The 44,907-nt window shown below is 59.9% G+C and carries 40 protein-coding genes; 16 read left to right on the forward strand and 24 right to left on the reverse strand.

Going from position 1 to position 44,907, the window contains the following annotated elements:
• Window positions 1-370: 370 nt before the first annotated feature.
• Both AQ996_RS02815 and AQ996_RS02820 read right to left on the reverse strand, forming a co-directional pair.
• Window positions 371-1,807, reverse strand: a complete 1,437-nt coding sequence (locus AQ996_RS02815) for a M20 family metallopeptidase (RefSeq protein WP_055250866.1) — start codon at window positions 1,805-1,807, stop codon at window positions 371-373.
• Window positions 1,808-1,861: 54 nt separating this feature from the next.
• Window positions 1,862-2,524, reverse strand: a complete 663-nt coding sequence (locus tag AQ996_RS02820; RefSeq protein WP_233506199.1) for an HAD hydrolase-like protein — start codon at window positions 2,522-2,524, stop codon at window positions 1,862-1,864.
• 156 nt (window positions 2,525-2,680) lie between these two features.
• Here AQ996_RS02820 and AQ996_RS02825 point away from each other — a divergent pair, with 156 nt between their 5' ends.
• The gene (locus AQ996_RS02825; protein ID WP_055250869.1) at window positions 2,681-3,541 is read left to right on the forward strand and encodes a DegV family protein; all 861 of its coding nucleotides are present in this window, start codon (window positions 2,681-2,683) and stop codon (window positions 3,539-3,541) included.
• Between the two features lie 93 nt (window positions 3,542-3,634).
• Here AQ996_RS02825 and AQ996_RS02830 read toward each other — a convergent pair whose 3' ends face one another.
• The 5 genes from AQ996_RS02830 to AQ996_RS02850 form a co-directional block, all read right to left on the reverse strand.
• Window positions 3,635-3,943, reverse strand: coding sequence for a type II toxin-antitoxin system RelE/ParE family toxin (locus AQ996_RS02830; protein WP_055250871.1), 309 nt, complete (start codon window positions 3,941-3,943; stop codon window positions 3,635-3,637).
• Window positions 3,944-3,945: 2 nt separating this feature from the next.
• Window positions 3,946-4,245 (reverse strand): type II toxin-antitoxin system RelB/DinJ family antitoxin, encoded by a 300-nt coding sequence (locus AQ996_RS02835; RefSeq protein ID WP_055250873.1) that lies wholly within the window; start codon window positions 4,243-4,245, stop codon window positions 3,946-3,948.
• Window positions 4,246-4,358: 113 nt separating this feature from the next.
• Window positions 4,359-5,117 carry an LOG family protein gene (locus AQ996_RS02840; protein ID WP_055250875.1) on the reverse strand — a complete coding sequence of 253 codons (759 nt, stop codon included), beginning with the start codon at window positions 5,115-5,117 and terminating at the stop codon, window positions 4,359-4,361.
• Between the two features lie 213 nt (window positions 5,118-5,330).
• Window positions 5,331-6,470 (reverse strand): tRNA guanosine(34) transglycosylase Tgt, encoded by a 1,140-nt coding sequence (gene tgt, locus AQ996_RS02845; protein WP_055250876.1) that lies wholly within the window; start codon window positions 6,468-6,470, stop codon window positions 5,331-5,333.
• 436 nt (window positions 6,471-6,906) lie between these two features.
• Window positions 6,907-7,707 carry an SDR family NAD(P)-dependent oxidoreductase gene (locus tag AQ996_RS02850; protein WP_006235414.1) on the reverse strand — a complete coding sequence of 267 codons (801 nt, stop codon included), beginning with the start codon at window positions 7,705-7,707 and terminating at the stop codon, window positions 6,907-6,909.
• A 294-nt stretch (window positions 7,708-8,001) separates the two neighbouring features.
• On the opposite strand from AQ996_RS02850, the gene AQ996_RS02855 reads away from it, so the two are divergent.
• Window positions 8,002-9,765 carry a coiled-coil domain-containing protein gene (locus tag AQ996_RS02855; protein WP_055250877.1) on the forward strand — a complete coding sequence of 588 codons (1,764 nt, stop codon included), beginning with the start codon at window positions 8,002-8,004 and terminating at the stop codon, window positions 9,763-9,765.
• Window positions 9,766-10,106: 341 nt separating this feature from the next.
• Here AQ996_RS02855 and queA read toward each other — a convergent pair whose 3' ends face one another.
• From queA to AQ996_RS02870, 3 genes are all read right to left on the reverse strand, one after another.
• Window positions 10,107-11,318 carry a tRNA preQ1(34) S-adenosylmethionine ribosyltransferase-isomerase QueA gene (queA, locus tag AQ996_RS02860; RefSeq protein ID WP_055250879.1) on the reverse strand — a complete coding sequence of 404 codons (1,212 nt, stop codon included), beginning with the start codon at window positions 11,316-11,318 and terminating at the stop codon, window positions 10,107-10,109.
• Between the two features lie 70 nt (window positions 11,319-11,388).
• Window positions 11,389-11,964 (reverse strand): epoxyqueuosine reductase QueH, encoded by a 576-nt coding sequence (locus tag AQ996_RS02865; protein ID WP_055250881.1) that lies wholly within the window; start codon window positions 11,962-11,964, stop codon window positions 11,389-11,391.
• Window positions 11,965-11,974: 10 nt separating this feature from the next.
• A complete protein-coding gene (locus AQ996_RS02870) occupies window positions 11,975-12,541 on the reverse strand; it encodes a DUF3267 domain-containing protein (protein WP_055250883.1) in 567 nt (188 codons plus the stop codon).
• Between the two features lie 133 nt (window positions 12,542-12,674).
• On the opposite strand from AQ996_RS02870, the gene AQ996_RS02875 reads away from it, so the two are divergent.
• Window positions 12,675-14,825: a methionine--tRNA ligase gene (locus AQ996_RS02875; RefSeq protein WP_055250885.1), complete on the forward strand. Its 2,151-nt coding sequence runs from the start codon at window positions 12,675-12,677 to the stop codon at window positions 14,823-14,825.
• Between the two features lie 36 nt (window positions 14,826-14,861).
• On the forward strand, window positions 14,862-15,965 hold the full coding sequence (locus AQ996_RS02880; protein ID WP_082435495.1) for an RsmB/NOP family class I SAM-dependent RNA methyltransferase: 1,104 nt from the start codon (window positions 14,862-14,864) through the stop codon (window positions 15,963-15,965).
• A 24-nt stretch (window positions 15,966-15,989) separates the two neighbouring features.
• Here the strand turns inward: AQ996_RS02880 and AQ996_RS09750 are convergent, their stop codons facing one another.
• On the reverse strand, window positions 15,990-16,160 hold the full coding sequence (locus AQ996_RS09750) for a hypothetical protein (RefSeq protein WP_156333777.1): 171 nt from the start codon (window positions 16,158-16,160) through the stop codon (window positions 15,990-15,992).
• A gap of 190 nt (window positions 16,161-16,350) precedes the next feature.
• Between AQ996_RS09750 and AQ996_RS02885 the strand changes: the two genes are divergently transcribed.
• Window positions 16,351-17,442, forward strand: a complete 1,092-nt coding sequence (locus AQ996_RS02885; protein WP_055250887.1) for a beta/alpha barrel domain-containing protein — start codon at window positions 16,351-16,353, stop codon at window positions 17,440-17,442.
• An 80-nt stretch (window positions 17,443-17,522) separates the two neighbouring features.
• Here the strand turns inward: AQ996_RS02885 and AQ996_RS02890 are convergent, their stop codons facing one another.
• A complete protein-coding gene (locus AQ996_RS02890; RefSeq protein ID WP_055250888.1) occupies window positions 17,523-18,413 on the reverse strand; it encodes a DegV family protein in 891 nt (296 codons plus the stop codon).
• A gap of 320 nt (window positions 18,414-18,733) precedes the next feature.
• Here AQ996_RS02890 and AQ996_RS02895 point away from each other — a divergent pair, with 320 nt between their 5' ends.
• The 3 genes from AQ996_RS02895 to AQ996_RS02905 all read left to right on the forward strand — a co-directional run bounded on the left by AQ996_RS02895 (window position 18,734) and on the right by AQ996_RS02905 (window position 21,750).
• Window positions 18,734-20,650: a fructose-bisphosphatase class III gene (locus AQ996_RS02895; protein WP_055250890.1), complete on the forward strand. Its 1,917-nt coding sequence runs from the start codon at window positions 18,734-18,736 to the stop codon at window positions 20,648-20,650.
• Between the two features lie 78 nt (window positions 20,651-20,728).
• Window positions 20,729-21,124: a GtrA family protein gene (locus AQ996_RS02900; RefSeq protein ID WP_055250892.1), complete on the forward strand. Its 396-nt coding sequence runs from the start codon at window positions 20,729-20,731 to the stop codon at window positions 21,122-21,124.
• A gap of 218 nt (window positions 21,125-21,342) precedes the next feature.
• Window positions 21,343-21,750, forward strand: a complete 408-nt coding sequence (locus AQ996_RS02905; RefSeq protein WP_055250894.1) for a GtrA family protein — start codon at window positions 21,343-21,345, stop codon at window positions 21,748-21,750.
• Window positions 21,751-21,909: 159 nt separating this feature from the next.
• Here the strand turns inward: AQ996_RS02905 and AQ996_RS02910 are convergent, their stop codons facing one another.
• The 7 genes from AQ996_RS02910 to AQ996_RS02945 form a co-directional block, all read right to left on the reverse strand.
• Window positions 21,910-22,818 carry a DUF4430 domain-containing protein gene (locus AQ996_RS02910; RefSeq protein ID WP_055250896.1) on the reverse strand — a complete coding sequence of 303 codons (909 nt, stop codon included), beginning with the start codon at window positions 22,816-22,818 and terminating at the stop codon, window positions 21,910-21,912.
• Window positions 22,808-26,620 (reverse strand): DUF4430 domain-containing protein, encoded by a 3,813-nt coding sequence (locus AQ996_RS02915; RefSeq protein WP_055250898.1) that lies wholly within the window; start codon window positions 26,618-26,620, stop codon window positions 22,808-22,810. The genes AQ996_RS02910 and AQ996_RS02915 overlap by 11 nt, the downstream gene beginning before the upstream one ends.
• A gap of 431 nt (window positions 26,621-27,051) precedes the next feature.
• The gene (locus tag AQ996_RS02925) at window positions 27,052-28,815 is read right to left on the reverse strand and encodes an ABC1 kinase family protein (RefSeq protein WP_148315818.1); all 1,764 of its coding nucleotides are present in this window, start codon (window positions 28,813-28,815) and stop codon (window positions 27,052-27,054) included.
• Window positions 28,816-28,823: 8 nt separating this feature from the next.
• Window positions 28,824-29,240 carry a hypothetical protein gene (locus tag AQ996_RS02930; RefSeq protein WP_055250902.1) on the reverse strand — a complete coding sequence of 139 codons (417 nt, stop codon included), beginning with the start codon at window positions 29,238-29,240 and terminating at the stop codon, window positions 28,824-28,826.
• 99 nt (window positions 29,241-29,339) lie between these two features.
• The gene (locus AQ996_RS02935) at window positions 29,340-30,863 is read right to left on the reverse strand and encodes a C69 family dipeptidase (protein ID WP_055250904.1); all 1,524 of its coding nucleotides are present in this window, start codon (window positions 30,861-30,863) and stop codon (window positions 29,340-29,342) included.
• A gap of 354 nt (window positions 30,864-31,217) precedes the next feature.
• Window positions 31,218-32,072 (reverse strand): bifunctional 5,10-methylenetetrahydrofolate dehydrogenase/5,10-methenyltetrahydrofolate cyclohydrolase, encoded by an 855-nt coding sequence (locus AQ996_RS02940; protein ID WP_055250906.1) that lies wholly within the window; start codon window positions 32,070-32,072, stop codon window positions 31,218-31,220.
• A gap of 2 nt (window positions 32,073-32,074) precedes the next feature.
• Window positions 32,075-32,707 (reverse strand): cyclodeaminase/cyclohydrolase family protein, encoded by a 633-nt coding sequence (locus AQ996_RS02945; protein ID WP_055250908.1) that lies wholly within the window; start codon window positions 32,705-32,707, stop codon window positions 32,075-32,077.
• A 377-nt stretch (window positions 32,708-33,084) separates the two neighbouring features.
• Here AQ996_RS02945 and AQ996_RS02950 point away from each other — a divergent pair, with 377 nt between their 5' ends.
• From AQ996_RS02950 to AQ996_RS02965, 4 genes are all read left to right on the forward strand, one after another.
• A complete protein-coding gene (locus tag AQ996_RS02950; RefSeq protein ID WP_147343536.1) occupies window positions 33,085-33,687 on the forward strand; it encodes a hypothetical protein in 603 nt (200 codons plus the stop codon).
• A gap of 243 nt (window positions 33,688-33,930) precedes the next feature.
• Window positions 33,931-34,524, forward strand: coding sequence for a hypothetical protein (locus AQ996_RS02955; RefSeq protein ID WP_055250912.1), 594 nt, complete (start codon window positions 33,931-33,933; stop codon window positions 34,522-34,524).
• A 304-nt stretch (window positions 34,525-34,828) separates the two neighbouring features.
• Window positions 34,829-35,371 carry a hypothetical protein gene (locus AQ996_RS09910; RefSeq protein ID WP_172674595.1) on the forward strand — a complete coding sequence of 181 codons (543 nt, stop codon included), beginning with the start codon at window positions 34,829-34,831 and terminating at the stop codon, window positions 35,369-35,371.
• Window positions 35,372-35,471: 100 nt separating this feature from the next.
• On the forward strand, window positions 35,472-37,304 hold the full coding sequence (locus tag AQ996_RS02965; protein ID WP_055250916.1) for a phosphatidylinositol-specific phospholipase C: 1,833 nt from the start codon (window positions 35,472-35,474) through the stop codon (window positions 37,302-37,304).
• Window positions 37,305-37,396: 92 nt separating this feature from the next.
• Here the strand turns inward: AQ996_RS02965 and AQ996_RS02970 are convergent, their stop codons facing one another.
• A complete protein-coding gene (locus tag AQ996_RS02970; RefSeq protein WP_055250918.1) occupies window positions 37,397-37,666 on the reverse strand; it encodes a hypothetical protein in 270 nt (89 codons plus the stop codon).
• 167 nt (window positions 37,667-37,833) lie between these two features.
• On the opposite strand from AQ996_RS02970, the gene AQ996_RS02975 reads away from it, so the two are divergent.
• From AQ996_RS02975 to AQ996_RS02985, 3 genes are all read left to right on the forward strand, one after another.
• Window positions 37,834-38,883, forward strand: a complete 1,050-nt coding sequence (locus AQ996_RS02975; protein WP_216594988.1) for a PDDEXK nuclease domain-containing protein — start codon at window positions 37,834-37,836, stop codon at window positions 38,881-38,883.
• Between the two features lie 63 nt (window positions 38,884-38,946).
• A complete protein-coding gene (locus AQ996_RS02980; protein ID WP_055250922.1) occupies window positions 38,947-39,735 on the forward strand; it encodes an ADP-ribosylglycohydrolase family protein in 789 nt (262 codons plus the stop codon).
• Window positions 39,736-39,767: 32 nt separating this feature from the next.
• Window positions 39,768-39,989 (forward strand): hypothetical protein, encoded by a 222-nt coding sequence (locus AQ996_RS02985; RefSeq protein WP_055250924.1) that lies wholly within the window; start codon window positions 39,768-39,770, stop codon window positions 39,987-39,989.
• Between the two features lie 513 nt (window positions 39,990-40,502).
• Here the strand turns inward: AQ996_RS02985 and AQ996_RS10210 are convergent.
• From AQ996_RS10210 to AQ996_RS02995, 3 genes are all read right to left on the reverse strand, one after another.
• Complete coding sequence (locus tag AQ996_RS10210) at window positions 40,503-40,673, reverse strand: SHOCT domain-containing protein (protein WP_082435498.1); 171 nt, start codon at window positions 40,671-40,673, stop codon at window positions 40,503-40,505.
• Window positions 40,600-40,971 (reverse strand): DUF1499 domain-containing protein, encoded by a 372-nt coding sequence (locus AQ996_RS09755; protein ID WP_055250926.1) that lies wholly within the window; start codon window positions 40,969-40,971, stop codon window positions 40,600-40,602. Before AQ996_RS09755 ends, AQ996_RS10210 begins: the two co-directional genes overlap by 74 nt.
• Window positions 40,972-41,087: 116 nt before the next feature.
• Complete coding sequence (locus AQ996_RS02995) at window positions 41,088-42,425, reverse strand: TFIIB-type zinc ribbon-containing protein (protein WP_055250928.1); 1,338 nt, start codon at window positions 42,423-42,425, stop codon at window positions 41,088-41,090.
• A 217-nt stretch (window positions 42,426-42,642) separates the two neighbouring features.
• Between AQ996_RS02995 and AQ996_RS03000 the strand changes: the two genes are divergently transcribed.
• The gene (locus tag AQ996_RS03000; protein ID WP_055250930.1) at window positions 42,643-43,824 is read left to right on the forward strand and encodes a cation diffusion facilitator family transporter; all 1,182 of its coding nucleotides are present in this window, start codon (window positions 42,643-42,645) and stop codon (window positions 43,822-43,824) included.
• A 12-nt stretch (window positions 43,825-43,836) separates the two neighbouring features.
• Here AQ996_RS03000 and AQ996_RS03005 read toward each other — a convergent pair whose 3' ends face one another.
• Entirely contained in the window at window positions 43,837-44,826 is a 990-nt protein-coding gene (locus AQ996_RS03005; RefSeq protein WP_055250931.1) for a hypothetical protein, read from the reverse strand.
• Window positions 44,827-44,907 lie beyond the last annotated feature (81 nt).

Consider the following 44,907-nt stretch of genomic DNA (forward strand, 5'->3'; position numbering starts at 1 on the left):
CGGCGGCCCGTTCTGGGCGCGCCTCAATCGTAGCCCGAGACGGTCCCGGGCTGACAATTTCGACTGTAATGGACGTTCTTGTTTGACTAGTCGTTTAAGAACGTCCCCAACGACTACCCCAGCAACGCCGATGTTTTGGCAAAGTCAATCTGCCGGCTTTTGGGGACGCTCCTTATCTGCCGGCACAAAAGGAGCGTCCCCAAGTGACGCAAAAAGCCCGGGCAAAAGCACCGGGCTCGTAATGCAAGTTTGTATCCAAGCAGGATATAGGGGTTTCCCAGGTGCCCGAGATTGCCCCGAAAGAGGAGCGCCGCGTACTTTGGTACGCAAGCGACGGTTTGAGGGGCAAGGTCGGGTGCCTGGGGAAGCCCTACAGCTCGAGTTCGTTGAGGCGCAGGATTGCCACGATGTAGATCTTGAGCGCTTGCTTGAGCTGTTCCTCGTTGGCACACTCGTTGGGACCGTGCATCTGGCCGCCCCACGCGGGCAGCTCCAGACCGGTCTCCTCGGGGCCAAACGATACGGCGCGGGCAAAGTTGCGCGCGTACGTGCCGCCGCCCATGGCAAAGGGCTCGGCATGCTTGCCCGTAAACTCGTTATAGGTATCAATAAGCGCCTTCACGGCCGGATCGTCGGCAGATACCGAGAACGGCACCTTCGCGCGACCCAGCTGGCACGTCACGCCAAAACGGCCCACGAGCGGCTCGAGCTGCTCGCGGATGGTATCGGCACTCGTGCTGTCGGGGAAGCGCACGTCGATGACCTGCTCGATATGGCCATCCGCCACGCGGATGACGCCAGCGTTGCAGGTAAGCGGGCCAAACGCCGGACTCGTCGCATCGATACCCAGGCCGCGGCCATAGGCATCCGCATGCACAAAGGCCAGGAACTTGACGAATTCGTGCTCGGCAGGCGTCAGCAGGCGCTCATCGCGTGCACCAAACGCGTCTTCGGCCTCGCGCAGATACGCCACGATGAGGCCGACGGCGTTGATGGTGCCCTCAGGCATCGAAGCGTGGCCGCCAATACCGTGGGCGAAAATCTGCGCATGCCCGTTATCAAGCGCCGTGATCTCCAGGCGGTCGGCGTTCTCAACGGGCGCCGGCAGCTCATCGGCGGCAATCGCGAGCTCGCAGATGGACTGCGACGGAATAGCGTTGCTCGCCTCGGCACCGCTCCAGGACACAATGCGCCCGCCGTCGATCTTGGAGCTCACAAACGTCGCCCCAAACTGGCCCTTCTCGGCATTGCAGACCGGGAACTCGGCATCGGGCGTAAACAAAAAGTCGGGGTCTGCGTGGTTCTCCAGATAATGGTGAACGTCGGACATGCCCACTTCCTCATCGCAGCCCAGCAGCGCGCGGAAAGTGTAGCGCGGGGTAATGCCGTGCTTGAGCAGATAGGCGCCGGCGTAGAGCGACAGCACGGCAGGACCCTTGTCGTCGATAACGCCGCGGCCGAGCAGCCAGCCCTCGCGACGCTCCATCGCAAACGGGTCGGTGTTCCAGCCGGGGCCGGCGGGCACCACGTCCACATGGCAAATGGTCGCGAGTTGCTTGTCGCCGCAGCCCGGGATATCGGCAATGCCCACATAGCCCTCGTCGTCGCTCGTCTGGTAGCCGAGCTTTTGCGCAATGCCGAGCGCGCAATCGAGCGCATCACGGACCGGGCGGCCAAACGGCGCGCCGGGCTCCGCATCGGCAGAAACTGCCACGGACGGATAACTCACCAGCTGCTCGATATCGGCGACGACATCCTCCCAGACCTCGTCGACATACTCGGCGACGCTCTGCTCCACCTGATTCATGGACGACCTCCTTACCAATGAGCGGCAAGCGTACCCGCCCCTCACATTTAGTTCCTAGATAGAGAAAAGTTTAGCAAGCTCAGCCACCGAGTGCACCACCGCATCGGCACCCGTCGCTTCATGCTCACCCGGCGCCGCCGCGCCCGAATAGATGCCGATGCACGGCACGCCCATCGCGTGCGCGCCCTCGACGTCGTTAAAGCGATCGCCGATCATCACGGCCTCGTCCGCGGCCGCACCCAAGGCCGTCAACGCGTCGCGAACCGAATCGGCCTTGGTCTCGCGCCCCTGCGGAGGATTCATGCCAACCACGGCTTCGAACTGAGAAAGACCCAGCTCATGCACCATGTCAATGCACTTTGCCTCCATACGCGATGTCGCGACGGCCATGCGATGACCCTGCGCCGCCAAGCCATCGAGCAGCTCGGGGATTCCGTCGAACACGGGATACTCCTCCGGACCCAGCTCGTCAAAATAGGCACGGTACTCGTCGGCCACCACGAGCGACTCCTCGCGCGTAAAGTCGTAAAAGTCGTGGAAGCTCTTCCACAGGGGCGGCCCGATCATGCGGCGCAGGTCACCCATCTGCGCCTCCGAAAACCCGCGCGCGGCCAACGTTTTGCGTGTCGAGGTCATCACCGCCCGGCCCGTATCTGCCACCGTGCCGTCAAAATCGAACAGCACGACCGGCCGCCTGCATATCTCCAACGCCTCCATCGGCATTCCTCTTCCCCAGTTGACGATTTCCACACCGACACTTCAAACTGTTGACTATTCAACAATTGAACCTAGCAATGTAGAGCAACTCCACTATACTTGTCGCACTTTGCTCTCAATCGGCGGCGCCGTGGCGCCCCATCGAAAGGTGCAATTATGTCTTTTGCCATCATAACCGACTCCACGTCGGACATCTCCCCCGCCCGCGCCCAAGAGCTCGGTATTTACGTGATTCCGCTGCATGTGATTATCGAGGGCGAGGACCTGCTCGACCAGGTGCAGATTACTGCCGAGGAATACGTCGCGCGCATGGCCAGCTCTGAGCAGCTGCCGCACACCTCGCAGCCGAGCGCCGGCGAGTTCAAGGCGCTGTTTGACCGCGTGCGCGCCGATGGCCACGACAGCGCGATCTTTATCTCGCTGTGCAGCGAGTGGTCCGCCTGCTATTCCAACGCATGCCTGGTCGCCGAGACCCACGAGCTCGACGTGCGCTGCATCGATTCGCGCACCGGCTCGGGCGCCGAGGGCTTGCTGGTGGAGTACGCGCTGGCCATGCGCGAGGACGGCCGCAGCTTGGACGAGACCGAGGCGCAGATCCGCGCGACGCTGCCCGACGCCCACCTGCTGCTGATTCCCCGCACGCTCGAGAACCTAGTCAAAAACGGCCGCGCCCCCAAGCTCGCCGGCCAGCTGACGCAGATGCTCAACATTCGCCTGGCCGTTTCGCCGGAGTGGCAGTCGGGCGAGATCAAGGCCATCAAAAAGGGCCGCGGCGCCAAGCGCATCGTTGCCAACACCATGGCAGACTGCCTCACGTTTTTGGACGAGCACCCGGGCTCCAGCGTGCGCGTACTCACGACCGGCGCCGCTGAGGAGCAAAAGCTCGTCAGCCAAGCGCTCGCAGGCCGGGACTACGTGGACGCCGGCACCGGCCCCATCGGCTGCACCATCGCCACCCATGTAGGCGTCGACGCCATCGCCATCAGCTACTGCCCTCGTTACCAGCCCATCCACTAGGGGCACCTTTACCACTTGCGGTGGAATAGGAACTGTTTTTGGCTTATCAGCCGCAAATCAATCCCTATTCCACCGCAACTTAGAAATCGGCGATCAGCCCAGCGGACCCTGAAACAGTTCCTGATGAGTGCCCATTCTCACCAGCCTAATCACTGGGTTAGTCTTATGGGGAAGATAAAGAACGACCACATCGACCAAGCCATCGGATAGGTGGAAATCGATGTGGCCGTTGTAGTTTCCGCCCGGGTTTGAGAGCTCGTGGGCGCCATACTCCGCCGGAAGTGACCCATGAGCCACAAGCTCTGCAACCGCCGCTTTAAACTCACTTTTTAGCTGCGGATGCATGCGCATCGTTCGTTTGTAGTCCACCTTAAATTGAGCCTCGACTTTAATCTCGAACATCGCTATTCCTCATCGAGGAATGACATAAGCTCATCAGCGTTATTGAATGACAGGCTATCGTCCGGCAAAATCCCCAGCTCATGAGCCTCGGCGATCACCATGGCGCGCCTCGTCACCTCGTTGGGCACCTCCGCCCTTCCTACAATCTCAAAAGGAATCTTTCGCTGATTTACCAGCTGCCGAACAGCAAGATTGAGATAGGAATTGAGGCTGAGGCCGACCGAATCCAAGAACTCAGTCGCCTGCTCCTTGAGCCCCTCTTCGATTCGAACCGTCGTAGGCTTAACTGTTGCTGTAGACATTTGCGACCTCCTCGCCCTCGTCTTTTACACCAGTATACCCAATACGCATGGCAATCTGATGTTAGATAACATCAGATTGCCATGCGTATTCATGTCGCGTGGGCACGATTGATCTACATCAGCCCGCTGAGCGCAATGTCAACGGCCTCGTTGAGGTCGTCGGTAATGTGTACCAGATCCGGATCGAGCGGGCTAATCATACCGGTGCTCATCACCGGGCCGTTGAGCCAGTCGAATAGGCCCTGCCAGTACTCGGTGCCCACCAGCACGAGCGGCATGCGCTTGACCTTGTGCGTCTGCACCAGCGTGAGAACCTCGAACATCTCGTCGAGCGTGCCAAAGCCGCCGGGAAATACGATGGCGCCCGAGCTGTACTTAACGAACATGGTTTTGCGCACAAAGAAGTAGCGGAAGTCCATGCCGAGGTTCACGTATTTATTGAGCCCCTGCTCGTGCGGCAATTCAATGCCTAGGCCAACTGACTTGCCGTTGACACTCGCCGCTCCCCTGTTGGCCGCTTCCATGATGCCGGGGCCGCCACCGGTGATGACCGCCACGCCACGTTGCGCGATCTTGCGCCCGACGGTACGCGCCGCCTTGTAGAGCGGATCGGTCTTGGGCGTGCGGGCGCTACCGAAGATGGTCACCGCAGGTCCAAGCTCGGCAAGCGCGCCAAAACCATCGACAAACTCTGCCTGAATGCGCAGCACGCGCCACGGGTCGGCATGCAGCCAGTCGGTCGAGTCCTCGGGCGCCAGCAGGTTGGCGTAGGTGTTGTCCTTAGGAATCATGGGGCCGCGCATGACCACGGGGCCGCGGCGGTACGTCTCGTCGTAGGCAGGCTCGCCCTCGACGTTCTCATTCTTAATCATGGGTACTCCTATCGAGAAAAAGAAAAACGGGCGGGGTCGACGCTGTGCGCCAAACACCCGCCCGAACATCAACTATTCGGTATGGTACCCACGATGCATCAAGTGCTTGCAAGCTATCGGTCATCGGTCGCGCAAGCGGTGTTAGCAAACGTGATGACCGGCCGGCGCTCGCCCCTTGCCGTTGCCCGCGCTCTGCAAGCGCCCGTGCTGCTCTTAGTAATCCACCGCCGCAGGGCTGTTCATCCAGTCGCTCACGAACGCGCCGTAGCGGCCCTCGATAATGGCCTGGCGGGCCCGCTGCATAAGGTTGAGCAGGTAGTAGATGTTGTGCATCGAAAGCAGAATGCCGCCGAGCATCTCCTTCTGCGTGACCATGTGACGGATGAGCGCACGGCTGTAACCGCCCGTGCACACCGGGCAGGTGCAGGTGGGATCGATGGGACCGTCGTCGTGCGCAAAGCGAGCGTTGCGGAAGTTGAGGCGACCCTCGCTGGAGAATGCCGTGCCCATACGGCCGGTGCGCGTCGGCAGCACGCAGTCAAACATGTCGATGCCCACGCCAACGCCGCGCACGAGCGTGGTCGGGTTGCCGACACCCATCAGGTAGCGCGGCTTATGCTTGGGCATGTACTCGCTCACGAGCGGCGCCAGGGTCTCGAACATGGTCTCGTGATCCTCGCCCACCGAATAGCCACCGATACCATAGCCCGGGAAGTCGCCGCACTCCTCCAGATGGCGCAGCGAGCGCAGGCGCAGATCCAGGTGCATGCCGCCCTGAACGATGCCAAAGAGCGCCTGGTCATCGCGGGTATGCGCCTTATAGCAGCGCTCGGCCCACATGCTCGACAGCTCAACGGCGCGCTCAACGTAGGCGCGCGTGGCGGGATAGCCCGGGCACTGGTCGAGCTGCATGCAGATATCGGAGCCGAGCTTCATGGCGATTTCCATGTTGTCCTCGGGCGTCCAAAACACGTGGCGGCCGTCGTAATCGTTGACGATAAAGCGCACGCCCTCATCGGTGAGCTTGACGGCATCGTTGTGGCTGAAGACCTGGAAACCGCCCGAGTCGGTGAGGATGGGGCCGTGCCAGTTCATGAACTTGTGCAGGCCGCCCAGCTCGGCGATGGTATCCTCGCCGGGACGCATGGACAGATGATAGGTATTGGCGAGCACGATCTGGGCGCCGAGCTTCTTGACAGTCTCGGTAGGAATGCCCTTGACGTTTGCCTTGGTGCCCACGGGCATAAAAATCGGCGTCTCGATGTCGCCGTGCGGGGTGTGCAGTACGCCGGCACGCGCGTGCGTCGTCGGATCCTCGGCAATCAGGTCGAATTTAAAAAGGTTCTGGTCCATAAACTGGAACTCCTTGGTTGCGGTTCATACGCAAACCATTATACGGGCAACCCGCAAGAAGCACCGACTCGACAGAAACTGGCGCGAGGAGGATACGGCAGGGACACGGCAAATGAGCGTGGATTTTTGGACGCTTACCGGATGAGCGTGGATAATCTCCCACTTTTGCCCAAAGCACAGCCCAAAAACGGGAGATTATCCACTTTCATTCTGCGGGCACTCATTTAAGTACGTCCCCGATGAGTGGAGCTATTTACCAGCCACGGCAACGCCGATATTTTGGCAACGTCAGCGAGCGGGTCGCATTTGAGACAAGGTGCCGTGAAATGAAAGGGCGCTGACCTTCTGGTCGCGCCCTTGAAATTGAACGGCAGATTGTCCAAATGCGGCCCGCGCAGCGTCGGCCGGTCCGCCGTTCGGTAGAACGGCGGAACCCCTAAGGACGCTGGCCCATGCCACCCTCGAGGGTGACGGTCTCGCCGTTCATATACTTAAAGTCGGGACCGCAGAGCTGAACGACAACGCGGCCGATTTCCTTCTCGACGTCGCCGTAGTGGCCAGCCGGCGGCATGTGGACGTTGGCCTTGAACGCCTCGGGATAGGCATCCTGGAAGTTCTCGAGCGCAGCGGTCCAAGCAAGCGGGCAAACGATATTGACGTTGATGCCGTCCTTGCCCCACTCGTTGGCAGCGACGCGGGTCAGACCGCGGATGCCCTCCTTGGCAGCGGCGTAGCTGCACTGGCCATAGTTGCCAAACAGGCCGGCGCCCGAAGCAAAGTTGACCACGGAGCCCTTGGTCTCCTTCAGGTGCGGGTAGGCCTTCTGCATGTACAGGTAGGTGGCATACAGGCCAGAGTAAATGGCCAGGTTAAACTGATCCATGGTGTGATCGGCAATGGTCACGCCCGAGGCGCTGGCCTGAGCATTGTTGACGACGGCGTCGATGCGGCCGAACTCCTCAATAGCCTTGTCGATGACGTTCTGGACGACGGCCTCGTTGTCCTGACCAGCCGAGACATCGGCCTGAACAGGCAGAACCTTGACGCCGTACTCGGCCTCGAGGGATTCCTTGGCAGCCTCGAGCTTGGCAACGTTGCGGCCGGTAATGACGAGGTTTGCGCCCTCCTTGGCAAAAGCGATATCGATACCGTAGCCGATGGAGCCAGCGGAGCCGTCCTTGAGCGTGGCCTTGCCGCCGCCGGTGACGATCACGGTCTTACCAGTGAAAAGTCCCATATAAAGTCCTTTCAAATCGCGACGGGCCTGCCCGTCGACTGCGCGCATCCAACTTCACGCGCCAAAAGCTGAAATGCAACTTTAGCGGGTTCAAGTGAAAAATAAAGCCCCTGGCAGGCGAACGGCGCAACGTCTTTCGGCGAAGGGAATGTCAAGTACAAACTGGATAAAGTGGCCGAGTTTTTGCTATCGACGCGAGCCATCGAACACGTTTTGAAACTTTGCTGCAGCGCGCGGGATGTCGGCGCGAGACTTTATCATAGGGTGACAAACAACGATGAGGAGCACATGCCTATGACAGACGAGCTGGACCCCCAGACTCAACAGCATATTGATGATTCCGCAGACGTCACTGCAGATGCCGACGCTGTGACCTGCGATGATATTGACCTCGACGGCCCATTCTTGGACGAAAGCGCTACGGCGGAAACCCCTGGCGCCGAAGATGCAGACGAGCAAAACGACGATGCGCCCGCTCAGGACGACCGCCCCGTACAGGATGCTGCTCCGCAAGCTGCGGGCCCTATCGAGGTTTCTTCGGAAGAAGAGCTCGACGCCGTCATGGACTCCATGATGGATGCCGTCAAAGCGATGAAAGACGCCGTGGCCGACGCTGACGTTGACGCCGAGGAAGAGGAGGCCGCCGAGGCAGCCTCGACCTTCGTACCCGGCGAGACTCCGGTTGCCGACCAGGGCAGCACCATGCCCTCGTTTCTGCAGCTCGAGCATCCCACGATTGGCACCGATGCGGTCGACCCGCACGCAGCAGGCTTTTCTGTGATCGAAGGCGGTACCGGCAATATCGCCGTGCCGCAGACTGCCGATGCGGACGCTGCCGACACCGCTCGCCCGACTGCCCCGCACTCCCCCGCCGCGAGCCGCGATCTGGGGACCGCTGTCTCGAACACTGCGAACGCCGTGGGCACCTTTATCGCCCAGGGCGCCTCGGCCATGCGCGAGATGAACGCCGCGAAAAAGGCACTTGCCGATGCCCGCGCCCACCTGGCCGAACTTGAGCAGCGCATTGCCGATCAGGCCGAGGAACTCGAGACGCGCCAGGATATCGCAGGCCGCTACGACCAGATCGTCGCCGACCAGCGCCAGGCGATTGCCACGGCCCAAAAGACTGCAGCGGTCGCCGAGATTGACCGTGATGTCCACGCCTCCAAAGCGACAGAGCTCAAGGGTCAGCTCGAACAAATGAAGACAGAGGATGACGCGACTGAGCTCCGCCTGAAGGCCGCGCTCGACGCCGTGGAGGCCCGCGAGGCGAGCTCACGCGAGACCGGCAACCGCCTCGTTCGACGTCTTGAGGATTCCAAGCGCATCCGCGACAAGGTGAAGGCAGAGCGAGACGCCGGCATTGCCGCCGCACAACAAACCGTCGACGCCACGCGCGCCCAGCTCGAGACGCTGCGTCATGAGTATGCCGAGCTGCAACGCAATCCCTCGGCAAATCCCGCCAACTATACGGTGCGCACCAGCGAGCTCTCGATGCAGATTTCCGACACGGCAGATGCCCTGCGTAAAGCCGAAGAAGATGTCCCGCGCATCACCGCCGACCTTGAGCACTCGCTTGCCGCAGCCGAGCAGGCCGTCGAGCAGGCTCAAGCCCCTATCGCCGACGCAAAACGCGCGCACCAAGCCGTGACGACCGAAGCCGATGCCGCGCGCGACGAGCTGCAGACGGCGAAGACCGCCGCCGCGACTCGTCAGCGCGAACTGCGCGAGAAGATCGCTGCCGAGGACAAGGCGCGCCGCGACCAGGAGCAGACCATCGCCAACGCCCAAGCAGATGCCGCACATGCACAGTCGATCATCGAACAGGCGACCGAGGTGCACGACCACCCAGAGATCACCGAGTCGCTTGCAGGGTCCTTGGCCCGAGACAATGCCGAACACACCGAGACCGAGCGAGAAGTCGCCCAGCTCGAGGCCACCGAGGACGCGGTGCGCGAGCGTACCCGCGACTCACGCATCAAATTCACCGGCGCCATCGTCTGCATCGTCGCCGTAGTTCTAGTGATCATCTTGATCTGGCTGTTCGCGAGCAAGTAACCACTCCCCAACGATTACAAGGACTGTCCCCAGGTGCCGGCAAAAAAGGAACGTCCCCAAGTGCCACCTAATGAGAGTGGATAATCTCCCACTTTTGACGAAGAAACACGCCTAAAACGGGAGATTATCCACTCTCATTCTGCAGGCACTCATTTAAGTACGTCCCCAATGAGTACCTGCCGATGGCTTGGCAAAGTCAGCGAAAACCCGCCAGAGCGAGCAAGGTGCCTTGAAACGAGGCGGCATTGACCTTCTGGTCATGCCGCCGAAGTTGAAAGGCAGATTGCCGCTCTGGCGGGTTTGCAGCGTCGAGCCGTTACGCGGTTCGTAGAACCGCGTAACTAACAAATGAGCATCGCATCGCCAAAGCTGAAGAAGCGGTAACGTTCTTCGATAGCAGCAGCGTAGGCATCCATGATCTGGTCGCGGGTGGCCAGCGCGCTCACGAGCATCATGAGCGTGGAACGCGGCACGTGGAAGTTGGTGATCAGCGCGTCGACCACGTGATAGGTCGAGCCGGGCATGAGGTAGAGCTGCGTCGTCGCGTTCTCGCGCACCACGATGTCGCCGCGGCCGAGCGTGTCGGCGCCGTCCTCGCGGCCTTCAAAATAGCGCGCTGTCACGGCCGGATCGGACACCGGCGCCTCAGCGTCAAACGCGCTTTCGAGCGAGCGTACTGCGGTAGTGCCGACGGCGATCACGCGGTGCCCCTCGGCCTTCGCCTTATGCACGGCGTCGACAACCTCCTGCGACACGTGGTAACGCTCGGTGTGCATGACGTGCTGCATGGGGTCGTCCTCCTCCACCAGACGGAAGGTATCAATACCCACCTCGAGCTCGACGGCGGCAAACTTCGCGCCCTTGGCCTCGATAGCGGCCATGAGCTCGGGAGTAAAGTGCAGACCCGCCGTAGGAGCGGCAGCCGAGTGCTCCTCCTTCATGGCGTAGACGGTCTGGTACTTCTCGGGATCGCCCTCGTAATCGGTAATGTAGGGCGGCAGCGGAACGTGACCGGCAGCATGAATGGCCTCGTCGAGCGTGCGCGGCTCTCCAGCGGCATTGCAACCGGCCGGCTCAAAGCGCACCAGTCGGCCGCCGCGGCTATCGGTGACAAAGTCGACGACCTCGGCCGTCAGCACCACGGGCGCGCCCTCGGGTGCATGGGCGCCGCCGGCGCGATACTCAATCTGAGCACCGGGCTTCAGACGCTTGCCCGGCTTGACCAGGCACTCCCAAACGTGACCCAGCGGATCAACATCCTCGCGGCGCTTGAGCAGCAGCGTCTCGACCACACCGCCCGAGCCTGCCTTGCGACCGATAAGACGGGCCGGCATCACGCGCGTCTGGTTGATGACGAGCACGTCGCCCGGCTCGATATAGTCGATGATGTCGCGGAAGATGCGGTGCTCAACGGTACCGCCGTGCTCTAGCGGCGTTCCTGTCTCGGAGCCTTTGCGATCAACCACCAGCAGGCGGCAGGAGTCGCGCGGCTCGGCAGGAGCCTGGGCAATCAGTTCCTCAGGAAGGTTGTAGTCAAAATCATCGGTACGCATAGACACGTCGGATACTCCTTATATAGCTAAAGTCCGCTCTACATCCTAGCAGGCTGACGTCCCAAACGAACTACTTTTTGGCGGCTTTGCGCTCGTCGCGGATGCGGGCGCGGTCCATGGCCGCCTCGACAGCAGAAAAGCGGCAGCCGCAGTAGTTCTGTCGATACATGCCCAGTTCGCGCGAACGGCGCGTAGCCTCGGGATAATACGGGCGAAAATCGCGAATCACCGGGGTGAGCCCATGGGCGGCCGCCAAACGCTCAAGCACGTCATTGCAGGTGTCGAACAGCTGATACGGCGAGACGGCGAGCGTCGTACCCACATATTCAAACCTGCGCTCCTGGGCAACGCGGCATGCCTCGGCCAAGCGCAAGGCATAGCACGCGCGACAGCGACGGGGACGATCGGCACCCAACGGAGCCACGCCGGTTTCCCAGCGTTCGCGGTCCTCCCCGGCCTCGATGAGCTCGATGTCGCCATCGGCACACCACCGGCGCAGCTCGTCCAAACGACGCTGCCATTCATCGCGCGGCTGAATATTGGGGTTGGTCCAGCAGATCGTGGGTTCAAACCCCTCCTCGCGCAGCAGGCGAACCGGCTCAAGCGAACACGGCGCACAGCAAGCGTGCAACAACAACGGCCTCATCAACATCTCCTCACCCGAAAAAGCGCACGCCAAAGGACGTGTCCTCGCAGGCGGCAATGCGGCGGTCGCGCAGGATCGTCCGCACGTAATACCAGTCGCCCGTGCATCCCGAAAGGTGCAAACCAGCCGCCAGGTAGCACAGCAGCGGATACCCCGAAAACGCAAATCCCAGGGCAAACGCCGCCGTCACAACAACCGTCGGCGCCAGGCAAACCGCCATGTACCGCCGGCGCGAATACACAATCCCCTCGGCGCAGGCATAGATCATGCACGTCTCACGGTTCGCTCCAAAAGTCACGTGCGCACTCGCGAGCGCCAGCAGCTTAAAAAACACACCGTGCACCAGCTCGTGCACGGCAAACGACGCCATTGAGACCGCAGCCAAGCCGACTATCCAGCCCACGACTGCCGTCCAGCCGCCCGCATCAGCAGCATCCAAGTCTGCAGGCCCGCCCAGCAGCATAAACACCGGCACCAGGCACACGGCAAACACGCCGACTACGACCATCCCCCACACGAAGCAAGCGTGCAGAAAATCCTCGTCTTCAAACGCATGTATGTTGGAAATCTCATTCATAGCATCTTAGGATAGCGCCCCTGCCACGTACCCGTCCGCATGTGCGATAATGTCGAACGATATGCACGAATTGACCACCGCGCCGCCGAACCCCGTGCCCGGCCGCGCTCTTACCTATATGCGAAGGAGTCCCATGGCATCCAAATACTCCATGAACGACCGTCCCAGCTGGCCGCGCCGCGCCATCGTTACCGCCGGCGAGCCCTACGGCAACAAGGGTCTGCACTTTGGCCACGTCGGCGGCGTCTTTGTCCCGGCCGACTTCTTCGCCCGCTTCCTGCGCGACCGCCTGGGCCGCGAAAACGTCATCTTCACCTCGGGCACCGACTGCTACGGTTCGCCCATCATGGAGAGCTACCGCAAGCTCAAGGAGAACGAGGGCTACGACAAGTCCATCGGCGAGTATGTCGAGTCCAATCACTCCCGCCAGGCCGCGACCCTCAACAACTACAACATCAGCTGCGACATCTACGGCGGCTCGGGCCTTGAGCCGGCGGCCCAGATCCACAACGAGGTGACTGCCGAGATTATCGAGCGCCTGCACGAGCAGGGCACCATCTCCAAGCGCTCCACGCTGCAGTTCTACGATGCCAAGGCCGGCACGTTCCTCAACGGCCGCCAGGTCATCGGCCGCTGCCCCATCCAGGGCTGCAAGTCCGAGAAGGCTTATGCCGACGAGTGCGATCTGGGCCACCAGTTTGAGCCCGAGGAGCTCATCGCGCCCAAGAGCCAGCTCACCGGCGAGGTGCCCGAGCTGCGCCCGGTCGACAATCTCTACTTTGACCTGCCGGCCTACCTCGACTTTATGAAGACCTACACCGCCAAGCTCGCCCAGAACCCGCAGGTTCGCTCCGTGGTCTCCAAGACCATGGAGGAGTGGCTGCTGCCGGCTCAGCTCTACATCCAGAACAAGTTCCGCGAGGCCTTCGATGCCGTCGAGGACCAGCTCCCCGAGCACACCGTGCTGGAGCCCGAGGGCAACAAGAGCAGCTTTACCGTCACCTTCCCCAGCTGGAAGGAGCGCGACGACGCCCACGCGGTGCTCGCCAACGGTGGCGTGCGCTTCCGCAGCGGCAAGGCACTCGTGCCCTTCCGCATCACCGGCAACATCGACTGGGGCGTTCCGGTGCCCGAGGTCGATGGCGTCTCCGACGTCACCTGCTGGTGCTGGCCCGAGAGCCTGTGGGCGCCCATCAGCTATACGCGTACCGTGCTCGCGCGCGATGCCAAGGCCGCCGGCGTGACCGAGGGCGTCGCCGCCCAGGATGCCGCCCTCATGGGCGAGCCCGCCGCCGACTCCACGCAGGTGCCCGCACCCACCTACCAGCACAGCTCGCTCGACTGGCGCGACTGGTGGTGCTCTGACGACGCTCAGATTTACCAGTTCATCGGTCAGGACAACATCTATTTCTACTGCATCGCGCAGACCGCCATGTGGGAGGCCCTGGGCTGGGACCTCACGCAGAGCACCGTCAGCGCCTGCTACCACCTGCTCTACATGGGCAAAAAGGCCAGCTCGTCCTCGCAGACGCCTCCCCCGCCGGCAGACGACCTGCTCAACCACTACACCTGCGAGCAGATGCGCGCGCACTGGCTGTCGCTCGGCCTATCCGAAAAGCCGGTGAGCTTTAGCCCCAAGGCATACGACACGCGTGTGACCGGCAAGGACAAGGACGGCAACGAGGTACGCGCCTGCGACGACAAGCGCGTTATCGACCCGGCCCTTAAGGAGAGCGCGCTGCTGACCGGCGTGTTCAACCGTCTGGCCCGCAGCTGCTTCTACGGCGTCGCCGTCAAGGAAGGCGACGAGAGCCCCTACCGCAACGGCTGCATCCCCGCCGGTGCCGCTTCTGACACCGTGGTCGAAGCCGCCCAGCAGGCAGCCCTCGCCTTTGAGCAGGCCATGTACAAGTTCGAGACGCACCGCGCGCTTGCCGTGTGCGACGACTACCTGCGCGCCGCCAACAAGCGCTGGAGCGACGCTTCCAAGGCCGCCAACAAGCTCGAGGGTAACGAGGCAAACGCCGCGATGACGCAGGCCCTTGTCGACGCCTTTACCGAGCTGCGCGTGGCGACCGTCCTGATGCACGGTATTGTGCCGGCCGGCTGCGAGCTCATCTGCGAGTACTTCGACGTCGACCCGGTCGCTTTCTTTAGCTGGGATAACATCTTTGCCTCCACGGACGAGTTCGTGGAGATCCTGGGCGAGAAGCCCGGCGAGCACCGCGTGAAGCCGCTGCCCCCGCGCTTCGACTTCTTTAGCAAGCACGAGAGCCAGTACTAAACACTCGACATGTAATGGAATGGGAAGGAAAGACGGATGTCCAAGCCGCGTCGTCGTAAGCAGAAAAAGCAGGTCAAGGCCGAGCTCAAGCTCAGGCAGTTTGCCGCCACCGAGCTTTCCGACCAGCTTGCCGCCCTTCCCTGCGCCGCCGACCTGCCGCGCTTTATGGTCGACACGGTCGCCGGCGCCTATGCGCCCGCCGATGCCGAGCTTATGATCGAGGGCTTCGGCGCCGCGGCCACACGCCCGGTCACGCTGCGCGCCAACACGCTCAAGGCAACCGCCGAGGACATCGCTGCGGCGCTCGATGCCGCCGGCATCGCCCACAACCCCGTCGCCTGGTACCCAGACGCCTTCATCCTGCCCGAGGCCCAGGTTTCCGACCTGTGGGGCCTCGGCATCTACCGCGACGGCAAGATCTACTTACAAAGTCTATCGTCCATGATGCCGCCGTTGGTCCTGGGCGCCCAGGCAGGCGAGGACATCTTGGACATGTGCGCAGCCCCCGGCGGCAAGACGACGCAGATCGCCGCCCTCACGCAGGAGCAGGCGCACCTTACCGCCTGCGAGATGAGCATTCCCCGCGCCGAGAAGCTCGAAGCCAACCTCCACCGCCAAGGCGCAAAAAACGTGCCCGTCATGCGCATCGACGCACGCGAGCTCGACGAGTTCTTCCGCTTTGACCGCATCCTGCTCGACGCTCCCTGCACCGGCACGGGCACCGTCATCAGCGGCAACGAGAAGAGTCTGCGCGGCCTCACCGAGCAGTTGCTGAGCAAGTGCGCCCGCTCGCAGCGAGCACTTCTGGACCGCGCCATGGGAGCCCTCAAACCGGGCGGCACGCTCGTCTATTCGACTTGTTCGATCTTGCCGCAGGAAAACGAGGACGCCCTGCAAGAGGCCCTCGACAAGCACATGGACTGCGAGCTTATCCCCCTCGACGGCACGCCGAGCGAAAGTGAGGCACGCCGCGCCCAGGAAGCTGGTGAGGAGCCGCGCATCGAGTCCAACGCCCTGACCGAGGCCATTGCCGCGGGTCAGGTATCGGCCATCGCCAACGGCCTGCCCGGCACGCTCACCATTCCGCCCAGCCGCGAATTTGAGGGCTTCTACATTGCCCTGATCCGAAAACGCAGCTAGTGCACGGATCCAAAACTCAACAAGCTATCTCCGTGCGCGTTTGCCCTGCTGGTCGCGATGCTGTTTAAGCATCGTGCGCTCCTTGCGTTCGGCCCTTTTGCCCTTAATGGCCGTGACCACAAAGTAGATGACCGCGGCGGCTACGATTGCGCCCACGCATAGGCCAATCGAGCCCAACATTGCCGAAAATTCCATACCGCGTCACCTCTCTTTTAAACGGGACTTTCAAGATAGCACCTCGATCACCGCCACCACAGCTCCTTCACGTTCGCCGCCCTTCGGTCTAACGGAGGACGCGGCGGGGAAAAATCAACTCGTCAAACGGTTTAGCAAGCACAACGCTGCCGGCACCCTGCCGGCCGTCATCACATAGAATCGAGCCTCCATGGATACCCTCAACGATCTAAATGAGCGCGTCGACGCCTTCGTCGGCACCAGCTCCTTCGACACGCCTGCCGCGGCAAACGACCAAGCCCCCATCGATGTACCCGCCGAGGTTCACGAGGACATCGTCGCCTCGGTCGATTTCTCCGAGGTCGAGCTCGCAGACGAGTTCGCCGAGCCCCAGGTAGCCGTCACGCCCAACGGCCTGCTCCCTATGGAGCCCCTGCCCATCGACGGACGCCTGCGCAAGGCTGCCCTTCGCATGCCCGACGAGATCGAGGAGGCCAGCGGCTTCACGCTCTTCGGCCGCCGCATCAAATCGCTCATCTACACCACCGATGTCGCGGTTATCCGCAACTCCAACGCCGATGCCGTCTTTGCGGTCTACCCTTTCACGCCGCAGCCCGCCATTACGCAGGCGCTGCTGACCGTCGCCGAGTGCCCGGTCTTCGTAGGCGTGGGCGGTGGCACCACCACCGGTAAGCGTTCCGTGCAGATGGCAGCCGTCTCCGAGATGCAGGGCGCGGCGGGCTGCGTGGTCAACTCCCCCGCCACCGCCGAGATGGTCGAGCACATCACCAACATCGCCGACATCCCCGTCATCGCCACGGTCGTACGTTGCGACGACGATGCTCACGCCAAAGTGCGCGCCGGCGCCAAGATCCTCAACATCGCCGCTGGTAAGAACACGCCGCAGGTCCTGCGCGAGCTGCGCGAGCACTATCCCAACCTGCCGCTTATCGCGCCGGGCGGCAAGACGCCCGAGAGCATCCGTGAGACTATCGCCGCCGGCGCCAACGCCATCATCTGGACGCCGCCTTCGGCCCAGCAGCTACAGACCGACATGATGCAGCGTTATCGCAAGATGAAGGAAGACGCCACACCTGTCATCTCGCGCGACGATGTGCCCATTATCGACCAGGTCGCCGCCGCCGAGGTCAGCCAGGTCGAGAACATGAATCCCGACGTGCCGATTCCCGACGAGGTCATCGAGCGCGTCGCTTCGATCCACGAGCGCGTCGAGGAGCATCGCGCCAACCGCGGCCTCAAGCCGTCACTGCACGGCTTTTTCTTCCGCGGAAAGAAACGCTAACCGCAACAGCAAGGCCCGCCCCACAAACGTGAGGCGGGCCGTTTTCGTTTGAGCAATCATGCAGCGATGTGATGAGGCAATTAATCCACGCGCTTGTCGCCCATAAAGAAGAGCGCCACCGTACCAGGTCCGGTATGCGAGCCAATCAGAGTACCGATGTCATTGATCTCAATCTTGCCTTTAAGCTGCGGAATCTGTTCCTCGATCAGCGCCGCAACTGCCTCGGCATCCTCGCGACACGCCGAGTGCGACATGATGCACTTACCCGAATAATCCGCACCGTCCTGCACATGTGCCACCATGGTCTTAGCCATCTCGGAAATCGCGCGCTTCTTAGTGCGAATCTTCTCACGTGGCGACAGCCCACCTTCGCAATCGACCGTCATAAGCGGGCAAATCTTAAGCGCCGTGCCGATGATCGCGCTCGCGGCCGAAATGCGACCGCCGCGCAGGTAGCTCGACAGATCGGTCGAGAAGAACCAGTGGTGCAGGTTGAGCTTGTGCTCCTCGATCCAAGCGGCCGTCTCGTCGAGTGACGCCCCGCTATCGCGCACGTCGGCGGCATATTCCAGCAACAGGCCAAAGCCCGAAGACGCCGCCAGCGAATCGATGACGCGCACCTTGCCGCCCTGGGGATAGCGATCCGCGAGCATCTGCGCCGCAACGCAGGCCGATCCATACGTGCCCGAAATACCCGATGACAACGTCAGGTGCAGCACGTCTTTGCCCTCGGCAACAAACGGCTCCCAAAACTCCTCGTACTCACCCACGCTCACCTGAGACGTCTTGGGCATGGCGCCCGCGGCAATCTGGGCAAAAAACTTGTCCGGCGTAATCGACTGATACAGATCGTCCGTATAGACAACATCGTCGATCTCGTAATGAAAACACACGACAGGGATATTGCGCGACGCAAAGAACTCACGGGTTCGGTCGGCGGCGGATTCACAGGTCAGGACAAAATCACTCATATGAGGCTCCTTACTCATTGCTGCGCAAATTATCGCACAGTGAGCCTACATACGGTACATATGTCCACTATTTACCAAATCGAACCAAAAATAGCGAACATCTTTACCACCATCGTCTCCACCGGCCCCACGCATAAATATCTGAGAAAACACCCTCTGTCGTCTCCACTCAACCGCCATATCTACCTCCACTAAATCGATTTACCAAACCGTTCGGCTAACAATTCGGCTGCCCATCCCCAATCGAAACAAAAGCGGCGCATACTGATAAACGTTTTACGCTGTTTATCAGTTTTACCAGCCCTATCGGAAGGTGTTTCATGGTCGCATTCGATCGCAATCCGCAAGACTTCAAGTATCTGCGCCTGCTGTCGAGACAGTTTCCCACCGAGCAATCCGCGTTTACCGAGATCATCAACCTCTCGGCCATCCTCAACCTGCCCAAAGGCACTGAGCATTTTATGAGCGACGTGCATGGCGAGTACGAAGCCTTTATGCACATCCTCAACAACTGCTCGGGCGTCGTGCGCGAGCATGTCGACGAGATTTTTGGCGAGACGCTCTCCTTTGACGAGAAGGGCGAGCTGTGCACGCTCATCTACTACCCGCGCGAGAAGATCGAGCTGGTCCGCAGCCAGCGCGAGGACTCGCCCACCTGGTACAAGACGATGCTTGACCAACTCATTATGGTTGCCCGCTCGCTTTCGAGCCGTTATACGCGCTCCAAGGTGCGTAAGGCCATCCCACGCGATTACGCCTATATCATCGACGAGTTGTTGCACACGCACCCGGACGAGAACAACTATCGCGTGCGCTATCACGAGCGCATCGTGGAGTCCATCCTGGAGACCGCAAGCGCCGACGACTTTATCGAGTCGCTTGCCTCGCTCATCAAGCGCCTGGCCGTCGACCACCTGCACCTGGTGGGCGACATCTTCGACCGCGGTGGCGGCGCGGCCAAGATTATGGACCGCCTGCTCACCTACCATTCACTCGACATCCAGTGGGGCAACCACGACCTGCTGTGGATGGGCGCTGCGGCCGGTGAGCCCGCCTGCATCGCCACGGTGCTGCGCAACAACCTACGCTACGACAACTACGAGATCCTGGAGAACGACTACGGCATCTCGCTGCGTGAGCTTGTCGCCTTTGCCGATGCCACCTACACCGCCGGTGAGTCCATCACCCCGCTGATCAAGGCCATCAACGTGCTGCTCTTTAAGCTCGAGGGTCAGATTATCCAGCGCCATCCCGAGTTCGACATGACCGACCGCCTGTTACTCGACAAGATCGACCACGACACCGGCACGGTCACGCTCGCCGACGGCAGCGTGTGGCCGCTCACGACCAACGACTTCCCCACCGTCGACCCGACGGACCCCTATACGCTCACGCCCCAGGAGCAGCACATCATCGACAAGCTCGTGTCCGAGTTTGTCACCGCCGATCACCTGCATCGCCATATCGATTTCCTCTATTCCCACGGCTCGATATACAAGGTCGCCAACGGCAACCTGCTGTTCCATGGCTGCGTGCCGCTCAACGAAGACGGCACCTTTAGCAGCATGAACTGCCTGGGCACCTGGCACGCTGGCCGCGATTATCTCGATTTTTGCGACCACATCGCCCGCCGCGCCTGGCGCGTGGGCGACCGCGACGCTCTCGACTGGATGTGGTACCTGTGGATCGGCTTTAACTCACCCGCCAGCGGACGCCTGGTGCGCACCTTTGAGCGCGCCTATATCGCCGATAAGAGCACCTGGGTCGAGCCGATGGACCCGTACTTTACGCTTACCAAGTCGCCCTCGGTCTGCAATGACATCATGCGCGAGTTTGGCGTCGCGCCCATGGCATGCTCACCGACCGGTCACATCATCAACGGCCACACGCCCGTCAAGACCACCAAGGGCGAGCAGCCCATCCGCGCCGAGGGCAAGCTGCTGGTCATCGATGGCGGCTTCTGCCGCGCCTACCACCCCAAGACGGGTATCGCCGGCTATACGCTCATCTCGAGCTCGCGCGGCTGCCGCCTCAAGTCGCACCGGGCCTTTACGACGGTTGCCGAGGCACTCACGCGCAACGTGGACATCGAAAGCGAGACCAACCGTTTTGACCAAGCAGACCGTCGCCGCATGGTGAGCGACACCGATTCCGGAGCCAAGATCCGCAGCCAGATCCAAGACCTGCGCCAGCTGCTCGATGCATATAGAAACGGTGCTATCGAGGAGCGCGCCTAGCACCACCCGTGGGGATTGGCTAAACTTGCTGAGTTTATCATCCCCACGGCGTCCCGGCGCCACCCTAAGGCAGGTACCATGCAGAAGCTCCTTGCGCAGATCATGAAGTTTGGCGTCGTCGGCATCGTCGCCACGGTCATCGACTTTGGCATCATGAATCTGCTCCACTACGGTCTGGGCCTTAACATCCTAATCGCCAACACCAGCGGCTTTATCATCTCACTCATCTTTAATTACGTCGCCAGCATGAAGTACGTGTTTGCGCACAAGGAAGGCATGAGCCGCCGCCGCGAGTTCATTATCTTTGTCGTGCTGTCCGTGATCGGCCTGGCACTCAACGACGGTATCGTGTTGACACTCAACGCCGGCCTGGGACTCGAGGCCAATATCGCCAAGATCTGCGCCACCGCGCTTGTCATGGTCTACAACTTTGTGACCCGAAAGATCTTCCTGGAAGGCGATGAGACCAAGTAACTCGCAACCTTACAGCTTTACAATGCCCACGGATGACGCGCGTCAAGCGCTGTGTTGTTCGTGGGCTTTGCTCGTTTACGGGCAAATTTTCAACGTTTGCGGATTAGCTCTTGAAAATTTGGCGAGTTCGTATAGTTCTTGGCAAAGACCTTACGCTTCCCTTGCAAAAGCTCTAAAGTATCCTCTGCTCGATTCATCAACGCATTGGATGTGATTACGTGCGCAAGGCACTGGCACAACCTCATACCAAGCAGTTCCTCAAGTTCGCTGTCGTGGGTCTTATCTCCTTTGGCATCGACTGGGGTATGCTCATTGCGCTTGTCGAGCTGTTTCACCTCGACTTTTTGATGAGCACCACGGTCTCGTTTACCACGTCCGTCGTGGTCAACTACTGGCTCAGCATGAAGTACGTGTTCGACCACCGCGAGGGCATGAGCCGCAAGCGCGAGTTCACGATCTTCACCATCCTGTCGGTGATCGGCCTGGGCCTCAACGACCTATACATGTTTGTGGGCGTCACGTTTTTGAGCATCGGCTACCAGGCCATGAAGGCCATCGCCACGTTCCTCGTCACCTGGTACAACTACTTCAGCCGCCGCTTCTTCCTCGAGGGCGCACGGTCGTAGTCGATTCATTATTTGCTTGAATGTATAACCGGTTGGAATTCCCGTTCCAACCGGTTTTTTGTTTGCCGAGAGACCCGGCGACCCAATCCCATTCGCATGAAAAACGGGCGGCCCGGATGTTTGTCCGAACCGCCCGTCTGGCGCGCTATGTCGAGGCCTCTAGCCTGTAACGTAATACCAGACCACGTTGTCGCCGTTGGAGAGAACGTAGTTGCTGCAGGCCGTCATGGGCGTTGTGCCGTTGACGGAGTACATCCAGCCGCTCGTACCGCCGTACTGTTTCTCGGCCAAACCACCAATCGCGGAGACATACGTGCCGTACGACGAGCCATGTGCGTTGACAGAAAGGCCCAGCGCGCACAGGGCATCGTAGACGGTAGCGCCTTCGTTAAAGGTAAAGGTGCCACCAGAAGACACAGGATTGCCCACAGCGCTCGATGTGACCGAAACCGTCACTGTTACGTAGCTGGACTCCTGCGAGCCGCTCTGGCCGCCCGAGGAGGCGTTTCCACCATTAGAGGATGAAACTCCATCAGACGACTGGCCACCGCCCGAAGAAGCACCGCCAGACGCATTGGAAGTATCACCGGCTCCCGTATTTTGGGCAGCGGATTTATCGCCAGACTTCTTGCCGTCCTGGTCCTCGGACTTCTTGTTATCCGAGTTCTTGTCCGATTCCTTGTTTGAAGACTCGGAATCGTCCTTGGACTTGGACTCATCAGAATGCTTGGACTCATCTTTTGCGTCATTCGATGACTTGGAATCCTTGGAACTGGCCTCGCCCGAAGCGGCAGACGAGCCAGACGCCTTGGTGTCCTTGGTGACGACGCTCTCCCCCGTCACGGCCTGAATGATCCAGTCGATAGACCAGGCACCGCTTGCGGAAGGATGGACGAAACCCAGCGAGACGACGATCAGAATGGTGCACGCGGCAGTCAGAACGCCGAGGAGCGCCTTGCGGCGAGGGGCGGACGCCGCCGAAGCGGCGCCCTGTTGCTTTGCATCGTCAAGCTGGATAAACGAGGAGTCAGGCTGTTGCCCGTTGGTCTCCTTGGGCTTATCGGGCATTACCGTCACCCTTGCCGCGCTTGGTCAGCACGAAGACAGCGATGAGCGCAAGGCCAATCACGCCGGCGGCGATGCCAACGATGGCGAGCGGGTTGGTGCCAGTCTCCTGCTCGGAAGCACTAGAGGACTTCTTAGCAGTGGTCGTGGAAGCAGCACCCGTATCGGACTTGGAATCGGACTTCTTGTCGGACTTGCTGTCCTTCTTGTCAGACTTCTTCTCGTCCTTCTTATCGGACTTATCGGAGTCCTTCTTGTCGGACTTGTTGTCCTTGGTCTCGGTCTTGGTCGACACCGTCGTCTTGGTCACCGGCTTCTGACCCGGGGCGATAGCGCCGCCGGCCTGCTGGCCCTTCGTGCCGGAGCCGGAACCCGCGCCAGTGCCAGTGCCAGTGCCAGCGCCAGCGCCGGAACCGTTGCCAGCGCCACCGTTGCCACCATTAGTGCCAGAACCGCCATTGCCGCCAGGGTTAACGGCATTCTTGGTCCACTTGGCATACAGCGTCAGATCGGCCGTCACCGGCGTACTGAAGTCATACGCCTGCGTGCAAGCCTCATCGGTGAACCAACCGCCGAAAATGTAGCCATCGCGCGTCGGATCGGCCGGCTTGACCAGCTTGCCGTCGGCCGTAGCCACAAACTTAGTGTCGCAAGCAGACCCGCCGTTGGAATTAAAGGCAACCGTCCAAGACTCAACAGCCCCGAGCTTGAACAGCATGCCCGAATCATTGATGTAGTAGAGGTTGCCAGAAGCATCGGCAATGACCGGAGAGTCACAGTATTGGTAATGGCCGGCCGCATCATAAATCTGCGTCGCCTCTGCGTCGCCGAGCGTATAGCGATACACGCCACCACCAGCAGAGTAGTTGACGTAATCCTTGCTATCCGCGCTGTTCACGGTGAAGTACACGTAGGTCTTGCCGCCCTGAACACTCACCAGCGGAGTAGCAGCAATACCGTTGAGGCCAGCCGGCAGCGCCTTGCCGTCGGCAGCAGCGACCATCGTGGTCTTACCCGTCTTCAGGTTATAGAGAACCAGAGCAGAGCCCTTAGCCGTCTGTCCGCCGACAATCAGATTGTCACCAGACACCGCAGGGGCGCTCAGATTATTCGTAAGGCCCAGATCAACCGTCTTCTGTTCACTCAGCACGCCCTTTGCCGAAAGCGAAATCACATGGAGCTTTCCGTCGTGCGTCATCTGATAGAAGGTCGAACCATTGGACGGATCGGCAATGCAATCGGCATTTGCGACAGCGCCGAGCTTCATGGTCGAAACGACATCGCCCGTCGTCTTATCAATGCACTTAAGCGTGCCCGCGCTCGTAGGAACAATGGCGTACTTATCCGTCAGCGCAGCGCCAGTCCAATAATAGCCCTCGGAGGGGTCAATGTTCTGCCAAGAAACTTCGCCCGTGGCAATCTTGATACGCTTCAGGGAACCGTTGCCGTAGGTCGCGTTGTAGTTCTCGTCATACGAAATATCGACCGTACCAACATAGACGTACTCGCCGTCCGAAATCACGGTGCAGGAGCTCTGCGTCAAGTCCGTCAAACCAGGCGTCAGCCACTTGCAGATCAGCTTGTCCGCAGTAATCGCCTGGACCGCACCGCCGTTGAGCGGAACGATGATAAGGCCGTTGGTATAGATCGGACGAGAGGTGTAGCTCACCTTGGAGGCAAGCGGCGCAGAGGCAACCTTTTTGCCCGTGGACGAGTCGATCTTAATGAGCTCGTTCTCGGTCGCGATGTACACAAAACCGTTAGCAATGACAGGCTCGCTGCAGTTGGCATACTGCTGGCCAGACTCGGCCTTCCAATCGAAGGCCCACTTAAGACCGGCGGCCTGCGCAGGCGTCTTGGCATCCGTTACGGTCGAACCGTTGCCACTGTTGCCGTAGCCGGCCCACTCGGCATCCCAATCAGGAGTCGTCGCACTCGGGTCCACGACAATCTTGTCGGGATCGGGCATGGCCGAATCGTCGGTGGTATAGGCAAGCGTAACCTTATCGCCGCTCTTGAGCGTAATCTGATTGGCGCAGAGTAAGGAGGGCTCTCCATTGATATACAGGTGCCAATATTTATTGGTCGCAGCATCCCATACATACGGCTTGTGATCGAACGGCGAAGTAATGGAATTCAGGAACCAATATGCACCGCTCTGGGAGGCGTTGTACGTAACGCCCTTCGCCTTCAGAACCGTCTCAATAAGGTCCTGGGCCGTAGAGCCTTCGGGCAGAGAAACATTGCTTGCCGAGCCCCAGCGAGTATTGTTGCCGTTGACATCGGGACCGATAACATCGACGGACCCAAGAACCTGACCGGGGAGAGCATCGGCGTCAGCACCATACATAAAGGTGACGGCGTCACCCTCCTGGAGCTTGTAGGCACCGGCGCCAACGTCGGCGAACTTGCCATTTACGTAGAAGCGCCAATAGCTATTGGTCGCAGCATCCCAGCCATAGGACTTACCATCGAACGGCGAATAAATGCCGTTGAGGAACCAGCCCCAAGACGATTCGCTAGCATCGAGCTTAAGGCCGGTCTGCTCAAGGAGATCCTTGGCAGTAGAGCCCGCCTTGAGACTCGTCTGGCCCGTCGAGGCCCACACCTGCTGCTTGCCGTCCTTGTCCTTACCGAGGACCTGAACGGACGCATGGACGGAATCAGAGGGCAACTGGTCGCCCCAACCACCGTAGAACCACGTAACGGTATCGCCAGTATGAATGGTGACATTGTCCGCCGTGTAGTCGCTCGACTTGCCGTTGATGAACAGCTGCCAATAGGTCGAATAATCGAGCGGCGTACCCAGCTCAACGCCGTTGTACTTAAGGCTCAGAATGAAGGAGCCCGCAGCAACGGCGTCGATGTCATTCGCCTCGAGCGCGACCTTCGTAAGGTCAAGTGCGCTCGAGCCGGACGTCACCACATACTGCGCGTTATCGACCCAAGTCTGAGTCTTGCCCTGGGCATCGCGACCAATGACGGTCACATTTGCGGAAACCTGGTCCTTAACGACAGGGGACGCGCTACCAGCCGTATAGGCAAACTCAATCTTCTGCCCCTGGGTGAGCTTGACGCTGCTCGCGCCAACCGAGGAAGACGCGCCGTCGACGAACAGCTGCCAGAAGGCATAAGTCGTCGGATCGTAGGCAAGCGTGCGGCCATCGCTCGGGGATGTGATGCTTTTGAGGTAGAACCCGTATGCCGTGTTCGGATCGTAGTCCGCCTTGAAGCCCGTCTTCTCCTGCAGCTTAATAAAGGCATCCGCAGCCGTCGCGCCCTCGTCGAGCTTGAGCTGCGTAGGCGCCACCCAGGTCTGAGCCTTGCCGTCGGCATCGGTGCCGATAATCGAGAACGAGACCTCGACTTGCTTCTTGGCGACATCGCCGGTTTCTGTCGGGCTCTCCGTCTGGACGGCAGCCGCGGCGGCAGATCCTGCGTGGCCAGCGGATACCGTCGAAGACTGCTCGCTCGCGGCAGGGTTCTCCCCCGTCGCCGAACCTTCGTCGCCAGCTGCCGCCCCTGTTGTGGCGGCACTAGCTGCGGGCGCGCTCCCAGAATCCGAAGCCTCGGCGTTGCCCTGGTCGGCAGCACCATCCGCGGCCACCGTGCCCTCACTCGGCGTCGTAGCCTGAGCCACAGCCTCGGCAATGCCCTCGGCGCCCTCGGCCCACAGCTGAGCCGGCGTGGTGCCAAAGGCCATCGCGAAGGCCAGGAATGCCACCAGGCCGCGCTTGGCTACGCCGCGCGCAATTGCGCCACGGCGATGCGAGACGCGCTGACGCTCGTCCACAAACATATCCATTTGTCTCCCATTGTCTGTACTTGGAGCGTTGCCTTGAGGCTGCCCCACGACATCGCGCATGTTGCGCTCGAGTTCCCCCATCGGGATCTCTCTTCCCTCCAGAGCCCTATGCACACCGACAGCATACGCCGCAGCCGCATGCAAGATGGGAGGCGATCCGACTTAACCTTAACGGCTCAGGCGCGCCGTCCGATCTGCGACGCGAACATCCCGAGCCAAGAGGAATTACGGTTACTGGTACAGCCGGGGACTTGCACCCCGATTCTCCCAAACGCGCAGGAAAACCGCGCATTTGTGCGTCTCCGCACCACCATCTAGGCCATCGATTATTACCGTCAGTATGGTATCACGCAAAAGGGCCTCGCACGCAGGCGAAGCCCAAGGTAAAAGCTATTGTTTGCGATAGGAAAATACGGTGACGGTCGCAGCCTCTAGTGCTTGCCGCCGTGACTGTTGAGCCAGATATTGCGGCCTAGCATAAGTGCCAGCACCAGCGCGCTCACGTAGCCCAAAAAGCCAATGACCGGAATGCCGAACACAACCGGCTCGATGCGCGCGTAGTACACCACCGACGAACCGATAAACAGGCCGGCGATCACAATAGCCATCGACATGCGGTCGATAATCCCACCTAGCTGTCGCAGCGCCTTATCGCTGCTCATGATCTGCGTGTTCACCTTAAGCTGGCCGCGCGTGAGCATACGCGAAGCCAAGCCCAGATACTCGGCCGCCTCGAGCGAGCCTTTTGCCGCACGATAGCTGCTCGCGGCAAGATCGCGTCCCATATCACGTACGCGCGCATAGGTGCTCTTCTCGTTTTTGATGTGCGCCTGGATAATCTGAATCATGTTGACGTTGGGCATATACTCGGTCAGCAAACCCTCGAGCGTCACCATGCCGCGGGCGAACATCGTCACCACGCTCGGCAGCTCAACATCATTCTTACGCGCGAGGTTTAACAGCGAGGTCAAAAACTCGCCGATATCCAAATCCTTCAGGTCAAGGCCCGCAAAGTCAGCCACGATAAAGTCAAGATCGGACAAAAACGCTGAATGATCGAGCTCTGCCGAGTCGCCACGCGTCACGGCGAAGCGCATGAGCGAATCCTTGAGCTTGGGCACGTCACCCTCGGCCACGGCGAAAATCATGTCCTTGACGATACCGCGATCGTGACTCGACATGCGTCCGACCATGCCTAAGTCGATAAAGTAAACGATGCCGTCCTTGAGAATAATGTTTCCCGCATGCGGGTCGGCATGGAAAAAGCCGTCGTCGAGCACCTGCGTCGAGTAGTCCTCGACAATCGCGGCACCGATCTTTTCCAAGTCATAGCCCTCGGCCACCAAGCGTTCAGGATCGGCGATCGAAATGCCGTCGACGTAGTCCATAACCACCACGTGCTCGGTGCACAAGTCCAGATAGGATTTAGGGCACGTCACGCCATGAACGCTCTTATGGAACTCGTAGAAGTCGTTGAGGTTTTTGGCCTCGGCCAAAAAGTTGGTCTCCTCGCGAAACGAGGTCCACAACTCCTCGACTACGCCGTGCAGGTCAACAAATTGATCGGTGTTGACGAACTTGGAAACGATACGCACCACCGAGCGGATGATATCGATGTCCTGTGCCATAACCTGCTGCGCACCGGGGCGCTGCACCTTGACGGCCACGTCCTCGCCCGTCACCAGACGAGCGCGGTGCACCTGCGCGAGCGATGCGCTACCAAGCGGATTGGGGTCGATCGCATCGAACATCTCCCCCAGGCGCAGGCCGTATTCTTCTTCCAGACAACTGAGTACGACCTCGTACGGCACAGGCTCCACGTCGGAGCGCAGACGACGCAGCTCGTCGCAAAAGCGTTGCGGCAGAATCTCGGACCGGTTGGCCAGAATCTGCCCCATCTTGACGAACATGGGGCCGAGTTCCTCGAGCAGGCGGCGCAAACGAACCGGCGTGAGGTTGTCCCACACGCGGTACTTTTTGACCAGGCGAACAATCTGCCCGATGCGCTCGCGGCGACCCGCCGGCGTGAGCTGGTATTCCTCGTCCGGCGCCATCGCGTCGGGCTCCTCAGGCACCATATCGACAGCGCGCGGCTTCTTGCGAGCGCCCGAGACGGCGGCATCGACCTCATCGACAACCGCCGCCTCGTCACCCAAGGGATCTAGATTGTTGTAATCGGTGGTGGAATCTGCCATCTGCGCTGCTACTCGGCCTCTTCGGTATCCTTCGCATCGTCGGGCTCAACGGACTCGACGGGCACCGAGGTCACGTTGTCCTCGACCGAATCGACGATGTCGCGCACATGGGCCAGGAAGGCCGTACGCTCGGGGGCAGTCATGACGCGGACGCGAGCCAGAATGAGCTCGTCGAGCACGCGCTGGGCCGCGGTCTCGCCCTGCATGCCCAGACGCTCGGTCAGGTCGGAGATGGTGCCACCGGCCTGCTCGAACATGTCGGACACACTGCGGGCGATATCGGGGGCGCCTGCGTCCTTGCGCACCTGCTCACCCTTGGTATTGAGGTCGTCGAGGACCTTCTTGCTACCCTCGACGGCAACAGCGGCGGCGCCGAAGCCCACGTTGATGGCGCCGTTAACAAGCTGATCGAGTTTCATAACCATGGTTGTCTCCAATCACAAACAACTGCATTGGCGTTCTTGTACCCAAGATTGAGTGAAAGCGACAAAGCGTTTTAGCGCTATTCAATCGACGGGAAATCCCTATCTCACGTTGTCGTTCATCGCGAAAGAGTTCTTCATGGCGCAGCTCGTGGTGTAGAGCACCTTGCCCAGTAAAGCATCGGTCTCTACGCGAACACGCTCGGCAAACTCCTCGTTGGCGCGTGCAAGCTCGGCGGGCACCTCGGCCTCGGGCAGAGCGGCTACGACAGCGTCGACGTCATGGATCTGCTTGTGGCCCATGCCACCGACCTTCTCCTGGTAGTCCTCCACGGCGCGGCCGCACTCATGGAAGCGGACGTCAGCCAGCGCGCCGATCAGGCGGTTGGCCCAGTAGAAGTTTTCGGACGTCACGCGAGCCTGCGTGTCGGCATAGTACTCGGGCATGGTCTCGACGTTGGCGTACAGCGGAACCAGCGCGTTAAACGAGTTGGAGCCAAAGGCCATCCACTGCACGGCGCGGTAGGCCGGCTGCGCATAGGGGCGCAGCTGCAGCACGGCGAGCTGGCTGTTGCGGTTGATGCCGATGGGGCGATAAGCGCCGCGCGTGGCGGGCGTGCCCTTGCTGCCGTAGCAGTCGTACTCCGTGCCCTGGTAGTGGCTCGAAAGCACGTACTTGATGTCCTCGATGGTCACCTTGCGCTCGGGCACGCGGCTCCAGGGGATATCGTCGCTCTCGGGCGTGTAGTCGGCGTCGGGGCCATCCCACACGTCGCTGGGGTTGAGGCAGCGCTGCATGTACCAGGCGCGCGGCGTGTTGTAGACATGGTCGCTGTCGCTGTGCGAGCCAAAGGCCTCGCGCGGGTTGAAGACCGTCGCCGAACCGTCGCCCTCAACGCCCAGCGTCAGGTCCAGATGCCACTCGGCCATCCAGGCGCGCAGGTCGGCGGAGCACATGTGGTCGGCCTGGGCGCCCTCGGCGTCATCCAGGTCAAAGCTGTCGATGCCCAGCTGGTTGGGCATGGTCACATAGGCGTCATCGGGCACGCGCTTGGCGATCCAGTGGTGGCCGCCGATGGTCTCGAGCCACCAGATCTCGTCCACGTCGCTAAAGGCGATGCCGTTGTTCTCGTAGGTGCCATAGCGCTCGAGCAGGTCACCTAGAATGCGTACGCCATCGCGGGCGGATTTGGCATATGGCAGCACCAGGGTCACCATGTCCTCCTCGCCCAGACCGCCGGGCTGCGCCGGAACATAGCCGTCCTCGCCCTCGTTGCCCTTGGCGGGCACGTAGTCGACGAGCGGGTCGGCGCCGCGAACGCGCTCGTTGGTGGTGAGCGTCTCGGTTGCGGACATGCCCACATTGAGCTCGTTGAAACCGGCCTCGGCCCAGATGCCGTGGCCCGGAACAACATCGGGGACGCTCGTGTAGCGCATGGGGTTATCGGGCAGTTCAACGGTCAGGTGACTCAGGACGCTCGTGTAGACGCGCGGCTGCTCGTCGGGATGCACCACGCGCATACGCTTGGGCTCAAACACCCCGTTGGACGAGTCCTCGTTGCGGGCAACCAACGTCGACCCGTCGTAGCTCGCGTTCTTACCAACCAAAATCGTTGTGCACGGCATGCGCATCCTCCTTGAGCGAAGAAATCAAACGATAACAGTGTATCGCTTCGGCGCAGAAAGGGCGAAACCGCGGCGCTGGCAACCCCTGTGGTCAAAAAATGCCAAATGTGAGTACTGTCACCAATTTAGTAACATCAATTTTGCTACGTATGGGTGCCAAAAGTCTACATTTGTTCAAAAATTAGATGATGTAATTCCTCATAGGTCCAATAAAATAGGCTCTTTATCGATAATAAATATCGTTAGAGAGCCTATTTGACCTAAAGAATATGTGACTATCTTGGCAACAGTACTCATATTTGGCATTTTTTGTCCACGGGGTATAGAGCTAACCCCTCAAACAGCCCAAAACGCCTATTTCGATGCGCGCTCGGCCGCCTCGATCACGTGTTTGGCGAGGATCGCCGTCGTCACAGCGCCCACGCCGCCCGGCACGGGCGTGATGGCGTTAACGACCGGCTCCGCAGCATCAGAATCGACGTCACCCACCAACTTGCCAGCGGCCTCGTCCCAATTAATGCCAACATCAATGATCGTCTGGCCCTCTCGAACCGCATCCACGTCAATCGTACGCGCGCGTCCAACGGCGGCAACCACAATGTCGGCAGCACGGCACTCGGCAGCAAGGTTGTGCGTATGCGTATGGCACGTCGTCACTGTGGCATTGCGAGCCGTAAGCATGGCGGCAACGGGACGGCCAATCACCAGCGACCGACCAACGACCGCGACCTTGGCCCCATCCAGCTCAACGCCGTAATGATCCAGCAAAGCAAGCACGGCTTCGGCTGTGCAGGGGGCAAAACCCTCGCCGCGCCCCGAAAGCGTGGTGAGCAGCGAAGCCGGCGTCATGGAGTCAACGTCCTTGGCAGGATCGAGTGCCGCGGCAACCGCGTCCTCGTCAAGGCCGGCGGGCAGCGGGCGGAACATCAGGCAGCCATGAACAGACGAATCGGTATTGATGTCCTCGATGGCCGCCAACAGCTCGTCCTGCGAAACATCGGCGGGAAGCAAAACGCGGCGAGCCTCAATGCCAACCTTTTCGCAGCGCTTGAGCGCACCGCGCTCGTAGGATAGGTCGTCCTCGCGTTCACCCACGCGCACGATAGCCAGCGTCGGCACAACGCCGCGCTCGCGCAAAGCCACGCAGCGAGCAGCAAGTTCCTCAGTCAAAGCGCGAGCAACGGGGGCACCCTTCAGCAGTTCAGCCATGGCTATCCCCTCTTCCTTGCGGCGTCGGCGGCGCGGCGCGCCAGCGCATCGGCGCGCGGCAACCACATGTCGAGCAACTCATCACACGCCGTCTCGAGTTCCTCAGCACGAGCGCGATCCTTCATAGACGTGGTGTTCGCAAAGAGCGTCAAGCTCGCGCCCTGCATAGCGGAACGGCAGAACACGGCGCCGCACGCCACATCGGACAGCAGCTGACGCGAACCCTTGTCGGCCATGTCCTCGAGCAGCGCCAGTGCACGCCCGCAGGCATCCATAATGCGATACGGCGGCATAGCGGCCACATGCAGCGCATCCTGAATCGCGGTCGCTCGAGCCGGATCGCCACGCGGAATACCGTACGCCGCGGACACCTGCCCATATGCACGAACGTCCTCGGCAACCAACTCGACAAGCTCCTGGGCCAACTCATCTGCCTGGGCAAATGCGCGCGTCAGGTCATCCGCGCGATCGGCAAGCGCAGGATTGGTCGCACCATAACGAGCGACCATTCCACAAAGCGAGGCGCCCAGCGCGCCCACAAAGGCGCTCGCGCTGCCACCGCCGGGAACCGGCTCGCGTGCGGCAAGTGCCTCGGCAAACTCTCGACAGGTTTTATCCATCATCTCTTGGCTCATACGCACGCACCTTCAAGTCATATACATCGGTCAGGCGGCAACCGCCGACCAACCGCATCGAACACGTAATGGTGCTAAGTCTAGCCCATAAGCACATGGGCGTCAGCGCACCTGGCCATCGCGGATTTCTATGACGAACGATAGGCCATGCCAACGCAAACATGGGACACATGGCCCACGTTTCGAGACTCCCGGGCAGCGGCAACTGGGGCATACATATAGGTAAGGAGCCCCATGTTGGGGCAACGCTCATCACGGCACCGGACGACGAATGGAGGAATCACCGCACAGCAAACAAAGTCATCATGTGCACGCGCAACCGCCGCCCCAGCGATCCGCGGCACACGATGTCCCTGGCAGACAAGGAGGACGCCACCATGAAGAAAAAGACCCTATCAATCCTTTCCCTTTGCATCGCCCTCTTTGCCGCATTTGCCCTTGTCGGCTGCGGCGGGAACGCATCGGGCGGGGGCAGCAGCGCATCCAAGAGCGAGGGCAAGGAAAAGGCCCCCGTCGCCAAGAAGACCGACTTTATCTGGTTTAAGGTCGAGATGCCCGAGGGCGTCGGCGTAAGCGACTCCGCCGGCAAGAATGCCGACAGGGTCCAGCTCACCTTCCCCGAAAACGAGAACGCCTCGGCCGATCGCTTTATCCCCGTTTGGAAAAAAGCGATGACAGCCGAGGAATCCCACGCCGACCAGGCAGAAAAGAAGGGGGATACGTTCCAGTGGAAGGATGGCGGGTCCGTCGAGTATAACGGCAGGACGTGGCTCGTCGGAACATACGAGGACAACAGCGGCATCTCAACCATGCTTTTTACCGACGTTGAGCCGGGAAGCGTCTACGTCCTCATCTCGAACTTCGACCAGCACAAGAAAGAAGCCGAGACGCTCCTCAACTCCATCGAGTTCCCCGATGACATGGCAGAGGCAGTTTCCGAGGCGCGCGAAGTCGAGATTTCGAGCATCGAGCTCAAGTAACGGGACACCCGCACGCGCCTACGCGCACCTGCGCACATGCGCCCCATTAAAGCAACGGGCACCCAACCCCGGGGAGGGCCGACAGGCATCGGCCCTCCCCTCTTTTGGACCCGCGCATATTGCCACTTGTCGGCGCAAATCCGGCCCTCAGAATGGGACACATGGCCCACCCTAGCGAGCCGTCCACGCGTACAGTAAAGGCAGGTAATCCATGGGCGGTTACAGATCGAGGAGGACACGACCATGAAAAAGAAGGCCTTTGCGATTCTCACACTCTGCATCAGTCTCCTTGCCGCGGTTGCCCTGGTGGGTTGCGGCGGAAGCGGCGGCGCTACCGGCAGTGGCGGTGGCGGCGGCGCAGAAAAGCCAGCCGTGGATATGAGGACCGACTTCATTTGGTTTAAGGTCGAGGTGCCCGAGGGCGTCGAGATCACCGACGTTGCCGGCGACACCGCCGACAGGGCCCAGTTTAAGTTCACCGAGAGCGAGCACGCCAGCGATCGCTTCATCCCTGTCTTCGACTCTGACAAGAACGCTGACGAGCTGTTCGACTACGAGGCCAAATGGAAGGCCAACTTTGAGTGGACCGAGAATGATCCCGTCAAGTACAACGGCAAGACTTGGCGCAACGCTTCCTATACACACTCGGGCGGCGTAACGACTGAGTACTTCACCGAAGCAGGCGGCGGCAGCGTTTACGTGAGCATCGACAATGTCGAGGAGCACAAGGACGCCGTCGAGACCATGATGAAGTCTCTGGAGTTTGCCGATGACATTGCCAAGGCCAAGACCGAGGCCATGGACGTCAAGCTCGACGATATCGAGATCAAGCGCTAAGCGACTGGCGAGCGCAACGGGAAACACGAGCGCGGCGCAAGCAGGCGACGGTGACCCAGCGCTTCGTACCCAGGGAGGGCCGGTAAACCGACCCTCCTTTTCTTATGCCGATAGCCGGCGAACGCGAGGGTGCCGGGCGGCAAAACCACCCCCAGCGCGGTAGCAGCACAAATAGACAAGCGCCCCAACGCGTCCGCCCGCCGATTTATGGCGCCACGCAGACAATTAAGCCAACACGTTTAGACATCCGGGCAGTATAGTGAACAAAATGAGTGCATAACCGCACCCTGCGAACGGAGGAGTTATGACCGAACACCACGCCATCAGCCGTCGAGCATTCACGTTGGGCCTAGGACTCGCAGCATTGTCGCCATTTGTAAGCCTGCCCGAAACCGCGGGATTGGGCCTTCCCGTGCGCGCGGCATTTGCAGAAGACGCTGCCACAGCGTCAGTCAGCCTCGACAATTTCGTCATTCGCCTTCGCCCCGCGGGCTATTTTCGCACCGCGAGCGTCAACCAAGACGGCAACGTTCGCGGCAACGTCTGCCACCTGTTTAACGACGGCACGTCCAGCAAGCTCATCCTTGAGAACGTAACGACCAAGAATGACGATACAAACTGGTATGCTATCCGCACCTTGCTCAATTTCGAAGAGCATAAAAAGACGGGCTACAGCATTTGGTCGGTCGACGACGACTCGGACAAAGATGGAAAGGTCATCCACGTATGGGGCGGCGAGTATGACAACAAGCCCAGCCGCGCTTTTGCGTTCGAGCGTCAATCAAACGGAACCTATATCATCCGAGACCGCACGGTCGAGAAAGAAACCGAGAAAAAAAGACATTAAGTACCTGGCAATAGAATCGAACGGCGAAGACCAGGACAACAATAAGATCTGCCATAAGAGTAAGAGCATTCCGTGGGAGCTCGAACTTATCGGTTACGACATGAAAAAGAACGATGCCACGGTTAGCAGCCTCGACTGGATCACGTACAGCAGCTACGTCGATGGGCCATGTTGGATGAAATACGTCGACGACAACAAGTTCCTCGACGAGCTGAGCATCCCGGGTACGCACGATTCGGGCACCTGCAGCGTGGACAACGACACTGAGCCCCAATCCTCGCAAGTAAAATGCCAGCAGGATTACATTCCCACGCAGTTGCTCGAAGGCATTCGCTATTTTGATATCCGGCTCGGAAAGGGCGACGACCCCGGTATCGACCACGGGGATTACTACCTGCTCAAAAAAGACGCGTACTTTATGCATCTTTCCGATGTCATAGGCTACTTCAAAACGTTTTTGAACGAAAACCCGACAGAAGCGCTCATCATGCTTGTATCACGAGGCAACGACGAGGCTACCGACGAAAGTGTTACGACGGCTTTCGCCAAGGTTTTGGACGACAACCCCAAACTGTTCTATACGTCGAGCCGAATCCCCACGCTACACGAGGTGCGCGGAAAGATCGTTCTGCTGCGTCGATTTAGGCTCGCCGGCAACAGTGTAAGCGGCCACACGTGGGGCCTCGACCTTACCGAATGGGATGACAAGATCAAGGCGCATTCCGGAAAGTCCATGTGCCTCGTGAAATACGAGCAAGGCTTTGAGGCTGCGGGCAATACGGGCGGCAAAGAGCCCTATAGCACAGCGGTATATGCCCAAGACCATTACAACTGCACGGGATCCAGTAAGACCGACTGGGTCGATATGGCCCTGAAGGCAGCGTCCGAATTCGAGCGCAGCACCGTAGATATCACTGCCGCGGACGGGACAACGGTGCAGGCAACGGAGCGCTGCTGGTTTATCAACTACACTAGCTGCACGCAAAACAACCCTTTTACCGCAGCGCGAGTGGTCAACGAGCACCTGTACAAGAGCTCGTATATAAACAATACCGGAGTTGAGAGCACAAAGGCGGACTGCCGCAAGCACATTGGCATCATCGCATCCGACTTTGTTGATGCGGCACTGGCCCGGAGCATCTACCAGCGCAATTACAACGATGCGCAGCACAAGCAAACCGTTTCGTGCTATCTCCCGACCCGCATGCGCATGACGTACGGCGACTCGCTGAGCGATGCCTCTCTCCAAGATGGCAAGACCGTTGGCGAGGGCCATTTCCGCCTTGTCGACAGCAGCAACGTACTCAACGTAGCAGCCTCGGGACATGCGTTTGCCATCGAATATGTGGATGTCGACGCCCTGGGCAACGAGACTGTTACGGGGCTGCAGGGCCCTGTGCCCATCGATATCGATCCACGTGCGCTGACGCCCCATTTTGAGGGACTCGAAGGCCTTAAGGCCGGCGAAGACGTGCGCGCCAAGATTGCGGCATCACTCGAGGGCAAGCTCGAAACCGATGCCTGCACGGCCCAGCTCGAGTTTGTGCACGACGCGGACGGCGCTCCGGGCACGACAATGGCCGAGGGCGAAACATTTGCCGCAGGGACGTACTGGGTGCGCGTGAACGGTCTCTTGGGCAACGCGGCGCAGAACTACACGCTCGCCAGCGACGGAGCCGCAAGCTTTACCGTAGCGGCCTCGGGCAGTGCGGGCGGCACCGGCAGCGACACGGGTTCCAACGCAGGCGGCGCCGACAAGAACGGCAAGAGCAACAAGAGAGACCAGGGCAAGAGCTCGGGCGGAAAGCTCGCCAACACGGGCGACGGCTCTGGCGTTGCCGCCGGGCTCGCTGCCGCCGCCGTGGCGACAACGGTCGCAGGTGCAGCAATGCTTGCCAGTGACCGCGACAATACCGAGGACGTTAACGAATAGGCAAGCCAGTCTTTTGGGCGCATTAACTCAATCGGGGCGCAGAATACCGTTCTGCGCCCCGATTTTTACCTTGGCCCGAACGCCGCTATCGGCTACATCACCATGTTCAGAGCTTTCACAAATTCCTGGGCCTTCGCACGGCTACTCAGGCTAAAGACGCAAGCGGTCAACAGCCTGTTACGCAGGAAAACGTCGCGACCCTTGATCCTGTTGACCCCCGTGATGTCCTTAAGGTAAACAATCTCGGTGTGCTTGCCACCAAACGCGCCCTTCTTGAGCACCTCAATACGGTTAGGGTAGATCTTGACGTCTTTAAACCTACCCGAGCCCTTGTCCTGAAACAGCAAGGTGTTGTTGTCCATGCATGTCACTCCCATGGGGTTCGTGAAAACTGTCTCTATTACCAAATTTTAGTCACCGCAAGGCCCCCATGCGAAGTTGCCAGACAGCGCAGCGATTCGTGTCCGTACGAGTCTTTAAACTAAATGCAATAAAGATGCGTCCTCAAGAGGAAAGTCGGGCGATATTGATGAGTGAACTGGTAAACCGCGGGGAATCGACAATCGTGCCCGAAGGTTTTTACAAGCAGGTTTCCTCGATCCTCAACGCCGCTCGCGACAAGGCCTATACCGCCGTTAACTTTGCGATGGTTGAGGCATATTGGGAGATCGGCAAGAGTATTGTTGATGAGCAGGGCGGAGAGGAGCGCGCCAAGTATGGAGAGGCGCTGCTCAAGGCCCTCGCAATCAGACTTACCAAAGATTTTGGTAAAGGTTTTGAAGCAAGAGAGCTGCGTAAAATGCGTCAGTTCCATCTTGCATTTCCAATTCGGGACTCACTGCGTCCCGAATTGAGCTGGACACATTACCGCAGGTTAATACGCATTCCTGACCCCGAAACTCGAACATGGTACATGAACGAATGCGCCGATTCTCGCTGGAGCACGCGTCAGCTCGAACGCCAGATCAACACCATGTTCCGAGAGCGCCTACTTGCCAGCAAGGACAAGGAGGTCGTCACCCAGGAAATCCAAAAGAGCACCCCGGTTCATCGCCCCGAGGATATCATCCGCGACCCATATGTGCTGGAGTTTTTAGGTTTCTCGGACGATACTGCGTTTCGCGAGAGCGATCTAGAGCAGGCGCTCATCACACATCTTCAGAAGTTCCTGCTGGAGCTTGGCCGTGGCTTCGCTTTCGAGGCGCGCCAAAAGCGCATCACCTTTGATGGGCGCCATTTCTATATTGACCTTGTTTTTTACAACTATCTGATGCGCTGCTTCGTGCTCATCGACCTTAAGACCGATGACCTTACGCATCAGGACCTGGGCCAGATGCAAATGTATGTGAACTACTACACGCGTGAGCTCATGAACGAAGGCGACAATCCGCCCATAGGCATCGTGCTCTGCGCGGACAAAAGCGATTCGATCGTCGAGTATACGCTGCCCGAAGACAACGACCAAGTGTTTGCCGCCAAATACCTGCCGTATCTTCCAAGCAAGGAAGAGCTGGCGCGCGAGCTGAGTGCCGAGTACCGCGCCATCAACGAAGCGACTAATGGCGAAGCGCAAGGGTAGCAGCACGTTGCGACCGATACCCCCGACGGAGTTTCATATCCCCCGACATAAGAGGAGCGCTCCATGACAGGCAGACCGAAAACAACACTGCGCGACTGCATCTATGGGCTTGCCGTCGGCGACGCGCTGGGTGTTCCCTACGAGTTCAGGCCCCGCGGCACGTTCGAATGCGCGGACATGATCGGCTACGGCACGCATGGGCAGCCCGCCGGCACCTGGAGCGACGACACATCTATGACGCTTGCTACCTGCGACTCGATTAGGGAGCTCGGGCATATCGACACCGCGGACATGAGCGACAAGTTTGTGAGCTGGATTGCCCGTGGCGAGTATACGGTCGACGGCGTTTTCGATTACGGCGGTACGACCGCTCGCGCCCTGCGCACCGGCAAAGGAGGCTCCGGCGAGCGCGACAACGGCAACGGCTCGCTCATGCGCATCGCGCCCCTGGCGTTCACCGATGCGACAGACGAAGAGATCAGCGAGGTCTCCGCGATTACGCATGCCCACAGAACGTCAACCGACGCATGTATCATATTTGTCGAGCTGATAAGAGACGTGATGAACGACGTGCTCCCCTCGTGGGCGCTCCATCTGAAAGGCGTGCCTGAGCAGGAGATCAGGTCGGGTGGCTTCGTGCGCGACACGCTTAAGGCAGCCACCTGGTGTTTCGTCAACACTAACAGCTACGAAGATTGCGTGCTTGCCGCCGTCAACCTAGGCGACGACACCGACACCACCGCAGCCGTCGCCGGCGCCCTCGCCGGCACGGCATACGGTCTCAAAGCCATCCCGCAGGAGTGGATCGACACTCTGCGCGGCAAAGAGCTGATTGAGAGCTGCCTGTTTTAAGGCGCCATTCAAGAAATAAGGCAGGAGGCATCATGGAGAGGAAGATCGCAAATATAGACGAGTTCCAAGTGGACGAAAACGGGATTCCGCTATTTCCAGTAGGACTGAAGGAGGAAGCCAGCCTCTATGTCCTCCCCGACGGGCGTTACCTCCCCTGCGGGGTCTACAGGACCGCGGACGGCGGTTCGATCATTTATGAGCCATCCGAACTAAGCTTCTTCGGGCAGATGCTTGCTCAATTCAAAGAGAACTAGAGGCTTGATTGCCCGTTAGATCGACACTGCTCCAAGCCATGGGGCGGGTAGGATGTCTCCCGCCGCGGCCTGTGAGGTAGAATTACGACTGCCGCGGAATCCGCCTGCGGGCAACGCTCCGATCTCCGATTGGGGTGAAACCTATGAACTTGTTTCTTGAAATCCTGCGCCTCTCGATGTATGTAACCGGCATCGTCCGGAACCTCTACTCGATCTGGCGGGAATATAAGCAGTAACGGATAGCGAAGGGAGTCATGCAAAGGGCCGGTCGCACCCGGCCCTTTAGACGATAGTACCTGCGTTGCCCGCGCTTCCAAAGTTGACCGACTGAGGAGCGGGTTCCGCGGCACATCCTGATTTTACCCAGTGGCAAGGCTCTTTTACAGCCGTTCCACCGTTTATTTACATCCGCCAATCAAGACGAGGCTACTACGCACCTTTATTACACACGATGTTTTCAGCCTGGTATAAACAAGTTCAATAATAGAATGCAAATCCAACCATCGTGTCTGATTACGAAAGGATTATTGCCTTTTCTGCAGCAAACTCTTCCTCGGTAAGTACTCCACTCTCACGCAGTGCTGCAAGCCTCTCAAGCCTTGCAACTACATCAACCACTATCCGCCAGCGTCTCAATAGTCTGTGAAACCTGCGGATACCGCTCGAGCTCCTTCGATAGGGCATCGACTATCTTGGCAATATTCTTTGCATTTTTGCCCCCGTTTAATACGTTTGCCCTGACCTTAGATGACGACTTGACAGTAACGCCAGATCCGCCTTCAACTGGAACAACCGAAATACTGATATTTTCGCCCCAAGACCAAAGGCTCATACCAATCTCGGCTGCAACTGTTCTTGTTGTGGGCGATGCACTATCAACTTTTACTTTAGGCAGCTTTTCCATAGCTGCCTTCAAGGCATTAAACGTGTCGTCAGGAGAATACGGTACCTGAAGCTGAAGCTGCTGATCCGCAAAACCCATAATCTGGCCTCCGCTTCTTACAAGATTAAGGCTATCGGCAATGGTAGCACGTTCCCAGCAGTCTTAAGTTCGTCTCATGACCTTGCGATGCAGCCCGACGCCCCGGCACCACTCCCCTACTTACCAAAAATCGCAGCGAACAATCCCTTGCGTTTGGGCTTTTCTTCTCGGTAGGAACCCTCAGCTGCCGCTGCAACCTGGCGCGGTTGCTCGCCACCTCCACGGCGCACGATCTGGTATAGGAAGGGCGATTTAACGTATTTGACCTCGATGGGCGTGGCATGCACGGTACTTTCGCCGGACAGATGCAGACTCGGATTGAGCGACGCCACCACATGCGTCTCGCGCTTGTCGCTAAACACCACCGCTGCCGCGCGGCTCGTCTGGCCGTTTACGGCAATGCGCACCTGCTCGCCATCGCGGCTGTCCGTCGCCGGACGATCGACAAAGTACACCGGCACCATCACCAGGCCGTCCTTATGCTTGCGGGCCTTGCGCGCCCAAGTGCGGATGCTCTTTTTATTGAGCCCCAGCACCGCCTCGGCATCGTTGCCGGCAATGTCGAGCGCCAACTTATCAATGACCACCTGGTCCTTGGTAGACGCATCGACGGAGACAACGCGAAAGTCACCTTCCTGCATGGCCGGGTCAAACGGCCCAACCTTGGCAAAGTCCCACGGCTCCAAAATGCCCATAAGGCGAACATCCAGATAGTTTGCCCGCGGATACGCCCAGTCGAGCACCTCGTAGTACACCAGGGTTTCCTTGCTCAGGCCCTTGCCCGGGAAGCTCGCCATCATACGCAGGTCCGCCAGCGCCATGGGGAAATAGAAGAGCATCATGTCGTTTTGGATTGCGTCTTCCACCTCGTGCCCGGCAAAGGCATCCGGGTACTGGCGCACCAGCTGCAGTGCGTTGGCACGTGCCTGCTGCGGTGAGATTTCGCAGGGAATACCCTGCTCCGGCACATACTCCGCACCCACGCCCATGGTCAGACGTTTGCTAAACGTACCGGGCTTGAGCAGGTCGGCAATGCCGATCTTGTTGCCGCAGGACGGGCACTCAAACACACGCTGCGTTGACTCGCCCTCAAAGGACGCTCCGCAGAAGGGGCAAGGAATGCTCACATGCGTGGCCTCTTGGAACTCCTGCGCCGTGCCGCGGTCCTCCCACAGCAGATGTTCCAGGACCGACTGATTGCGCCAGTGCGAATTGAAGAAATACCAGTCCGGGTCCTCCGGGCGCTCGAGTTGCGACACATGCGTGAGCTTGAGCAGTCCATCCACTACCGTCAACGGCGTATGGCGAATGCCCAAAGCGCTCTTGGGCTCTCCGGCGTCCGCCTGCCACGGAATGACCGCACCGCAATAAGCGCACTCAAAGCTGCGCTTAGCTTGGTGCGAGTACATAGGGCCGCCGCAGTTTTGACATTTAATGGCAAACATCTCGTCCATGGAAACGTCCTCCTTTGCACAAAGCTGTCGACATTAAGTATGTCGAGCAAACAGGCACATGCCCATACCCATGTGGCCCAAAATGGACCACCCAGGCAGACGAGAAGGCTCGCTCGTTAGCACCGGCAGACTATTGCTGCATTTTCTGAGCATCGGTGCACGGCGCCCCCGCGCGAGCTACACTATCCCCTTAAACATGATTGTGAGGACGACCGCTATGCTATTTGTAAATCGGCTGGTACATACGCTTGTTCCCGGCAGCGAGAGCGAGCCGGTCGATGCATCTTGCCGCACCAACGCGGGCTTTTCCGCAAGCCTCGTCTGCATTGGCCTCAACATCACCCTGTGCCTGGCCAAGGGCATCGCGGGCCTGCTCGCCGGCTCCGTCTCCCTCATCGCCGACGCTTTCAACAACCTCTCCGATGCCTCGAGCAACATCGTAAGCCTGCTCGGGTTCCGCCTTGCCAGCCGCCCGGCAGACGAAGGCCACCCCTATGGCCACGGCCGCTACGAGTACCTAGCCGGTCTGTTCGTCGCCGTCCTGGTTTGCGCCGTCGGCATCAACCTGATCCTCGAGTCGGTCACTAAGATCATCAAGCCTTCCCCCACTGCATATTCGGTGCTCTCCTTAGCCGCCCTCGTCTTGTCCATGCTCGTTAAGCTCTGGATGGCCGCGTTCAACCGCACGTTGGGCGACCGCATCGACTCGGAGACGCTCATCGCCACAGCACAGGACTCCAAAAACGACGTCATCACCTCGGGCTCGGTCCTGGTGGCGGCGCTTATTTCGCAGACGACCGGCTTTGACCTCGATGGCTGGGCAGGCCTGGGTGTGGGCATCTTCATCTGCATCAGCGGCCTGGGCCTGGTGCGCGACGCCATCAGCCCGCTGTTAGGACAAGCGCCCGACCCCAAGCTCGTCCAGGAAATCCGCGACAGGATTATGTCGTACCCCCAGGTCTTGGGCACACACGACCTCATGGTGCACGACTACGGCCCCGGTCGTCAGTTTGCCAGCGCCCACGTGGAGATGCCCGGCGAGGGCGACGCATTTGAGCACCACGAGATTTTGGACACCATCGAGCACGATATCAAACGGCAGATGGGCATCGGTATCACGCTGCACTGCGACCCCATCGCCACCACCGGCGACGACCTACGCGGCTGGGTCAAGCGCGGCGTCATGCAGATCGACCCCGCGCTCTCCATCCACGACCTGCACGAGCACGACGGGTTCGTTTCGTTTGACCTGGTGCGTCCCGACGGCTTTGACATATCCGACGAGGAGCTGCTGGAGCTCGTCACGCGCATCGTGCACGAGCGCCGGCCCGACGTCTCGTGCGTCGTCACGTTTGATTCGGGCTTTAGCTCGCCCGAGCGTCCGGCCGAGCAACTGTAGCCCGCTTAACAGCTAGTTTCCCTGCGCGCCCGAGATGCCGTTTTGCAGTGCGTTCCAGGCATCCGTCGCCATATCACCCAGGTTCTGAGCGGTGTCGCCCAGGTTCTGCGCCGTGTCGCCCAGCTCTTGCGCTTTGTCTCCCAACTCCTGTGCCTTGTTGCTCAAGTCCTCCAGCGTATTGGAGCTCGAGCTGTCGGTACCGCTTTGGCCGCCGGACGAGTTGCCCGAGCTGTTCTTGTGCGTGAGCTGAATTTCGAGGTTCCCGCTGTCGTTATAGTAAGCAGAAGTAACGATCCAGTTGGCATCGACGACGGGCGTTGAGCCATCATCAGTCAGGACCACGGCATTCGAAAGATCGGCGCCGCGCGACTTGAGGATCTTCTTGGCGTTGGACCAGTACTGCCCCGGGATATCGCTCAGATCGACGGTGCTAGACGAGGCGGACTCGGTTTGCTCAACAGTGGCATCGGCCGTTGAACTCCCTCGCTTGTTAAGCATGCCCGACACGATGGCAAACACAACCGACAGCGCAAAGAAGATCGCCAGCACGATGAGGATCTTCTTGATCACGCTCGACGAACGCGACGGCTTCTTCTCCTCGTCCTCGCCATATTGCGGAATCGACTTGGGGTACTCGCGATACGGCTCGCGCGACTCGTAGCGAGGCTGCGCCGTGCGAGGCATATACGTCGTCTGCTGAGGCTGCGGAATGGGATTCTGCGGCAGGTTGTCATAGGGATTCGGCGTCGAGGCAGCATAAGAATCCTGCGGCGCGTAATCAAACGGATCCGGAGCTGCGTTGCCATAGGGGCCTTGCGAAGATGTAGCGTACGAATCCTGCGCCGTGTCGCCATAGCCCATAACCCGGGTGGGCTCGGCAGAAGGCTGCGTCGCGGCGGGGTCGGTATAACCGAGGTTGGGAACAACGCGGGTCGCATCGGCGCTATCGCCAGCCTGCGCGGAACCGTAGCCGCCCATCACGGTTGTCTTGTCCTGATCCATGCAACGATTCCTTTCCGTCGCGCGTGAGCATCAAGTTATCCATGCATTCTACCCGCGCAAAAGCCTATGATGGGCAGAGCC

The sequence above is a fragment of the Collinsella aerofaciens genome (assembly GCF_001404695.1).
GTDB classification, from domain to species: Bacteria; Actinomycetota; Coriobacteriia; order Coriobacteriales; family Coriobacteriaceae; genus Collinsella; species Collinsella aerofaciens_E.

Bases quoted from the DNA above. Each gene is read 5' to 3' on its own strand.
- AQ996_RS02930 (WP_055250902.1), bottom strand. From the start codon at position 29,240: ATGGTTATGAAACTCGATCAGCTTGTTAACGGCGCCATCAACGTGGGC.
- AQ996_RS02950 (WP_147343536.1), top strand. From the start codon at position 33,085: ATGAAGAAAAAGACCCTATCAATCCTTTCCCTTTGCATCGCCCTCTTT.
- AQ996_RS02830 (WP_055250871.1), bottom strand. From the start codon at position 3,943: ATGTTCGAGATTAAAGTCGAGGCTCAATTTAAGGTGGACTACAAACGA.
- AQ996_RS02980 (WP_055250922.1), top strand. From the start codon at position 38,947: ATGACAGGCAGACCGAAAACAACACTGCGCGACTGCATCTATGGGCTT.
- AQ996_RS02925 (WP_148315818.1), bottom strand. From the start codon at position 28,815: ATGGCAGATTCCACCACCGATTACAACAATCTAGATCCCTTGGGTGAC.
- AQ996_RS02870 (WP_055250883.1), bottom strand. From the start codon at position 12,541: ATGAATGAGATTTCCAACATACATGCGTTTGAAGACGAGGATTTTCTG.
- AQ996_RS02865 (WP_055250881.1), bottom strand. From the start codon at position 11,964: ATGAGGCCGTTGTTGTTGCACGCTTGCTGTGCGCCGTGTTCGCTTGAG.
- AQ996_RS02835 (WP_055250873.1), bottom strand. From the start codon at position 4,245: ATGTCTACAGCAACAGTTAAGCCTACGACGGTTCGAATCGAAGAGGGG.
- AQ996_RS03000 (WP_055250930.1), top strand. From the start codon at position 42,643: ATGCTATTTGTAAATCGGCTGGTACATACGCTTGTTCCCGGCAGCGAG.
- AQ996_RS02945 (WP_055250908.1), bottom strand. From the start codon at position 32,707: ATGAGCCAAGAGATGATGGATAAAACCTGTCGAGAGTTTGCCGAGGCA.
- AQ996_RS02985 (WP_055250924.1), top strand. From the start codon at position 39,768: ATGGAGAGGAAGATCGCAAATATAGACGAGTTCCAAGTGGACGAAAAC.
- AQ996_RS02825 (WP_055250869.1), top strand. From the start codon at position 2,681: ATGTCTTTTGCCATCATAACCGACTCCACGTCGGACATCTCCCCCGCC.
- AQ996_RS02880 (WP_082435495.1), top strand. From the start codon at position 14,862: ATGTCCAAGCCGCGTCGTCGTAAGCAGAAAAAGCAGGTCAAGGCCGAG.
- AQ996_RS02975 (WP_216594988.1), top strand. From the start codon at position 37,834: ATGAGTGAACTGGTAAACCGCGGGGAATCGACAATCGTGCCCGAAGGT.
- AQ996_RS02965 (WP_055250916.1), top strand. From the start codon at position 35,472: ATGAAAAAGAACGATGCCACGGTTAGCAGCCTCGACTGGATCACGTAC.
- AQ996_RS02910 (WP_055250896.1), bottom strand. From the start codon at position 22,818: ATGCCCGATAAGCCCAAGGAGACCAACGGGCAACAGCCTGACTCCTCG.
- AQ996_RS02855 (WP_055250877.1), top strand. From the start codon at position 8,002: ATGACAGACGAGCTGGACCCCCAGACTCAACAGCATATTGATGATTCC.
- AQ996_RS10210 (WP_082435498.1), bottom strand. From the start codon at position 40,673: ATGCCCTATCGAAGGAGCTCGAGCGGTATCCGCAGGTTTCACAGACTA.
- AQ996_RS02915 (WP_055250898.1), bottom strand. From the start codon at position 26,620: ATGGATATGTTTGTGGACGAGCGTCAGCGCGTCTCGCATCGCCGTGGC.
- AQ996_RS02955 (WP_055250912.1), top strand. From the start codon at position 33,931: ATGAAAAAGAAGGCCTTTGCGATTCTCACACTCTGCATCAGTCTCCTT.
- AQ996_RS02840 (WP_055250875.1), bottom strand. From the start codon at position 5,117: ATGATTAAGAATGAGAACGTCGAGGGCGAGCCTGCCTACGACGAGACG.
- AQ996_RS02890 (WP_055250888.1), bottom strand. From the start codon at position 18,413: ATGAGTGATTTTGTCCTGACCTGTGAATCCGCCGCCGACCGAACCCGT.
- AQ996_RS02815 (WP_055250866.1), bottom strand. From the start codon at position 1,807: ATGAATCAGGTGGAGCAGAGCGTCGCCGAGTATGTCGACGAGGTCTGG.
- AQ996_RS03005 (WP_055250931.1), bottom strand. From the start codon at position 44,826: ATGGATCAGGACAAGACAACCGTGATGGGCGGCTACGGTTCCGCGCAG.
- AQ996_RS02875 (WP_055250885.1), top strand. From the start codon at position 12,675: ATGGCATCCAAATACTCCATGAACGACCGTCCCAGCTGGCCGCGCCGC.
- AQ996_RS02940 (WP_055250906.1), bottom strand. From the start codon at position 32,072: ATGGCTGAACTGCTGAAGGGTGCCCCCGTTGCTCGCGCTTTGACTGAG.
- AQ996_RS02995 (WP_055250928.1), bottom strand. From the start codon at position 42,425: ATGGACGAGATGTTTGCCATTAAATGTCAAAACTGCGGCGGCCCTATG.
- queA (WP_055250879.1), bottom strand. From the start codon at position 11,318: ATGCGTACCGATGATTTTGACTACAACCTTCCTGAGGAACTGATTGCC.
- AQ996_RS02900 (WP_055250892.1), top strand. From the start codon at position 20,729: ATGCAGAAGCTCCTTGCGCAGATCATGAAGTTTGGCGTCGTCGGCATC.
- AQ996_RS02820 (WP_233506199.1), bottom strand. From the start codon at position 2,524: ATGGAGGCGTTGGAGATATGCAGGCGGCCGGTCGTGCTGTTCGATTTT.
- AQ996_RS02885 (WP_055250887.1), top strand. From the start codon at position 16,351: ATGGATACCCTCAACGATCTAAATGAGCGCGTCGACGCCTTCGTCGGC.
- AQ996_RS02970 (WP_055250918.1), bottom strand. From the start codon at position 37,666: ATGGACAACAACACCTTGCTGTTTCAGGACAAGGGCTCGGGTAGGTTT.
- AQ996_RS09750 (WP_156333777.1), bottom strand. From the start codon at position 16,160: ATGGAATTTTCGGCAATGTTGGGCTCGATTGGCCTATGCGTGGGCGCA.
- AQ996_RS09910 (WP_172674595.1), top strand. From the start codon at position 34,829: ATGACCGAACACCACGCCATCAGCCGTCGAGCATTCACGTTGGGCCTA.
- AQ996_RS09755 (WP_055250926.1), bottom strand. From the start codon at position 40,971: ATGGGTTTTGCGGATCAGCAGCTTCAGCTTCAGGTACCGTATTCTCCT.
- AQ996_RS02850 (WP_006235414.1), bottom strand. From the start codon at position 7,707: ATGGGACTTTTCACTGGTAAGACCGTGATCGTCACCGGCGGCGGCAAG.
- AQ996_RS02935 (WP_055250904.1), bottom strand. From the start codon at position 30,863: ATGCCGTGCACAACGATTTTGGTTGGTAAGAACGCGAGCTACGACGGG.
- tgt (WP_055250876.1), bottom strand. From the start codon at position 6,470: ATGGACCAGAACCTTTTTAAATTCGACCTGATTGCCGAGGATCCGACG.
- AQ996_RS02895 (WP_055250890.1), top strand. From the start codon at position 18,734: ATGGTCGCATTCGATCGCAATCCGCAAGACTTCAAGTATCTGCGCCTG.